This is a genomic window from Aliiroseovarius sediminilitoris (assembly GCF_900109955.1).
Taxonomy (GTDB): Bacteria; Pseudomonadota; Alphaproteobacteria; order Rhodobacterales; family Rhodobacteraceae; genus Aliiroseovarius; species Aliiroseovarius sediminilitoris.
Map to the genome: position 1 here is coordinate 57,672 of NZ_FOJB01000003.1, position 57,671 is coordinate 115,342.

General features: G+C 58.5%; 47 protein-coding genes and 1 pseudogene (2 of these 48 cut by a window edge). 20 read left to right on the forward strand and 28 right to left on the reverse strand.

Annotation, left to right across the window (positions count from 1 at the left end):
- Positions 1-450 carry the 3' portion of a polysaccharide biosynthesis/export family protein gene (locus tag BMY55_RS16205; protein ID WP_091433378.1) on the forward strand. 135 nt of this gene lie to the left of the window's left edge, so the window shows 450 of its 585 coding nt (coding positions 136-585); its start codon lies beyond the left edge, outside the window; the stop codon is at positions 448-450.
- Positions 451-483: 33 nt separating this feature from the next.
- Positions 484-1,887, forward strand: a complete 1,404-nt coding sequence (locus BMY55_RS16210; RefSeq protein ID WP_091433381.1) for a porin family protein — start codon at positions 484-486, stop codon at positions 1,885-1,887.
- A 120-nt stretch (positions 1,888-2,007) separates the two neighbouring features.
- Here the strand turns inward: BMY55_RS16210 and BMY55_RS16215 are convergent, their stop codons facing one another.
- The 4 genes from BMY55_RS16215 to BMY55_RS16230 all read right to left on the reverse strand — a co-directional run bounded on the left by BMY55_RS16215 (position 2,008) and on the right by BMY55_RS16230 (position 7,051).
- On the reverse strand, positions 2,008-3,432 hold the full coding sequence (locus tag BMY55_RS16215; RefSeq protein WP_177179408.1) for an efflux transporter outer membrane subunit: 1,425 nt from the start codon (positions 3,430-3,432) through the stop codon (positions 2,008-2,010).
- Positions 3,433-3,610: 178 nt separating this feature from the next.
- Entirely contained in the window at positions 3,611-4,927 is a 1,317-nt protein-coding gene (locus BMY55_RS16220; protein WP_091433387.1) for an HlyD family type I secretion periplasmic adaptor subunit, read from the reverse strand.
- A 3-nt stretch (positions 4,928-4,930) separates the two neighbouring features.
- Complete coding sequence (locus BMY55_RS16225; RefSeq protein ID WP_177179409.1) at positions 4,931-6,655, reverse strand: type I secretion system permease/ATPase; 1,725 nt, start codon at positions 6,653-6,655, stop codon at positions 4,931-4,933.
- 198 nt (positions 6,656-6,853) lie between these two features.
- Complete coding sequence (locus BMY55_RS16230) at positions 6,854-7,051, reverse strand: hypothetical protein (protein ID WP_091433393.1); 198 nt, start codon at positions 7,049-7,051, stop codon at positions 6,854-6,856.
- Between the two features lie 292 nt (positions 7,052-7,343).
- Between BMY55_RS16230 and BMY55_RS16830 the strand changes: the two genes are divergently transcribed.
- From BMY55_RS16830 to BMY55_RS16835, 5 genes are all read left to right on the forward strand, one after another.
- Complete coding sequence (locus BMY55_RS16830) at positions 7,344-7,727, forward strand: hypothetical protein (RefSeq protein ID WP_143064362.1); 384 nt, start codon at positions 7,344-7,346, stop codon at positions 7,725-7,727.
- Between the two features lie 149 nt (positions 7,728-7,876).
- On the forward strand, positions 7,877-9,661 hold the full coding sequence (locus BMY55_RS16235; RefSeq protein ID WP_091433396.1) for a hypothetical protein: 1,785 nt from the start codon (positions 7,877-7,879) through the stop codon (positions 9,659-9,661).
- A gap of 15 nt (positions 9,662-9,676) precedes the next feature.
- Positions 9,677-10,627, forward strand: a complete 951-nt coding sequence (locus BMY55_RS16240) for a phosphatase PAP2 family protein (RefSeq protein WP_218142265.1) — start codon at positions 9,677-9,679, stop codon at positions 10,625-10,627.
- 13 nt (positions 10,628-10,640) lie between these two features.
- Positions 10,641-12,197: a S8 family serine peptidase gene (locus tag BMY55_RS16245; protein ID WP_091433399.1), complete on the forward strand. Its 1,557-nt coding sequence runs from the start codon at positions 10,641-10,643 to the stop codon at positions 12,195-12,197.
- A 302-nt stretch (positions 12,198-12,499) separates the two neighbouring features.
- Complete coding sequence (locus BMY55_RS16835) at positions 12,500-12,763, forward strand: hypothetical protein (protein ID WP_218142266.1); 264 nt, start codon at positions 12,500-12,502, stop codon at positions 12,761-12,763.
- 108 nt (positions 12,764-12,871) lie between these two features.
- Here the strand turns inward: BMY55_RS16835 and BMY55_RS16255 are convergent, their stop codons facing one another.
- Together BMY55_RS16255 and BMY55_RS16260 are read right to left on the reverse strand one after the other, a co-directional pair.
- Positions 12,872-13,654, reverse strand: coding sequence for an NAD(P)-binding domain-containing protein (locus BMY55_RS16255; RefSeq protein WP_091433405.1), 783 nt, complete (start codon positions 13,652-13,654; stop codon positions 12,872-12,874).
- A 12-nt stretch (positions 13,655-13,666) separates the two neighbouring features.
- Complete coding sequence (locus BMY55_RS16260; protein ID WP_091433408.1) at positions 13,667-14,677, reverse strand: type I glyceraldehyde-3-phosphate dehydrogenase; 1,011 nt, start codon at positions 14,675-14,677, stop codon at positions 13,667-13,669.
- Between the two features lie 195 nt (positions 14,678-14,872).
- On the opposite strand from BMY55_RS16260, the gene BMY55_RS16265 reads away from it, so the two are divergent.
- The 5 genes from BMY55_RS16265 (at position 14,873) to BMY55_RS16285 (ending at position 20,832) form a co-directional block, all read left to right on the forward strand.
- A complete protein-coding gene (locus tag BMY55_RS16265; protein ID WP_091433411.1) occupies positions 14,873-15,505 on the forward strand; it encodes a CDP-alcohol phosphatidyltransferase family protein in 633 nt (210 codons plus the stop codon).
- Positions 15,505-16,710, forward strand: a complete 1,206-nt coding sequence (locus BMY55_RS16270; protein WP_091433414.1) for an ABC transporter substrate-binding protein — start codon at positions 15,505-15,507, stop codon at positions 16,708-16,710. The genes BMY55_RS16265 and BMY55_RS16270 overlap by 1 nt, the downstream gene beginning before the upstream one ends.
- Before the next feature lie 8 nt (positions 16,711-16,718).
- Complete coding sequence (locus tag BMY55_RS16275) at positions 16,719-18,422, forward strand: ABC transporter permease (RefSeq protein ID WP_091433417.1); 1,704 nt, start codon at positions 16,719-16,721, stop codon at positions 18,420-18,422.
- Positions 18,415-19,047, forward strand: coding sequence for an ATP-binding cassette domain-containing protein (locus BMY55_RS16280; protein ID WP_091433448.1), 633 nt, complete (start codon positions 18,415-18,417; stop codon positions 19,045-19,047). Before BMY55_RS16275 ends, BMY55_RS16280 begins: the two co-directional genes overlap by 8 nt.
- A 612-nt stretch (positions 19,048-19,659) precedes the next feature.
- Complete coding sequence (locus tag BMY55_RS16285; RefSeq protein ID WP_245744802.1) at positions 19,660-20,832, forward strand: MFS transporter; 1,173 nt, start codon at positions 19,660-19,662, stop codon at positions 20,830-20,832.
- Here the strand turns inward: BMY55_RS16285 and BMY55_RS16290 are convergent.
- Complete coding sequence (locus BMY55_RS16290; protein WP_091433479.1) at positions 20,829-24,068, reverse strand: efflux RND transporter permease subunit; 3,240 nt, start codon at positions 24,066-24,068, stop codon at positions 20,829-20,831. The genes BMY55_RS16285 and BMY55_RS16290 overlap by 4 nt on opposite strands.
- Positions 24,065-25,024 (reverse strand): efflux RND transporter periplasmic adaptor subunit, encoded by a 960-nt coding sequence (locus BMY55_RS16295; protein ID WP_091433750.1) that lies wholly within the window; start codon positions 25,022-25,024, stop codon positions 24,065-24,067. Before BMY55_RS16295 ends, BMY55_RS16290 begins: the two co-directional genes overlap by 4 nt.
- Positions 25,025-25,169: 145 nt before the next feature.
- On the opposite strand from BMY55_RS16295, the gene BMY55_RS16300 reads away from it, so the two are divergent.
- The gene (locus BMY55_RS16300; RefSeq protein ID WP_091433482.1) at positions 25,170-25,481 is read left to right on the forward strand and encodes an ArsR/SmtB family transcription factor; all 312 of its coding nucleotides are present in this window, start codon (positions 25,170-25,172) and stop codon (positions 25,479-25,481) included.
- A gap of 42 nt (positions 25,482-25,523) precedes the next feature.
- Here BMY55_RS16300 and BMY55_RS16305 read toward each other — a convergent pair whose 3' ends face one another.
- From BMY55_RS16305 to BMY55_RS16320, 4 genes are all read right to left on the reverse strand, one after another.
- Positions 25,524-26,153, reverse strand: a complete 630-nt coding sequence (locus tag BMY55_RS16305) for a nucleoside/nucleotide kinase family protein (protein WP_091433485.1) — start codon at positions 26,151-26,153, stop codon at positions 25,524-25,526.
- Positions 26,150-26,956 (reverse strand): ATP-binding cassette domain-containing protein, encoded by an 807-nt coding sequence (locus tag BMY55_RS16310; protein ID WP_091433489.1) that lies wholly within the window; start codon positions 26,954-26,956, stop codon positions 26,150-26,152. The genes BMY55_RS16305 and BMY55_RS16310 overlap by 4 nt, the downstream gene beginning before the upstream one ends.
- Positions 26,932-28,014: an ABC transporter permease gene (locus tag BMY55_RS16315; protein ID WP_091433492.1), complete on the reverse strand. Its 1,083-nt coding sequence runs from the start codon at positions 28,012-28,014 to the stop codon at positions 26,932-26,934. Before BMY55_RS16315 ends, BMY55_RS16310 begins: the two co-directional genes overlap by 25 nt.
- 111 nt (positions 28,015-28,125) lie before the next feature.
- A complete protein-coding gene (locus BMY55_RS16320) occupies positions 28,126-29,136 on the reverse strand; it encodes a sugar ABC transporter substrate-binding protein (protein ID WP_091433495.1) in 1,011 nt (336 codons plus the stop codon).
- Between the two features lie 182 nt (positions 29,137-29,318).
- Here BMY55_RS16320 and BMY55_RS16325 point away from each other — a divergent pair, with 182 nt between their 5' ends.
- On the forward strand, positions 29,319-30,530 hold the full coding sequence (locus tag BMY55_RS16325; RefSeq protein ID WP_407639086.1) for an ROK family transcriptional regulator: 1,212 nt from the start codon (positions 29,319-29,321) through the stop codon (positions 30,528-30,530).
- 172 nt (positions 30,531-30,702) lie between these two features.
- A complete protein-coding gene (locus BMY55_RS16330) occupies positions 30,703-31,329 on the forward strand; it encodes a Crp/Fnr family transcriptional regulator (protein WP_091433501.1) in 627 nt (208 codons plus the stop codon).
- Between the two features lie 138 nt (positions 31,330-31,467).
- Here the strand turns inward: BMY55_RS16330 and ggt are convergent, their stop codons facing one another.
- The 3 genes from ggt to BMY55_RS16345 form a co-directional block, all read right to left on the reverse strand.
- Positions 31,468-33,192, reverse strand: coding sequence for a gamma-glutamyltransferase (gene ggt / locus BMY55_RS16335; protein ID WP_245744804.1), 1,725 nt, complete (start codon positions 33,190-33,192; stop codon positions 31,468-31,470).
- A 552-nt stretch (positions 33,193-33,744) separates the two neighbouring features.
- Positions 33,745-34,566 carry a DUF481 domain-containing protein gene (locus BMY55_RS16340; protein ID WP_091433505.1) on the reverse strand — a complete coding sequence of 274 codons (822 nt, stop codon included), beginning with the start codon at positions 34,564-34,566 and terminating at the stop codon, positions 33,745-33,747.
- Between the two features lie 125 nt (positions 34,567-34,691).
- Entirely contained in the window at positions 34,692-35,636 is a 945-nt protein-coding gene (locus BMY55_RS16345; protein ID WP_091433508.1) for a LysR family transcriptional regulator, read from the reverse strand.
- Between the two features lie 296 nt (positions 35,637-35,932).
- Here BMY55_RS16345 and BMY55_RS16350 point away from each other — a divergent pair, with 296 nt between their 5' ends.
- The 4 genes from BMY55_RS16350 (at position 35,933) to BMY55_RS16365 (ending at position 42,208) form a co-directional block, all read left to right on the forward strand.
- A complete protein-coding gene (locus BMY55_RS16350; RefSeq protein ID WP_091433511.1) occupies positions 35,933-36,904 on the forward strand; it encodes a carbon-nitrogen hydrolase family protein in 972 nt (323 codons plus the stop codon).
- A gap of 71 nt (positions 36,905-36,975) precedes the next feature.
- Entirely contained in the window at positions 36,976-39,732 is a 2,757-nt protein-coding gene (locus tag BMY55_RS16355; protein ID WP_091433513.1) for an aminotransferase class I/II-fold pyridoxal phosphate-dependent enzyme, read from the forward strand.
- A 22-nt stretch (positions 39,733-39,754) separates the two neighbouring features.
- Positions 39,755-41,215, forward strand: coding sequence for a biotin carboxylase (locus BMY55_RS16360; RefSeq protein WP_091433516.1), 1,461 nt, complete (start codon positions 39,755-39,757; stop codon positions 41,213-41,215).
- A 12-nt stretch (positions 41,216-41,227) separates the two neighbouring features.
- The gene (locus BMY55_RS16365) at positions 41,228-42,208 is read left to right on the forward strand and encodes a C45 family autoproteolytic acyltransferase/hydolase (RefSeq protein ID WP_177179410.1); all 981 of its coding nucleotides are present in this window, start codon (positions 41,228-41,230) and stop codon (positions 42,206-42,208) included.
- 29 nt (positions 42,209-42,237) lie between these two features.
- Here the strand turns inward: BMY55_RS16365 and BMY55_RS16370 are convergent, their stop codons facing one another.
- The 10 genes from BMY55_RS16370 to glpD all read right to left on the reverse strand — a co-directional run bounded on the left by BMY55_RS16370 (position 42,238) and on the right by glpD (position 53,211).
- Positions 42,238-42,744, reverse strand: a complete 507-nt coding sequence (locus BMY55_RS16370; RefSeq protein ID WP_091433517.1) for a methyltransferase family protein — start codon at positions 42,742-42,744, stop codon at positions 42,238-42,240.
- Between the two features lie 61 nt (positions 42,745-42,805).
- On the reverse strand, positions 42,806-43,960 hold the full coding sequence (locus tag BMY55_RS16375; protein WP_091433520.1) for an iron-containing alcohol dehydrogenase: 1,155 nt from the start codon (positions 43,958-43,960) through the stop codon (positions 42,806-42,808).
- Positions 43,961-43,975: 15 nt separating this feature from the next.
- Positions 43,976-45,454: a glycerol kinase GlpK gene (gene glpK / locus BMY55_RS16380; RefSeq protein WP_091433521.1), complete on the reverse strand. Its 1,479-nt coding sequence runs from the start codon at positions 45,452-45,454 to the stop codon at positions 43,976-43,978.
- An 88-nt stretch (positions 45,455-45,542) separates the two neighbouring features.
- Complete coding sequence (locus tag BMY55_RS16385) at positions 45,543-47,264, reverse strand: ABC transporter substrate-binding protein (protein WP_091433524.1); 1,722 nt, start codon at positions 47,262-47,264, stop codon at positions 45,543-45,545.
- A 94-nt stretch (positions 47,265-47,358) separates the two neighbouring features.
- The gene (locus BMY55_RS16390; RefSeq protein ID WP_091433526.1) at positions 47,359-47,631 is read right to left on the reverse strand and encodes a DUF2160 domain-containing protein; all 273 of its coding nucleotides are present in this window, start codon (positions 47,629-47,631) and stop codon (positions 47,359-47,361) included.
- A gap of 24 nt (positions 47,632-47,655) precedes the next feature.
- Positions 47,656-48,504, reverse strand: a complete 849-nt coding sequence (locus BMY55_RS16395) for a carbohydrate ABC transporter permease (protein ID WP_091433528.1) — start codon at positions 48,502-48,504, stop codon at positions 47,656-47,658.
- Between the two features lie 3 nt (positions 48,505-48,507).
- Complete coding sequence (locus BMY55_RS16400) at positions 48,508-49,377, reverse strand: carbohydrate ABC transporter permease (protein ID WP_091433530.1); 870 nt, start codon at positions 49,375-49,377, stop codon at positions 48,508-48,510.
- Complete coding sequence (locus BMY55_RS16405) at positions 49,377-50,480, reverse strand: ABC transporter ATP-binding protein (protein WP_091433533.1); 1,104 nt, start codon at positions 50,478-50,480, stop codon at positions 49,377-49,379. The genes BMY55_RS16400 and BMY55_RS16405 overlap by 1 nt, the downstream gene beginning before the upstream one ends.
- A 13-nt stretch (positions 50,481-50,493) precedes the next feature.
- Positions 50,494-51,582 carry an ABC transporter ATP-binding protein gene (locus BMY55_RS16410; RefSeq protein WP_091433536.1) on the reverse strand — a complete coding sequence of 363 codons (1,089 nt, stop codon included), beginning with the start codon at positions 51,580-51,582 and terminating at the stop codon, positions 50,494-50,496.
- Positions 51,583-51,609: 27 nt separating this feature from the next.
- Entirely contained in the window at positions 51,610-53,211 is a 1,602-nt protein-coding gene (glpD, locus tag BMY55_RS16415; RefSeq protein WP_091433539.1) for a glycerol-3-phosphate dehydrogenase, read from the reverse strand.
- 309 nt (positions 53,212-53,520) lie between these two features.
- On the opposite strand from glpD, the gene BMY55_RS16420 reads away from it, so the two are divergent.
- On the forward strand, positions 53,521-54,288 hold the full coding sequence (locus BMY55_RS16420) for a DeoR/GlpR family DNA-binding transcription regulator (protein ID WP_091433540.1): 768 nt from the start codon (positions 53,521-53,523) through the stop codon (positions 54,286-54,288).
- Positions 54,289-54,489: 201 nt separating this feature from the next.
- Here BMY55_RS16420 and BMY55_RS17225 read toward each other — a convergent pair.
- The 3 genes and pseudogenes from BMY55_RS17225 to BMY55_RS16435 form a co-directional block, all read right to left on the reverse strand.
- Positions 54,490-55,101: pseudogene (locus BMY55_RS17225) on the reverse strand (DDE-type integrase/transposase/recombinase).
- Positions 55,102-55,676: 575 nt separating this feature from the next.
- Positions 55,677-56,753, reverse strand: coding sequence for a ParB/RepB/Spo0J family partition protein (locus BMY55_RS16430; RefSeq protein WP_091433543.1), 1,077 nt, complete (start codon positions 56,751-56,753; stop codon positions 55,677-55,679).
- Positions 56,750-57,671, reverse strand: partial view of an AAA family ATPase gene (locus BMY55_RS16435; RefSeq protein ID WP_091433546.1) — the 3' portion only. The gene runs 383 nt beyond the window's last position; only the last 922 of its 1,305 coding nucleotides appear in the window; its start codon lies beyond the right edge, outside the window; the stop codon is at positions 56,750-56,752. The genes BMY55_RS16430 and BMY55_RS16435 overlap by 4 nt, the downstream gene beginning before the upstream one ends.

Genomic DNA, 57,671 nt, shown 5'->3' on the forward strand with positions numbered 1-57,671 from the left:
AACCTCAACCGGTCAGTGTTGGTGCTTCCTGATGGCTCCATCAGCTTCCCATTCGCCGACGGCGTTCGTGCAGCGGGACTTACAACGAGCCAGGTCGCCGCAAAGCTGGCTGACACGATGGCCCCGAACTTCACCACAACACCGAATGTCTATGTTTCTGTTGGCCAAGTCGCCGTTCGTCAGGCGACCGGTCCGATTGTTCCGGCCACGGATGACATCTATGTCTCTGGTGAAATCAACAATCCCGGCAAACTTGCGGGAAGCAGAGGCATTACAGTTCTGCAAGCCATTGCCCAAGGGGGCGGCTTGACACGTTTTGCCGCCACCAAGCGTATTCAGGTGCGCCGTGGAAACAAGATCTATGGGTATAACTACGAAACCAATGCGGGCAACATTCGCCTGCAAAAAGGTGACGTAATCATCGTGCCGCAGCGCAAACTTTTCGAATAAGCGCGACGGCAAAAAACGAGCAGAGGAAAACAGGTGGGACAGAAAAATAAAATTGCCGCCCTCCTGGCAGGAACCAGCCTGATCGCAACCGGGTTGGTTCCCGCCACTGGACAAGAAGCAGATGCCGTCGCCCCGATCGAGGGGTTTGCGATGACGCTGGGCATATCATCAACTTTGCGGGTCAACGACAACCTCAGCTTCAGCGACCCGTCGCCGGGCACGTCGACCCTGTGGGATAACACCGTTAACTTCGGGTTGCTCAGCGAAACCGGCGTGGCCCGGTTCACCGCTGATCTGGGTGCGACTGTCCGCACCGCAGCCCTGCCCGGTCAATCGACCGAAACGACGTTTGACGATCCCTCTATCGTTCTGGGTTATCAGATGGAAAGCGCCGACAGCCTGCTTGAGGCTGAACTGGCCTATCAGCAGGTTTCGCTGCAATTTGAAGACCCGTTGCTGGGCATTGACGACCTGATCGAAGACGGGCTTGAACCAAGCGATCTGACCGCCTCGGACGGTATGCGTGGCACGTATAGCGCAAGCGTTTCTTTCGAAACGGGCCGCACCGCCCCCTTTGGGTTTGGCACTGTCCTTGAATACGAAAAGACCGAATACTGGGACACCACCGATCCCGGCAACTATGATGACGAAACCACCGCAGCCGAAGTCTTTGCCCGCTTGCAATTTTCGCCCGTGATGGAAGGCCGTATCGCACTGGATTGGGAACAGTATGACGCGATGGACGCTGTTAGCACCTCGCGCCGCACCACCGGCGCGACGGCCAGCCTGACATACGAGATCAACGCCATCACCCGTATGACCGCCAGCCTTGGCTATACCGAGATCGAGGAAACCAACCTGATCGGGACCACACTGCAAGACGGCGTGACCGGTGGTCTGGCCGTGACCCGCGATTTTCCCACTGGCAACATCACAGCCGAATATTCCACCGGGATCAGCACCACGGGCCGCCGCGACACGATTGAGGTGCGCGGCGAGTTTGAGACACCGGGTGGATCCATCACCGCTGGCCTTGGTGCAACACGGTCGAATGCGGGCGATGTGAACATGATTGGCAGCCTGGGCTATACCAACGAACTGGCCATGGGCACTGTTACCGCAGCTCTGGAACGAAGCTATGATACGTCGAACGCTGGTATCGAAAACCGGTCAACCACCGCTTCGCTTGGCTTCGACACCGATCTGTCGCCCAACGCATCCATCGGGTTCGAACTGGATTATGCCGAGGTGACGGATGTTGCCGCCGACACAACCACTTCGATTTCCGGTTTCCGCGCGACCTATAACCGCGATCTGACGGCGGATTGGGGCCTGACGGCGGGGTATGAATATCGCAATCGCCAGGAGACTGGCGCCACGAACCGCGAATCCAACGAGCTGTTCGTCACCCTTGAACGGGAGTTCAGCATCCGCTGATCCCTGCCCCGCCCTGCCCCGCAAAGCAGAGCGGCTGAATTCAAAAAACCCACCCGTGCCTCGCAGCCGGGTGGGTTTTTTGTTGGTGTGCCAAGATGGCATGGCGGCGTGGGAACCGCCTCAGTTCGACACTGAGCTGGCTGATTTCACTGCAACCACAGTTTCTTCTTCCGGCTCGCCAAATTGGCTGCCAGCCCCAAGCGCGATGTTCAGGCGCACATAGTTGCGGGCCAGTTGGCGCAGGTTGTCGGCAAGGGCCGTGTCAGCATCTGCAATCCGTTCCTCGGCGCTGATAAGGTCACGAATGGTCGCGCCTTCACGCCTCAGAAGCTCTTGGGTCAGATCCCGTGCTTCGCCGTTCAGCCGCACGCGACGCTGCGATTCCACAACGGCGCTGCGGCTGGCCTGATAGGCGGCAAGGGCGCTTTCGACTTCGCTGACTGAACCCAAAACAGCAGACTGCCAGCCCGCATAGGCCTGACGGGCCGCGGATTGCCGCGCGGCAACACGGGACTTGTCGCTCTTCATCGGCAGCGACGGCAGGTTCAGGGTCGGCCCAATGGAATATTCAAGCCCGTCCCCGGAACTGGTCTTGCCATAGCCGATCATGCCGCTCAGCGACAGCGATGGGTACATGTTGGCCTGCGCGATGCCGACATTGGTGACGGCTTCATAATAGCTTCGTTCGGCGATTTTCATATCAGGGCGATTGCGCAGGATATCTGCGGGCACGCCGGTTTTCAGCGTTTTCGACGGGCGCGGCTGGCTGGCATTGTCGTCCAGATTGATGCCCAGACGGCCGGGCGCGACACCGGTCAGAACGGCGATCTCGGTTTTGCCGGCGCGGATCGCGGCGATCAGGGCCGGAATTTGCGTTTGTGTTTCGGCCACAAGCGCTTCGGTCTGGACGACGTCCAGCGTGGTCGCGGCGCGTTGGTCAAACAATTGCTTGGTTTGCGTCACCGCATTCCGGCGCGAGGCAAGTTGCTGACGACGCAGGTTCAACAACCGTTGGTTATACCGAAGGTCCACATAGGAATTGGACAGGTTCAACAGCACCGTCAGGCGGGCGGCGTCTTCTTCGGCGTCTGCGATGTCGATACGGGCGCCTGCGGCCTGAATTTGCTGGCGGCGCAACCCATATGGATCAAGCATCCAATCCAGACCAAGCCGGGCGCGGGTGGTATTGCTTCCCGTGCCACCTGGCGATTGCCCATAGCGGTACGTGGCTGTGGGCGACAGGCTCAGAAGCCCCGGAACGGCGTCGCGGTTGGCTTGGGCTTCGATTACCTTTTCTCGGGCGATTTCAAGGTCATAGTTTCCTGCCAGGGCACGCTCGACCAGCTTGTTGAAGACAGGATCCTTGAACCCCATCCACCAGGTATCATTGGCCAAAGGCACCGGAACCGCCTGCGTCGAAACGCTGGAATAAGATTTGGCGAATTTGAAGTATGGAAGTTTGTAAGGCTCGTCCGTTGCACAACCGGAAAGCCCGATCGTCGCTGTCAGGACAATGCCCAAGACCGGCGCTTTGCGCCTGCTCATCTGTTTCATTTTGCTACCCGTCTGCCTCGTCAGCCGTCTGTGCGACTGTTGTTTTTACGGTTATTATTGAGGGCAGACTGGCACAGAACCTTGTTTTCACCAAGAAATACTGAATTATTTGCGAAACTGCCGGGTCAGGCTGACCAAAAAACCACAACCTGCAAACATGAAGCGGGCCTTAGCCTTCGCGGAAAGCGCGTCTGAGCTGCTGCAAGAATGGCTCGGTCAGATAGGTCAGAACCGACCGTTCACCGGTTTGAAGGAAGGCTTCGACCGGCATTCCGGGGATCAGTTCGACATTGCCAAGACGTGCGATTTCCTCGGCGGGCAGGGTCAGATCAATGCGGAAATAAGACCGCCCGGTCTGTTGGTCATCGACAGATGTGGGCGAAATGCCCGCCACGGTCCCGAACAGTTCCGGCGTGGTGCGTTGGTTGAAAGCCGGGAACAGCACTTTCGCCACCTGCCCCACAAACACCTGATCAATCGACTGCGGGTCCACCTGCAATTTGAACTCGACCCCATCGGACAATGGAACGATCTGAGTAATTGTGGCCTCGGGCGCAACAACCCCACCTTCGGTGGTGGCCTGAAGTTCGTGGACGATCCCGTCGGTTGGAGCAAGGATGTCGATCCGCTCCAACTGCTTTTCGACGGTCACGATTTGCAGGATCAATTCCTCCCGTTCGGCGGTGGTGGTGCGCAATTCTGTCACCACCTGTTCCTTGAATTCGCGATCGGCTTGCAGGATCTCAAGCTCCGTATCGCGGATCGAGTTATAAATCCGTGCCAATTCTGACTGGTGCTCGGCGATCTGCCCCAGCAGGGAGGATTCTCGCCCCTGTAATTCCAGCAATTCACTTTCGCGCACCAGCCCTTGTTCGCTCAACCCCTGCTTGGTTTCCCGCTCCTGACTGACATAAGCCAATTGGTCCTGTTTGGCGCTGATCTGTGCTTCAACCCCGGAAATCTGATTGCGGAATTGCAAGATACGTTCCGCCAGTTGTTCCTTGCGACCGTTCAACACCTCGCGTCGGGCCACAAAAATCTCGCGCTGGCCTTTGAAATGCTGGGTCAGGTCGATATCCGGCAGATAAGGGCTGTCAATATTGAAGACGGGCGCTGCGAGTTCCTGATATTCTGCGTCCAGCCGGGCTTCGCGGGTGACAACCTCGGACAGACGGTTGCGATAAATCTCAAGATTGATTTGCAGCAGGCTGGGATCGAGCCGCAGCAGCACGTCGCCCTTGCGCACCACATCGCCGTCTTTGACCAGTATTTCCTGAACCACGCCGCCATCCAGGCTTTGCACCTGCTTGGGCAGGCCGCGCACGACCACCTTTCCCGGCGCGATCACCGCGCCTGTGATCAGCGTTGTGGACATCCAGACAAAGGCCGAAACCAGCAGTGCCAGACTGGCCAGCGCGCCCAGATAGACGGGAGTCGCCAGACCGGTCTTGATCGGCGCATGAGGGGCGGATACGGGATTGGCCATCGCCTATACCTCGAACACAGAGCTGGGGGCGGCAGTGGGCCGCTGTGGTGTGGCGTGTTGCAGCACGTCTTCCTTCAATCCGAACCGGCCGACTTTGCCTTCGTGCAGGATCAAGATCTTGTTCACGGCCTGAATGACACTGGGACGGTGCGCCATCACCAAAACGGTGCAGCCTTTCTTGCGCATGCCGATGACGGCACTGGCCAAAGCCTCGTCCCCTTTCGCGTCGAGGTTGGAGTTCGGCTCGTCCAGCACCAACAGACGCGGGCTTCCGTAAAGCGCGCGCGCCAGGCCAAGACGTTGTGTCTGCCCGCCCGACAAGGGTTGTTCGGTGGTGCCCACATAGGTCGTATAGCCCTGCGGCATCTTCAGGATCATGTCATGCACACCCGCAATCTGCGCAGCCTCGATGACATCCTCGTCGCGTGCATCAGGGTCAAACCGCGCGATGTTCTCGGCAATGGTGCCGGGCAACATTTCGACCCGTTGCGGCAGATAGCCGATATGCCCGCCCAAATCTTCATTGTGCCATTGGTTCAGCGTCGCACCGTCCAACCGAACTTCGCCGTGGTCGGGTTGCCACAAACCCACAAGAAGACGGGCAAGACTGGATTTGCCCGCCGCACTGCTGCCGACAACACCCAGCCCGTCCCCCGGTTCAAGTTCGAAGCTGATCCGTTCCAGAATGCGGGGCCGGTCGCTGACCAACGAGTTTTTCGGTGTCAGTTTCGTGACGTTCTTCACCACCAGATGCCCCTTGGGCTCTGGCAGATCGAAACCGCTTTGCGGGTCGGGAATGTAATCCATCGCATCTTTCAAACGGCGATGCGCATCGCCCGCCCTGCCGATCGTGCGCCAGTGAGCGATCACCTGATCGACAGGTGCCAATGCGCGCCCGGCGACGATCGAGGTCGCGATGATCATCCCGGCCGAGATTTCCTGCGCCAGCGCCAGATAGGCCCCGACGGTCAGCAAAGTGGATTGCAGCAGCAGCCGGAAGGACTTGGAAAACGCTGCCACGATCTCGGACCGGTCGCCGCCGGTTTGATAATGGCCCAGGCTGTTTTGATGCAGCCCGCTCCACCGGTCCGTCACCTTGTCCAGCATCCCAAGGGCCAGGACGGCTTCGGCATTGCGACGCGTGCGTTCCACGAATGACCGCTCGACCCCTTCACTGTTTCCGGCGTTCTTGATGGGATCGCGCGATGCGAAGCGGTTGATGATTGCCGCAATGATCACGATGATCGCACCCCCAACCGTCAACCAGCCCAGCCACGGGTGGATAAAAAACACGACCGCCAGAAAAATTGGGATCCACGGCAGATCAAACAGGCCCAGAATGGCGGGGCTGGCCAGAAAGGCACGGATAACGGCCAGATCCTGCACCGGGTTGTAATGTTCCTTGTTGTCCACAAATCCTGACCGCAGCCAGAAGCCAAAGGCATCAGCACCAACCGCCTGATCCATCCGGTAGCTTGCGCGCGACAAAAGCCGGGCGCGCAGAAATTCGTAAACACCCAGAAATGCGTAAAGGATCACGACGATGACAAACAGCCCCTGCAACGTGGCAACGGACCCGCTGGACAGCACACGGTCATACACCTGAAGCATATAAAGCGGACCCGTCAGCATCAGCAGATTGATCGCGGCACTGAACAAACCAACCGTCAGAAACGCCCGGCGCAGGCGCGAAAGCTCTTTCTTATAGGGATTTTTCTTGGACTTCACAGAAAACTGTTCTGACAATCAATTATCCCCATAGGTATCTGCGTCGATAATGCGACCAGTTTGTTCACATGTTCGGGGTGATGCAAGAACTGAACAATGGTCGTGGTCAATTAGTCCAGTGTTGTGCAAAAAACAACGCGCCGCGGATCATCCGGGGCGCGTTTGTTTTGAAGGCCGTTGTGGTTCGAAATCAGACGGTCAGCTTTGCGGCTCGTCCGAACCATTCAGGATATAGTCGCGGATCAAACGCAACATGGCGATGCTGACAAGCGCCGAGGCCGTGCCAACGGAGCTGTAGAACCAAAGCGCCATCCAGATCGAATAGCCGTTCAGAAGGGCGGCGATGGCTGTGCCAAGCCCAACAAGCATTCCAAGACCAAGAACACCAATTACCATGTTCAACTCCCGTCCGTGCGGTTGATCGCCAAACTGCGCGACCTCGCAGAGATCATTCCTTCGATTCCATTACGCTCCACCCTGCGGAGCATTCGTGGCACAATTAAGGCGCGAGCGCCTGTTCTTCAGGGTTGAAAAACGATAGCCGCGGGTCGCAGGGGTGGCGATGCGCGGCAGTTTGTTCCGACCTGAGTGGTAACGACACTATACATGAAATCAACCAGTGCGGGAGTCCCGCCAAACAGAAACTTTTAAACAAGCGAGACAGTGCCGATTTGCCGCGCGCGGTTCATTGACTGCGACCCGCCAGATCGTCGCGCCGAAATATTCGAAAGAATATATCGCAATTCGCCTAGCTGTTGTTTCCACGCGACTTTTTCCGACGGTTTTTATCGGGTGCTCCTTTGGTCTTTTTGGCAAAAACCTTACCCGCTTTCCTGTTGTCTCGCAGCCACATTCAAAAACAGCATGGTCTGTGACCCGCGACACACCCGGTCTGCAAAACCGAATCACTTTGCCGGTTTATGGCGCCGGGAAGCGGTCCTCTTGGGCAGGTTCACGGACCCTGAGCCGCAGCAAAAAGGTCAAGACATTGCCCTTGAGCCACAGAAATCCGGCCTCTTTCAATCCCCGAATGGCCCTGCCCCGCTGTATTCACGCCCGTTTCACGCTGTGATTACGGCTATGGCCCAGTGTGCCATCAGGGTTATCATCCGTGGGAGTGCACAATTGTTATCAGAGCATTTTTTGCAAGAAATGCCGAGTTTGGGTAGTATTTCGAAACAATCTTTTGTGCTTGCCACAAAGGTTTCCGAAGGAACACCAATGGACGCTGATCATTCCCGCCAACACGACCTGGACATCTTCTTGTTCGGGCCTCTGGCCGTGCAAGATGGGGCTGGCAACCACTTCACCCCGAAAAACCAGAAATCCAAGGCTGTTCTGGCCATGTTGGCCCTTGCCCCGCGCGGGTCGCGGTCACGCGTCTGGTTGCGCGACAAGTTGTGGAGCGACCGGGGCGAGGATCAGGCATCAGCCAGTCTGCGTCAGGCGCTGCTCGACATTCGTAAATGCTTCGGCGCGGATAAGAAGGACATTCTCAGCGCCGATAAATACTCCGTCTCGCTGGACCTGTCGCGCATCCGCGTTGATGCCATCGACCTGATGGACAAGGTGGAACAGGGCGAAGTGACACCGCCCGTCGGTCTCGAAGCGGTTTCGGAGCATTTTCTGGAAGGGTTCGACATCTGCGATCCCGAGTTCGAAAGCTGGCTGACGTTAGAACGCCAGATTTGGGAACAGCGGCTGGTGGATCACGACAGTGACAACAAAGCCGAAACCCCGCCTGAAATGTCAGCCGATGCTTTGGGCCTGTCGCGCGGCCCGTCTTCGCCTGATCCCGTGATCAGCGCGCAGATGAACGTCTCGGACCCTACCCAGCCCAAACAGGCGGCCACGTGGGCCATCGGGGTGCAAAGTGGCATGGCCGGGGATGCACATGCCGGGCTTCTGATTGACAAACTGACCCGAAACCTGCGCGAAATGGGCCGTGTGCCCAGCGTGCGCACCTTTGAAAACCAGCCCTTGTCGCAAATGCGCAGCGAGTTTGGCCAGGTCGAAATCCCGTTGGTTCTGCGGGTGACGGAACTTGACCAAGGCCCGTCGGTCCGCCTGTCGGTCGAGCTTTTGACAGGCAAGGATGGCGTGACCGTCTGGTCGTCCAGTCAGGCTTTCGCCCCCAACGATTTCGCCCAACCCGCCTGCCCGGCCCTGAACGGGCTTGTATCGCACGCGGTGATCCAGATCGGGCGTCATTTGCAAATGCACGCAACCAGCCCGCAAATGGCAGGCGCCGGGCAATTGATCGAATGTATCTATCAGATGTTCGGGCTTTCGGTGAACGAGCTGTCCAGCGCCGAGGACAAACTGGCGCATCTTTTGAAGGTGCAACCCAACGCGCAAACCTATGCGTGGATGGCCTTTGCCAAGTCTTTTCAGGTTGGCCAACGGTTCACGCCCGACGCCGCCGCGCAGATTTCCGAAGCGCAGTATTACGCGACCCGCGCGCTGGAAGAAGACGAGTTCGACCCGCTCGTGCTGTCCCTCGCCGCGCATATCCATTCCTATCTGTTCAGCGAATTTGACATGGCCGCGTCACTGTTCGAACGCGCATTGAAGATCGACCCCGAACAGGCGATCGGCTGGGATCTTTACGCCACGATGAACGCCTATGCAGGCGACACGCGGAAATCTCTGGCCATGGCATCCTGGGCGCAGCATTTAGGGTCTAACACGCCGATCAGTTACTATTTCGACACCACGAAATGTATCGCCGCCGCCCTGGCGGGCGATCATACCGCCGCCATAGAAGCGGGCGAAAAGGCGCTGGTGCAACGACCCAAGTTCAATTCGATCCTGCGCTATCTGATTTCCAGTCACGCCCATCTTGGCAACGTCCAGATGGTCGAAAGCCTGCGCCACAAACTGGTCGAAATCGAACCTGATTTCTCGACCGGAGTGCTGCGCGGATCGGGCTATCCGGGGCTGGCCACGGAGGGCGGTCGCCAGTTTCTTCTGGGGCTGAGCAAGGCCGGATTTGACCGTGATTAACAAACAGGGGATGACATGATGAAAGACCGGGCCGACACTATCCATGAATGTGGCTCTATCGCTGAATTTCTGAGCCTTGCGCAGATCACCGTAGGCCCAAATGGCCTTCAGTTTGATGATGCCACCGACAAGATCGCCGAGATCTCGGTCGAAAGCCGCACAGGCGCGCAGGGCGCAGGCGGCGTCAGCGCAGTCAGGATGGTTCTGAACAAATCCGCCTTCAACAAATCGGCGCTGAACAAGAACAAAAACAAGAATAAAAACAAGAACAAGAACAAACTTCAGGCCCCAAGCGCCCAAGGGGCCAGCGGCGCCTTGATGCCCACGGACGCCCTGTTGCGTCTGCACCGTGCTGGTGCTGCCGATCTGGGCGCACGACTGCCGGATGAATGGACCAACATCACCCTGCCGCCGCCGCCCGGCCCGGATCACAGTCGGTTGGAAACTCTGCTGCTCTTGGCCATGCAGCGCAATATCGACGAACGCAAAATGCGTATTCCCGATATCATACAAGAAGCTACGCTGGATCTGACCGCCTTCACCCGCCCGCTTGGCATTGACGGGCTGTCGGGGTTTGAAAACACCGAGGCGCTGTTTCTGGAACTTTTGACCGTCACTGAATATATCGGGCTTTATTACAAGGGTCTCTTCGGGCGGCTTCGACCCAACCAGATTGAACCGCGCCTGCGTCCCGTCCTGCCCAACCCGGCGCACGAGGCCTATCCCAGCAACCATTCCTTCCAGTGTCACACGCTGGCCTTCGCGTTCAACACGATCCTGCCGGAACATCCCGCCACGCAGGTCTTGTCCGAAGCCGCGTTGAACGTGGCGCAAAACCGGGAATGGGCCGGGCTGCATTATCCCAGCGATACGGCTGCCGGACTGCTTCTGGCGAAACGATTTGCACCCCTGTTCGCCGAGGCTTTCGCCGACCGCTATCAGACCGTGCAGCAAGAATGGATCTGAGGGGCCGAAGAATATGAACACCGCAATCTCAAAATGCGCCGGGGCAGAGCAAGTCGAGGAAAGCAGCTATTATTACCTGTGGCACCTTGTGTCGCTGGGCGTGCTGACGCCCGACAAGGCGCAGACGGGTTTTGCCGATACGCTGTGGGACACTCTGGCGGCCAGGGCCGAGGCGACGCCTTCGACCGTTGTTCTGATCGATGTCGGATGCAGCTTTGCCCACCCGAACCTGAAAGACCGGGTCGATGCAGCGCGCTCGCTCGACTTCACCGGAACGCCCTATGGGGCGCGTCTGGCGACTGGGTCGAGTGGCGAGCAGAAGAACTTTGCCGGGTTGTCGGTCGATGGCTTGCATCTTGACGGGCTGGACGCTGATGAACGCGCGATGTTCGATGAGGTGGTCCAGCATCTGACCGACAGCACCGGCGAGCTGCGCCCCTTTGGCGACACCGAAGCCAGATTTGCGTCGCATGGCACCGCCGTCAGCGGACTGATCGTCGGCGGGCCGGAACATTGCTACGCGAAGGACGATAATCCCTCGGTCGGGGTGATCCCTTATTTCGGGGTCGATCCGTTTTCAACCCTGATTTCGCTGCGCACCGGGTTTGACAATGACCCGCTGCAATTCATCGCAGCCCTGCTTTATGCCTGGCACCAAAAGCCCGACGTGATCGTGATGCCGCGCGGCTTGCCGGACCCTGACGCCTCGGTCGTGACACCCAAGGACGATTTCAAGGCCGAGCTGCAAAGTTGGGCCAATCGCGAAGCCGCCGACCTTCTGCACCGGATCGAAGTGTTGACCGCCAAAGCCTCGCCCCATGATCCCACCGCGCCACAAGTGTCCGAAACCGGGCGCCACCTGTGGCATGTGGTGCAGGCGCTGTTCATCGCGATCAGCAAACACGTTCCCATTGTCTGCGCCGCTGGAAATGAAGGCGAAAGCCAATTGCTGTTCCCCGCCAATCTTGCAAATCGTGAAAACGGCATCATCGCCGTGGGGGCTGTGTCGGGTCAGGGCTATCGCTCTGGCTATTCCAATTACGGTGACGGCCTGACGCTGGTTGCCCCGTCAGATGATATGGAGGTCTTCAACCGCCACCAATTGCGGGAAACGCCAAAACGGGTGGACAAGATCGGGTATCTGAAACCCGACAGCGCGATGGCAGTGTCCTATAGCCGCAAGGGATTGCTGAGCACCGACATTCCCGGAAGTTTCGGATATGACGGGGCAGGAAGCGAAGATCCAGACATGCCAGTCGAGCTGGCGAAGAGCGGGTTCTACACTCAGTTTGGCGGCACCTCTGGCGCCTCGGCGCTGGTCGGCGGCGTGGTGGCGCTGGTGCGCCGGGCCGAACGGTTGTCGGGCAGCGGCAAGGGTCCACGCGACGGGTGCGATCTGAAAACGCTTCTGATGACCACTGCGCGTCGTGACATGCCGATGATGGGCACAACGTTGCCCCTGAAATCCGACTGCATGAATGTTGCCAATGAAGACGCCGACGCGTTCGAGACTTTTTTTGGCGCCGGGCTGATTGACGCCAAAGCCGCCGTGACCGCCGCGCTGAACTGAGCCGCGACAAGCCGCCAAAGCCGCCGGCCATGACCCCGGCGGCTTTTTCTTGCGCGCGTCCCGCTGAATTCACGCAAATCTGCCCGAAATTCACGTTTAATAACGCAATATTCACGCCACCCTTTCGCCCCGTTTATGCCCCGGCGTCATATTATACAGGCGTTCTGAGGAACCCGTTTGGCGAAAGCCATTTTTATCACCTGTTCCTTTCCAAACCCCAGGCTGGTTTCTCAGTTCGCACCAGAGATTCAGACCCAAGACCCGATGATACCAACCCGATAACCGACCTGATGAACCGAGGTATGACCATGCAAAAACTGGACCCGAAACTGAAAGACCGGATGGAAAGTCTGACAGGAAATTCTCATCCCGTGCTGATCACCTGCCATGATGATTGCGATCTTCTGATGGATCACCTGAACAAGAACGGTGTCATGGTCGACGACAATATGGCCGAGATCCAGTTGCTTGTGGCGGATCTGACATCGCGACAGATCGAAGATCTGCTCAACCATGATACGGTCGCCCAGATCGCACTGGACGATGATGGTAGCGTGTTCCAGTAACCTTCGCCGTGCGGCCGTCATCGGCAATGCCGGTGCCGGTGGGCCGCACAACGCAGGCGATGGAACACACGTAAACGGGTCGGTTTCTCCCGCCGACCCGTTTTCTTGTTACCGCAGCATGGGTGTCTGATCCGTCAGACCCAGACGCGGTTTCAACGCGTCCAACCCATCGGCCAATGCGTCAACCACCCCGGCTTCGCGCATATGGGCGCGCATCGCGGCGTTCAGCCCGCCTTCGGTCGCAAGACTGTCCAGCAGATCGGTAAAGGACGTTTCCGGGTTCTCGGTCATACTGCGCAGAAAGCCTGCAAACACCGTCGCCAAATACTGCTCCGACGCCGTTTGATCGCCCGTCAGCGCCGCCAGCCAACGCGCCCCTTCACGCATCTGATCCAGGATCGGCGATGCCAGCGCCGTGGCCGCGAAATGCGCGTTCAACGCAACCTCGGACTGGCAGGGTATGATCATGTCGGTATCCGCAAACAGACTGCGCAACGCCATGCTGTCAGGATAGACCGGCAAGGCCGAGCCGCCCACCGCTATCGACGGCAGCGGGATCGTGATCGCGATTTCGTTCACCGGTGCGCACAGCATCCTTAGATCGGCCAACGGGACATCCACCATCACCGAAATCACCCGGTGATCGTCGCGGAAGGGCAGATCGGGCACGACCTTTCGTGCCACGTCTGCCAGCAGACACAGAAAGACGGTGTCGCTGTCTGCAACCACCTGATCGTTCGGGGCGATGGTCACATCGCTGAACTGTGCGGCCAGCGCCGCCGCCATCGCGCCGTTCCGTTCGGACACGAGGATCTGATGCCCGCGCCCGGTCAACCCGGCCACCATCGCCGCCGCGATCTCGCCCGTGCCGATGAATCCTATGCGTTCCATGCGTCGTCCTTCCTAAGCGGGCGCGTCCTGCGCGATCATCCGCGCCACGTCCAGCATCCGGTGCGAAAAGCCCCATTCATTGTCATACCAGCCAAAGACCCGAAGCAGCCCCCCTTGCGACACCGAGGTTTCTGGCCCCGACAGAACAAGGCTTTCCGGCCGCATCCGCAGATCGCTGGACACGAGCGGCTCGTCCGTCCAGCCCAGAACATGCCCGCCCGCGGCTGTTTTCAGAACCGCGCGCGCTTCGGCCACCGATACCTCGCGCCCGGTGCGAACAGTCAGGTCAATGGCTGAAACACTGGCGGTCGGCACACGGATCGCCCGCGCCTCGACCCGCCCGGCCAGATGGGGCAACACCTCGCCCACCAGTTCATGGGCGCTGGTGGTGGTTGGCACCATGGACAGCGCGGCTGCCCGCGACCGCGCCGGATCGGCACGGGGCTTGTCCACTGTCGGCTGACTGCCAGTGTAACAATGCACCGTGGTCATATGCCCGCCAATCACGCCCAGTTCGTCATCAAGCAGTTTCAGCAGCGGGGCCAGCGCGTTCGTCGTGCAAGACGCGTTTGACACGATTCTCTGCCCCGTCAGCTTTTCCTCGTTCGCGCCCAGAACGATGGTCACATCCGCCTCGTTCGACGGGCCGGAAATCAGCACATTGCGCGCCCCTGCCTGAAGTCCACGTTCCGCCACCGCCCGTTTGCCCGCCATGCCGGTGCATTCCAGCACCACATCCACATCCGACAGGTCCATTGTGCTGATGTCAGACAGTCCGTGAAACGGAATCACCGTGCCGTTGATCGACAACCCGCCTTCCGATGCCTCGACCTGCCCCGCGAAGGGGCCAAATACGCTGTCATATTTGAACAGATAGGCGCAGGTGTCCAAGGACTCGATATCATTGATGAACGCGACCTCGAAATCCGACGGCGCCGCAGACAGGATCCGCAGGATCGACCGGCCAATGCGGCCAAAGCCGTTCAGGCCAATACGCGTTTTGCGCGGGGAGGAGGGGGACATCTGAACCTCGTCATCTGGGTGATGGGTCCACAGAACGCGAAAGCCGGGTCAGGTGCAAGGGGCGGTGTGAAATCTGCGGGCGTTGACGAATGCTCACGTTTGCGTTTGCCGGATGGACGAAGGCGGCGCATCCGGGTCAAATGGCAAAAAGCCCGATCAGAGGGCAAGGGGAATGGGAGAGGGAAAGGTTCGACGATGTTGGACGCCTATGCACGCAAACTGATTGACCCGCCGCTGAACGTGGCCGGGCGGGGTTTGGCACAGCTGGGCATAGGAGCAAACGCGGTGACGCTTGCCGGGTTGGGTTTTGGTCTGGCAGCGGCAGGGGCCGTTGCGATGGGTGCGTTTACGGTGGGTTTGGGCCTGATTCTGGCCTCGCGCCTTTCCGATGGGTTGGACGGAGCCGTGGCGCGCGCGACCCACAGAACCGACTTTGGCGGCTATCTGGATATCACCTCGGACTTTCTGTTCTACGGTGCGGTGCCGTTGGGGTTCGTGCTGTATGATCCGCAGACCAACGGAATCGCAGGCGCGGTCCTTCTTTTGTCCTTCTACGTCAACGGGGCGAGCTTTCTGGGCTATGCCATTCTGGCCGAGCGGAAGGGCATCGGCACCCAGGCCCAGGGCGTCAAATCGCTTCACTATTCGAACGGTTTGCTGGAGGGGACCGAAACCATCGTCTTCTTCATCCTTCTCTGCCTTCTGCCCACATATTTCGCGCCGCTCGCGTATCTGTTCGGCGCACTTTGTTTTGCCACTGCGATCTTGCGCGTCTGGGGCGCGTATCAGGCGTTTGGCGACATCACAACCGACCGACAGGAGACCTGATGAAACACCTTGCCCTTGCCGCCAGCCTGACCTTGGGCGCGTTGACGCACCCGGCCCTATCAGACCCTAACCCAGCCGATTGGGACGCGATCGAGACCGAAGCCCGTGGCCAGACCGTTTATTGGAACGCCTGGGGTGGCTCGCCCACCACCAATGCGTTTATCGACTGGGTCGGCGACCAGGTCAGCGGACGGTTCGGTGTGACGCTGGAGCATGTGAAACTGACCGACACCGCCGATGCCGTCACCCGCGTGCTGTCCGAAAAGCAGGTGGGCAAGGACACGGACGGTGCCATTGACCTGATCTGGATCAACGGGGCAAATTTCGCGTCGATGAAAGAAAACGGCCTGCTGTTCGGCCCGTTCGCGGAAGACCTGCCCAACTGGCAATTTGTCGATGTCGAAGGCAAGACCGTGCGCACCGATTTCACCGTTCCGGTTGCGGGGTATGAGGCCCCATGGGCGATGGCGCAGGTCGTGTTCATGTATGACACGGCGGACATTCCGACCCCCCTGCCCTCGGCCGCTGAAATTCTGGACTGGTCCCAGGCAAATCCCGGCCGCTTCACCTATCCCCAGCCGCCCGATTTTCTGGGCACAACGTTTCTGAAGCAAATGCTTGTGGAACTGGCTGACGATCCTGCGGTGCTGGCTCAGCCCGTCACGGACGACACCTATGACACCGTCACCGCGCCGCTCTGGGACTTCCTCGAAGACCTCACGCCGACCCTGTGGCGTCAGGGCCGCGCCTATCCCGCCAACGGCCCGCGCCAGATCCAGTTGATGAATGACAACGAGATCGACCTCGCGATCAGTTTCTCACCTTCCGAGGCTTCGACCGCCATAGCCAACTATGAATTGCCTGCCACAGTGCGAACTTTCGTTTTGGACAAGGGCACGATCGGCAACGCGTCCTTCGTGGCGATCCCCTATAATTCAGGCTCCAAGGCAGGTGCGATGGTGGTTGCCAACTTCCTGATGTCGCCCATCGCGCAAGCCCACGCGCAAGACCCCGAGGTGCTGGGCTATGGCACCGTCCTCCATGTCGGTGCCCTGCCGCCCGAGGACCGCGCGCAGTTTGACGCGCTTGACCTTGGCATCGCGACGCTGACGCCCCAGCAACTGGGCGATGTGCAGGACGAACCGCACCCCAGCTGGATGACCCGCATTGCCGAGGATTGGCAGGTTCGATACGGCGTGCAATAGACCCTGACATGGCCCAAACCCGAAAGTTCCTTCACCTTCCCTTGTTCCCGGTGCTGACCGTTCTGGTTCTGCTGGGGCCGGTGGCGGCAGGGCTGTGGGGCACTTTGCTTCCGGCCTTCGGGCATCTTCCGACAACAGGCCGGACGGGGCTGACGCTCGATATATTTCGCACGCTGTTCGACTGGCCCGGCTTTGGCCCGGCGGTGCGCCTGTCGGTGGTCACGGGGCTGACCGCCGCAATCCTGTCGCTGACGATCACCGCGCTGATCCTCGCTGGTTGGGCGGGCACACAGGGCTTTCGCGTTCTGGAACGTCTTCTGTCCCCTTTCCTGTCTGTCCCCCACGCCGCCGCTGCCTTTGGGCTGGCTTTCCTTATCGCCCCGTCCGGCTGGATCGTGCGGCTGTTTTCGCCGTGGCTGACCGGCTGGGACCGCCCCCCCGACCTGTTGATCCTGAACGACCCGTGGGGGATATCGCTGATTCTGGGTATGGTGATGAAAGAGGTGCCGTTTCTGCTTCTCATGTCCATCGCGGCATTGGGCCAGATCGACGACCGCCGCCGCTTGGCTCTGTGCCAAAGCATGGGCTATGGCCGCATCCTTGCCTGGCTTGTCGCGGTGTTTCCCGCCGTCTATGGTCGCATCCGCCTGCCTGTGCTGGTGGTGCTGACATGGTCCATGTCGGTCGTTGACGTGGCGGTGATCCTTGGTCCGTCCACACCACCGACCCTTTCTGTGCAAATCGTGCGTTGGATGTCGGACCCCGACCTTGTCTTCCGCCTGCAAGCCGCCGCTGCGGCGCTGGTTCAACTGGCGCTGGTCATCGGTGTGGTCGGGTTCTGGTTTCTGGGTGAAAAACTGGTGGCGCATCTGGTCTGTATGCGGATCGAGACGGGGCGACGGGGACACCGCGACCGCCCCTTGCGCATGGCGGGCTTTGCGGCTGGCACAGCGATCTCAGGCGTTTTGCTTTTGGGGCTTCTCAGCCTCGCCATCTGGTCCGTTGCCGGGTTCTGGACCTTCCCCGACCTGACCCCCGACCAATTCACCACGCGCAACTGGATGCGGCACAAATCCGGCAGTCTGGATGCATTTTTCGAAACGATGCTGATTGCCGGCATCGCGGTTGCCATCGGCATGGTCCTGACCATCGGCTGTCTTGAAACCGAGCACCGCCGCAATCTCCGTCTGACCCAGCGGGGGATGTGGCTGATCTATCTGCCCCTGATCGTGCCGCAAACCGCGTTTCTTCCGGGGCTGCAAACCTTGTTTCTGTCGCTTGGCCTGGATATGGGGCGCGGGCCTGTCGTTCTGGCGCATCTGGTCTTCGTGCTGCCCTATCTGCGCCTGTCGTTGGACGGCCCTTGGCAGGCATGGGACAACCGCCAAGCCACTGTCGCTGCCGCCCTTGGGTCCGGCCCCAACCGCGTGCTGTGGTACATTCGTCTGCCGATGCTGCTGGCGCCCCTGCTGACGGCCATCGCCGTCGGGGTCGCGGTGTCCGTCGGGCAATATCTGCCGACGCTGCTGGTCGGAGGTGGCCGCATCGAGACGCTGACCACAGAGGCCGTCGCGCTGGCCTCGGGCGGCGATCGGCGTGCGATCGGCGTATTTGGCCTGATGCAGACCGCCGCAGCTCTGGTGCCCTTCGCTCTGGCTTTGACTCTGCCCGCCCTGATATGGCGAAACCGAAAAGGGCTGTTGCATGGCTGACGGACTGCATCTGAATCAAATCGGTATCAGACATTCGGGTCACCGCCTGATGTCGATCAACACCCATGTCGCCCCCGGCGAAGTCGTGACCCTTATGGGACCGTCGGGCGTGGGCAAATCCATTCTACTTTCCGCTGTGATAGGCACTCTTTCACCCGAATTCACACTATCCGGGCAAATCCATCTGAACGGGCGCGACCTGACCGGACTGCCACCTGATGAACGCTGTGTCGGCATCCTGTTTCAGGACGCGCTGTTGTTCCCGCATCTGTCGGTGGGGGCAAACCTTGCCTTTGGTCTGGCCCAGGGTGGAACGCGGGCGGAACGACGCGCAAAGATCGACGCCGCGCTGGCCGAGGTGGGGCTGGGAGGCTTTGCAGATCGTGATCCCGCCACCCTCTCCGGCGGGCAGCGCGCGCGGGTTGCCCTGATGCGGATGCTGTTGTCCGAGCCGCACGCGCTGCTGCTGGACGAGCCGTTTTCCGGGCTGGACGCTGAACTTCGCGGTCAAGTGCGGCAGTTGGTGTTCGATCACGCCAAGGCGCGGGCCTTGCCGGTGCTATTGGTCACGCATGACGCCGAGGATGCTGACGCGGCAGGCGGAAAGGTAATTGTGCTGGAATAGGGTCTGGCATGTCCGGAACACCGACCGGCGCAATTACGGTGCGGTACACCGGGTCATGGTGGTCCAGAAAGTTCGTCTGATCCGGCCCTGTCAAGATTGCCTGCACCCGTGCTTGGGCCTCAGCGTTCCCGCGTATGGCCCTTCGCCATCGGCTTCATTCAGCCCAGCATGGTGAATGACGAGAATGCAGAATTCGGACTGCGTGATCCGGGAATATGTCCTGATTGATTCTTGGGCGTAATCGCCCCACTGTGCGCGTTCAAACGATACTGGACCGCCGAAGGACACCGATGTCACATCTCGATCTTCACGATCCTGTCCCGAACGTCGAATGCTTGATCGTGATTGCGTCGATCCGGACCGAAGAGGAATGCAGACTGTTCCGGTGTGGGCGTTTCGGCTCGGGCGCGGGGCAAAGGCGACGATCCGGACGTCCACACCGCTGCAATAATGACGATCTTTGTCACTCCGACCACCGGATGGTCGCATGTCGACCCGACGAACGGCACTCTCGGAGTATTGGCCAATATGTGGCTCTGACCCGGCACTTCGTCACTGTTTCCTCACGTTGGACCCACCGCATCGTCACGGTGCAACACCGCAAGGTTATCCATGCCTGACACCCCTGCCCCCACCGTTCTGGCCGCCCGCAATGCGGTGATCGCGATGTTCGTTCTGAACGGCACGCTGTTTGGCCTCTGGGCGTCGCGTATCCCCACCGTCTCGGTCAAGCTGTCGCTGGACCCCGGCGCGCTGGGGTTGCTTCTGCTCTTGATGGGTGGCGGTGCGATTGCGGCATTTCCGCTGGCAGGCCGCTGGGTGGACCGCCATGGCGCGGCCACCACCACCGTCTGGGTCGGCGCCATTCACGCGCTGTCAATCCTTGGCATCGGGTTGGCCCCGACGGTTTCAACCCTCGCTGCCGCGCTGTTCTTTTTTGGCGCAACACATGGCGCGATGGATGTGGCGATGAACTCTTGGGCAGGTGCGGTCGAACGACGCCTTCCCCGCCCGATGATGTCACGCTTCCATGCCTCTTGGTCCGTGGGCGCGGGGCTTGGGGCGGCGTCAGGCTTCGTCGCGATCAAACTGGGACTGCCGCTGCTGGCCCACGGCGTGTTGGTGATCGGCGTGGTGGCCGCCGTCTGCCTGTGGCTGGCCGTTCCGCCCGCCACGTCGCCCCTTTGGGCGCCGGCACCGCGTATTGATGCGCCGCATGCACCGCTGTTCACCTTGCCCAAGGGCCAGCTCGTGCTGGTCGGCCTGATCGCCATGTGTGCGTCACTGGGCGAAGGCGCGATGGCGGATTGGGGCGCGATTTTCCTGATGACCACGACTGGCGTTTCCGAGGCGTCGGCCGCCATCGGGTATGCTGTCTTTTCCGTGGCGATGGTGATCATGCGATTGGGCGGAGATAGGGTCACATATCGCCTTGGGCCGATGCGCACCGCACGGCTTGCCGGTGGCACCGCCGCGCTTGGGGCCGGGTTGGCCGTCGGCATCGCCACCTATCCGGTCGCACTGGTCGGCTTTGCGCTGATGGGCATCGGCTATGCGGTGATCATGCCACTGGCCTTCAGCCGCGCCACCAACGACCCCATTCTGTCGCCCGGCAAGGCGGTTGCCAGCCTCGCCACGCTTGGTTACGGCGGGCTTTTGATGGGGCCACCGGTCATCGGCTTCATTGCCGAAGTCAGCTCGATCCGGGTCAGCTTCGCCTTGCTGATGGCTTTGGCGGTGCTGATGGCGTCGCTGGCTCCGGCGCTTAGACAGCCCGACCCTTAATCATCCTCCGACACGATCGCAGGCCGATAGGGTTGATCCGCCTTCTTGAACAGCACGTAAATCGCCGGGATCACCAGAACCGTCAGCAAGGTCGACGATGCCAGCCCGAACAGAAGCGAGATCGCAAGCCCCTGAAAGATCGGGTCGGTCAGGATCACCGATGCCCCGATCATCGCGGCAATCGCGGTCAACAGGATCGGCTTGAACCGGATCGCACCGGCGCGCAGCAGGGTTTCGCGCAGGGGTTCGTCCCCTTCGGCCCCGTGCCGTATGAAATCTACCAACAGGATCGAGTTGCGCACGATAATCCCCGCCAGCGCAATGAATCCGATCATCGAAGTTGCGGTGAACGCGGCATCGAACACCCAATGTCCGAACACGATCCCGATGAAGGTCAGCGGAATGGGCGTCAGGATGATCAACGGCACCCGGAACGACCCGAATTGCGCCACCACCAGCACATAGATCGCCAGGATCGCCACCCCGAACGCCGCGCCCATGTCGCGGAAGGTGACATATGTGACTTCCCATTCGCCGTCCCACAACAGGGTGGGGGTGGCATCGCTGTCGGGCTGACCATAAAGACTGATTTCGGGCTTTGGCACCTCGGCACTCCAGGGCCGGTCGTCCAGCGCGTTTTGCACAGCGATCATTCCGTAGATCGGCGCTTCGAAATCACCCGCCATTTCGGCCATCACCATTTCGGCAAAACGGCCATTGTGTCGAAAGATCGGATAGTTTCCGGCCTCTTCCGTGACCGTCACAAGATCGCCCAGCTCGACCACGCCCCGGTCGCCCGGCAACAGGTTTGCGGGCACAGGGGTGGACGCCAGTCGCTCGGACCAGCTCAGCTCGCCCCGCGGCAGGGCCACACGGATTTCGGTCGGGTCGCGCCCCTCGCCGCGATGGGAATAGCCTACGGGCATCCCGTCGAACAACACGCGGATCGTGTCATAGACATCGCTTTGCAGGACGTTGAAATATTCCAGACTGTCCTGATCAATCGCCAATCGCAGACGCGGGCGGGGTTGGCCGAAGCTGTCTTCGACATCCACCACATAGGGCACGGCGGCGAAGGCTTCGCGCACCTCGCGCGCCACCGCCCGCCGGGTGTCGGCATCGGGGCCGTAAATCTCGGCCAGCAAGGTCGCCAGAACCGGTGGCCCCGGCGGGATTTCAGCAATCTGGATCGAGCCGCCTTCGGGCAGGTCCATATCCGCCAGCATTTCACGTGCCGCCAGGGCGATTTCGTGGGACGAGCGGTCGCGGTGACTCTTTTCTTCAAGATTAACCTGTAAATCGCCCAGTTCGGGCTGTTTGCGCAAGTAGTAGTGCCGCACAAGCCCGTTGAAGTTGAAGGGTGCCGCCGTCCCCGCATGAAGCTGGATCGAGGTTGCTTCGGGCAAGGCGGCCAACCGCTCCGCCGCTTCGGTCAGCACACGCTCGGTCCGTTCTAGGCTGGTGCCTTCGGGCATGTCCAGAATGACCTGAAACTCGGATTTGTTGTCAAAAGGCAGCAGCTTCACGACCACGGTGCGGTCGAAGAAGAAGGTCATCGAGCCGCCGGTCAGAACCAGCACCACGACCAGGAACACACCTGCCCGCCAGCGGCTGGCAATCACAGGCGCGGCAATCCGGCGGAACAGACGTCCCAGCACGCCTTCGCTGTCGTGGCCATGCCCGCCAGCCTCTGCACCGCCGCGCCCGGCGATCTTCAGCATCAGCCACGGGGTCAGGATCACGGCAACGAAGAAGGAAAAGATCATCGCAGCCGACGCATTGACAGGGATCGGCCCCATATACGGCCCCATCAGGCCCGACACGAACAGCATCGGCAAAAGTGCAGCCACCACGGTCAGGGTGGCGACGATGGTGGGGTTGCCCACCTCGGCCACAGCCTCGATCGCGGCGGTCACGCGCGAGCGCCCGTCACGCATCGCCCAGTGTCGCGCGATGTTTTCAATCACCACGATGGCGTCATCAACCAGAATACCGATGGAAAAGATCAGCGCGAACAGTGACACCCTGTTGATCGTATAGCCCATCATGTTGGACGCAAACAACGTCAGCAGAATGGTGGTCGGAATAACGATGGCGACCACGATACCTTCACGCCATCCAATGACAAGCGTCACAAGCAGCACGATCGAGACCGTGGCAAGGCCAAGGTGAAACAGCAGTTCATCGGCCTTCTCATCGGCTGATTGACCATAGTTTCGGGTGACTTCGACCGCGATATCCTCGGGGATCAGACTGCCACGCAGAAGCTCCAGCCGCTCCAGCACATGTTCGGCAACCAATACGGCGTTGGCGCCTTCGCGCTTGGCAATTGCCAGCGTCACGGCGGGCAGGCGCGTCCAGGCTGCCGCGGGATCGTCGCGGGTCATCGTCCAGGTGCGCGCGTCTACGGGTGCGCCACCAACGACGATATCTGCCACATCGCGCACATAGACGGGACGTCCGTCGCGGGTGGTCAGTTGCAACAGGCCAATATCCGAAGGGCCGCGCAAGGTCTGTCCCGCCGTCACCGTCAGGCTGCGGTCCAGTGTGGTAACGGTGCCTGCCGGGAAGGCCTGGTTGGCTTCGCCCACGCGCGCGGCCAGTTGTTGCAGTGTGACACCATAAAGGGCCAGCCGTTCGGGATCCGGTTCAATGCGGATCTGGTCCGTGCGCCCGCCAACGATATAGGTCAGCCCTACATCCTCGACCGACATAAGCGAGGCGCGCAACTCCTCGACCAGAGAATACAGCGCACGATCGTCCCAATACTCGGCCGCGTCCGGCCTGGGCGACAGGGTCAGCGCGACAATCGCCACGTCATTGATACCGCGCCCGACAATCAAGGGCTGCGATATGCCCTGCGGGATGCGGTCCATATTGGCCATGATCCGTTCGTTCACACGCAGGATTGCGTCATCTGGGTCGGTGCCCACGTCAAACCGGGCAGTGACCATCACGCTGTCATCCGCCGTCTGGGAATAGACATGTTCAACCGCATTGATCGAGCCTAGAATCGCCTCAAGCGGTTCTGTCACCAGTTCGACCGCATCGGGCGCGTGCAGCCCGTCGGTGCGCAGCATCACATCGACCATGGGGACCGAGATTTGCGGCTCTTCTTCACGTGGGATGACCGCCAGTGCAATCAATCCCATCGCCAGCGAAGCCAACAGCAAAAGCGGCGTCAAGGGCGAGCGGATGAACGCCTTGGTCAGACGCCCGGAAATACCCAGCTTCATGGCTGCACCAGTTTGTCGCCTGCCGACAATCCTGCAAGAATTTCAACACCGTCGCCGGTTTCCTCGCCCAACAGAACCACCACGTCGCGCGTGCCGTCAGAGGTTTGCAGGGTCACAAAATCATTGCCGAACCGGGTGGAGACAAGGTCGCGGGGAATGACAATGCCCTGCCGCGTATCGACGGTCACATAGACCCGCACGCGTTCGCCCACAAAGAAGCTGCCCAGCCCGTCCACCTCGGCATCTGCCGTGATGCGGCCATTGGTGATCTGGGGATAGACCTGCCGGATCACGCCGGTCTGGGCGACTTCGCCCCCAAGTGCGGCCCCGGCGATTTCGATCAGGTTGCCTTCGGCGATGGATCGGGCATGGCGTTCGGGCACGTTCAGGCGCAACAGATAGTGATCTGATGCGATGATCGCCACCGGCTCGCCCGGCAACATGACGCTGCCGCGCGGGGCCAACACGTTCAGCACACGACCTGCGCCGGGGGCCAGCACCTCGCCTTCCCGCTGTTGCTGCACCAACACGTCGCGCGATTGGCGGGCCGAAGCCAACCGCCCCTCAAGCACCGCCACAGCGGTTTGCGCCTGATCCACGCGGGTTTGGGCGATGATGCCACGCGCCAGCAAGTCCTCGGCCCGCCGCAGGTCGTCACGTGCCTGTGCCAGTTCCGCCTCAAGCGATGTGGCCTGCGAAGTGGCCGCCGCAATCTGCGGTTCCATCTGTTCGTTGACCACCCGCGCCAGAACGTCACCTGCCGCAACCATGTCGCCTTCGTCAACCATCAGATCAACAATCGTGCCGCCGATCCGGGTCCGCGCGGTCAACGTATCGACGCTTTCCACCGTGGCGAACACCGCCTTGCGGTCTGACAGATCGGTGGCCGTCACCTCGTAAGTCTGGGCCATCACCGGCCCGGCAAGAAAAAGGGAAAGAAGCAGTGGTTTTAACATATCGACGCCTTTGGTTTGGGCGGGTTTCTGTCTGCGTCCGGCATTAGGCAGCCAGTTGCGCTTGACTTTCATATTAGCAAAAACTAAATTAGTAAACACTAAAATATTGTCAAGTCGGACACGCCTTCCAAAGCAAGGGGAAAAGATGACGCCTGCCAGCACAGACCCGATGGCCGATCTTCTGGCCCGTGCAAATGAGGTCGCGACCTTGTTGAAGCAATTGGCCAATACGCGTCGGCTTATGATCCTGTGTCGCCTGGCCGCAGGTCGCGCAACCGTGTCCGAACTGTGCACGGTCGCCGACCTCTCGCAATCGGCAATCTCGCAGCATCTTGCAAAGATGCGGTCCGAAGGTTTGGTGAAAGGCGAAAAAGAGGGATTGCAGATCTATTACACGATCTCGGACCCGCGCTGCCTTGACGTGCTGGGACATCTGAAAGCCAGCTTCTGCGATTGATCGGCTGGTTTGCCCACCCACGCCGAACGGTCAAGACCATAGTCAAACTGTAATAGTAATGTCGGCTTTCAGGGATGCAGCGGCGACGCGTTCCGCGTTTCGCAGATCATTGTCCGCCGTGCGGGCGCGCGCCTGATCCAGCGTAAGCCCATGTGCCAGCCACCGATCCACAAGGCGCTGCTCCAGCACCTCTGGCGGCACGTCCAGCCGGACAGATATGTCCCACCAGTCGTTCAGGTCACGCCACCCCGGCGCGTCAAACAGCAGATAATTGCCCTCGATGATGATGGTGTCGCAGGTCTCGGGCACCACGCCCGCCCCTGCAATGGCGATATCACGATCACGATCGAAGATCGGAAAATATACGATGTCTGCGTTGGGAAGGGCGCCGACGAGTCGCCGCAGGCCTTCGACATCAAATGTCTCGGGCGCGCCCTTTCGGGCCAGCAGCCCGCGTGCGGTCAAGACACGATTATCAAGGTGAAAGCCATCCATTGGAACGACCAATGCGTTGCACCCTGCCCCCACCATCAGTTCGGCCAGAACGCTGGACAGGGTCGTCTTGCCAGAGGCAGGCGGCCCGGCAAGGGCAACAAGCCTGCGCCGTCCGGCACGAGGCGCTGCCAGAATGCGATCCAGCAGCGCCTTTGCAAGGTCATTTACATCATTCACGCAGCATCCTCGGCCGGTGGTTCCTTCGCGCCCGTCATGAACGCGACGGCGTCGGACATGGTATAATCTTTCGGGTCGATGGTGCAAAGCCGCTTGCCCAGCCGGTGAATGTGAATGCGGTCTGCGACCTCGAACACGTGGGGCATGTTGTGGCTGATCAGGATGATCGGAATACCACGGGCGCGCACGTCCTGGATCAGCTCCAGCACCTTGCGGCTTTCCTTGACGCCCAACGCTGCCGTCGGTTCATCCATGATGATGAACTTGGTGGCGAAGGCGGCAGCGCGTGCGACGGCGACGCCCTGACGCTGACCCCCTGACAAGGTCTCGACCGGTTGTTTGATCGACTGGACTGTCATCAGCCCAAGCTCGGTCAGCTTGTCACGGGCAAATTTCTCCATCGCTGGTTGGTCCAGCATGCGCAGATATTTCCCCATCCAGCCTTCCTTGCGAATCTCGCGACCGGTGAACATGTTGTCGGCAATCGACAGCGCGGGGGACAGGGCGAGGTTCTGATACACGATCTCGATCCCCATATCCCGTGCCTCGATGGGCGAATTGAACCTGACCGGCTTGCCTTCGATCAGGATCTCGCCTTCGTCCGGCATGGTCGCCCCGCAGATCGCCTTGACGATCGACGACTTTCCCGCACCGTTGTCACCGATGACGGCAAGAACCTCGCCCGCGCGCAGTTCGAAATCCGAGTGGTCAATCGCGGTCACGTGGCCATAGCGCTTCACGACACCGCGGGCCTGAACGACAGGAGTTGCGTTTTCCATTATGCCGATACCCTTCTGATCCATTGGTCAATTGCGACCGCAATGATGATAAGCCAGCCGATGGCAAAGACCTGCCACAACACATCCACGCCTGACAGGCGCAAACCCGACCGGAAGACGCCGACGATCAACGCGCCGAACAGCGCCCCCATGATCGACCCGCGCCCACCGAACAGCGAAATGCCCCCGATGACAACGGCGGTGATGGAATCCAGATTGCCTTCGTAAAACGACTGCGGCGAAATTGACCCGACACGCCCAATCGACGCCCAGCCCGCCAGTGCACAGATGAACCCGGCCACGCCATAGACCGACAACAGCGTGCGGTCGGTGCGGATGCCGGACAGATCGGCCGCTTCCTTGTCGTCACCGATGGCATAGACATGACGACCCCATGCGGTCTTGTTCAGCATATACCACAGCACGATGAAGACGACGATCATCAAAAGCGCGCTGAGCGTGATCCGGGCACCGCCGATGCTGAAGGATTCGCCAAAGAATTTCAGAAACGGGGCTTCGGCGTCGATATCCTGTCCGCGAATGGACTGCGCCCCGGACAGCCACAACAGCAGCGCATAAAAGATCGACCAGGTGCCAAGGGTCGTGATGAACGGCGGCAGCTTGATCCGGGTGATGAACCAGCCGTTCAACGCCCCCGCGCCAACGCCACCCATCAGGCCGATCACAATCGCGATCAGAGTGGGCACGCCCGAAAATACAGCAAGGTTGCCCATAACAACTGACATCAGAACCATGATGGCCGCGACCGACAGATCAATGCCCGCCGTGATGATGATCAACGACTGGGCGGCGGCCAGAATGCCGATGATCGACACCTGTTGCAGGATCAGGCTGAGGTTGAAGGCCGAGAAGAACTTGCCCCCGGCGATCAGACCGAAAGCAATCAGGCTCAGCACCAGCACGATCACGGGAACCAGCGTGGGGTTGTTGTGAAGCAGGTGCTGAATCCGTTCCAGCACCGTATGATGTTTGACATTGAACGCGGCGACACTTGCATCGCTCTGGTCCAAAGCGTGTTCAAAGTCCTGGCCTTTTTTGGCCGGTGTTGTCGGATCAGACATGACTCTCTCCCTTACCGGTCAGCGTAACTGCGGCATCAGATTCCGTCAAAATTGACAAGGCGAATGGGAGAGCGGGGCGTAATGACGCCCCGCCCGGAAGATTGGTTGGGGTTAGCCCCAGCACTTCTCCAGACCTTCAGCAGACGTGATCGACGGAACGCCTTCGACGGGTTGGTCGGTGATCAGCTCGACACCGGTGTTGAAGAAGTCCAGCCCTTCGCTGTTCTGCGGCTTCTCGCCGGTTTCCGCGAAGGTCTTGATCGCTTCGATCCCCTTCGAGGCCATCAGCAGCGGAAACTGCATCGCGGTCGCGCCGATCACGCCATCGGCCACGTCCTGCACGCCGGGGCAACCGCCATCGACGGACACGATCGTAACACCTTCGTCCTTGCCGAACGACTTGAGCGCCTCGTAGGCTCCGGCCGCAGCGGGTTCGTTGATCGTATAGACAAGGTTGATGTCCGGGTCGATCTGCAACAGGTTTTCCATCGCGGTGCGACCGCCATCGGGGGAACCATCCGTCACGTCGTTGCCAACAATGCGCGGATCGTCTTCGTCGCCAATGTCGGTCGGGTCCTTGATGTCGATGCCGAAGCCTTGCAGGAACCCGTTGTCACGCTGGTAATCCACCGAAACTTCGGATGCGTTCAGGTCCAGCAGCGCGATTTTCGCGTTGGCAGCATCGTCGCCCATCTTCGCCTTGGCCCACTGGCCGATCAGAACACCGGCCTTGAAATTGTCGGTGGCGAAGGTCGCGTCTGCCGCGTCGGCGGGCTCAAACTGGGTGTCCAACGCGATCACAAGCGCACCGGCTTCACGCGCCTGAGTGATCACCGGAACCAGCGCGCGGCTGTCGGTCGGCGTTATCAGAATACCCTTGGCACCTGAAGCGATGCAGGTCTCAACCGCGGCAACCTGAGTTTCCACATCGCCGTCGTATTTTCCCGCATAGGTCGACAGGCTGATGCCATTCGCTTCAGCCGCTGCCGATGCCCCTTCTTTCATTTTTACGAAGAACGGGTTGGTGTCGGTCTTGGTGATCAGACAGGCATTGGTTTCCGCATAGGCTGCACCAGCCATAAGGGTCATCGCCAAAGTCGAAGTGGTCATTAGGGTTTTCATGTTTTCCTCCCACAAGAAACAGTTTCTGGATTTGGACAAGGCTCCTCCCCCATCCAAGCCTGCATAGGTTGAACAGCAGGTCTGACCCTAAAAAGCCCGATTCCCCTGCTCGTGTCAATTAGTTTGTTAACTTTACTTACTAATGGATTGGGTTTATCTTTTATTCCATACGGGAGGCAACTATGGTCCGCGTCATGAGCGAAGATGGCATCAGAATGCGAAGCGCAGGCGTGAACCAAAGTGGTATCCGCGACCATAACGAACGCCTGATCCTGTCCATTCTGCAACGCCACCGTGCCGTGCCCGCCGCCGAACTGGCACGCAGGACCGGACTGTCCAAACCAACCGTGTCGACCATCCTGCGAAACCTCGAAAACGATGGGCTGGTACGGCGGGGCGATCCGGTGCGGGGAAAGATCGGCAAACCCTCGATCCCGATGGAACTGGAACCCGACGGCGTATTGTCCATCGGCTTGAAAATCGGGCGCAGAAGCGCCGATCTGTTGTTGCTTGATTTTTCTGGCACGGTGCGCGGACAGTTGCGTTCGACCTATGATTATCCAATGCCCGATGCGGTGTTCGGGTTTCTCAAACAAGGGCTGGAGACACTGCTGGGCCAACTGCCCGTTGCGTTGCGCGACCGGGTGTGCGGGATCGGGATAGGAACGCCATTCGAGCTTTGGAAATGGCACGATCTGGTCGGCATCGCCGCTGAAAGCTTTCGGTCATGGAAAGACATCAGTTTCGCCGCCGAAGTCGCCAAGTTCAGCGATCTGCCCGTCGCGGTTGTGAACGATTCCACAGCCGCTTGTCATGCCGAACGGCTATATGGCCAGAACACCGTCTTTCGCGATTACGCTTATTTCTTCATCGGGTCTTTCATCGGTGGCGGTGTGGTCCTGAACGGCACTGTCTTCGAAGGAAACCAAGGCAATGCCGGGGCGCTTGGCTCGATGCGCAGCACGGGACCGTTGGGCGAGGCGCAACAACTGATAGATGTTGCCTCGATCCACCTTCTTGAATCACGACTGGTTGAAACCGGGGTCGATCCGTCGATCATCTGGCAACAACCACAGGGTTGGAGCAACCTGTCCCGCCATGTCGACCCATGGATCGGTCAAACCGCACAGGAACTGGCCAAAGCGTCCCTGTCAATCTGTTCGGTCATTGATTTCGAGGCGGTGCTGATCGACGGTGCGTTCCCGACGGACGTGCGGATGAAACTGGTCGAACGAACGCGTCGGTATCTGGTCAATCAGGACAAACGAGGTTTGATCGAGCCGCGGATCGAAGCGGGCAGCATCGGCCACAACGCCCGTGCCATCGGGGCCGCCAGCAGCCCGATCTTTTCACAGTTTCTGCTGAACACCAATGCAGGGTTGTCAGGTATTTGAGGTCACGCTGACAAAACAGGGCGCTGATCGTTTGGTGGGCGTCTGAGATGTGGCAACCCAGAAGCAATCCTGTCTGAGTGTGACGGCTTGTCCGATCTGGATTTGCCGTGCTTACTCAAACGTATTGATGCTACGCTTCGTGGCAGCAGCCCCCTGCCCGACGAGGACATCCATGGACCAGATCGCAAATCTTAACTGGATCGAAGGAATTGGCTGGCTGGCCTCTTTGATCACGATTGCCTCCTATTCGGTCAGCACCATGCTGCCGCTTCGGTTTCTTGCAATCACGTCATCGCTTTGTTTTGCCACGTATGCCTTCATCCTGCACCTGTGGCCGCTTCTGGCGATGGAGCTTATCTTGCTTCCCATAAACCTTTACCGGTTCTGGCAGGTGCTGTCTCTGCGCAGAAAGGTAAGCACGGCATCCGGCGCCAAACAGGCCGATTTTTCAGTCATCAAAACTTATGGAAAGCGGTCGCGGTTTGATGCAGGCTCGGCGGTCTTTGAACGCGGTGATCTGGTGGACCAGCTTTATTACCTGGCAAAAGGTCGGATCAAGATCGAAGACTTCGGCATCGACTTGGCACCCGGCGATGTCTTTGGCGAGATTGCATTCTTCGCCGATGCCGCCACGCGCACCGCGACCGCCCGCTGCACCGAGGATGCCGAGGTTTATGGCATCAATGAAAAGCAGTTCATGCGATTGCAGTTCGAAGACCCGAGTTTTGGGTTGGCGATCATGCGAACGATGACCCGTCGCCTGATGGCTAATGTGAACAGTGCATCGGGCACGTCCTGAAAACCTCGTCTTGCCCGACCGTTCCTGGGCGCGCGCAATCTGGTATCGAAATTGCTGTCGGTTTTGCCTATGCAGGAACAATGCGGCCCCCAGATTCTTGAGGGCCACAGGCTTTATTTCGGAAAATTGTCCGTCCGATCAGTGGCCCAAGGTTGCCGCATCCACCCGACGTGGATCGGATGCCCCAAACAAAAGCCCGGAGTCCGCGTCAACCATGATGGACTGGGTGGACCCCATGACTGATTGCTCGCTGACCGAATGGCCGCGTTGTTCCAGTATGCGGATCGTGTCTTTGCTGATGCCGTCCTCGATCCTGATTTCATCAGGCAGCCATTGGTGGTGGATACGCGGGGCAACCGATGCTTCGGCGATGTTCATGCCGTGGTCGATGACGTTCATGATGATCTGCAACGTGGTGGTGATGATGCGCGAGCCACCGGGGCTTCCCGTCACCAGGAACACATCATCGTCTTTCATGACAATGGTGGGCGACATTGACGACAGCGGACGCTTGCCGGGTTCCACTGCGTTCGCGTCGCCACCAATCAGACCATAGGCATTTGCAACGCCAGATTTGGCTGAAAAGTCATCCATCTCGTTGTTCATCAGAACACCTGTGCCATCGGCCACCATGCCAGTGCCGTATGAGAAGTTGATCGTGTAGGTGTTCGACACCGCGTTGCCCCACTGATCCACGATCGAGAAATGGGTGGTCTCGTTGCTTTCATATGGCGCAAGATCACCCGGTTTGATCGTTTCCGACGGGGTCGCCACGTTCAGGCTGATCTGTTTTCTGATATCCGCCGCATAGTCTTTCGACGTGATCTGATCCAGCGGGACGTCAACGAAATCGCTGTCGCCAAGATATTCGGAACGGTCGGCATAGGCGCGTTTCATCGCCTCGGACATCAGGTGGATCGTGTCGGCCGAGTTGTGACCAAGGAACCCGATGGGATAGTCTTCCAGGATGTTCAGGATCTGCACGATATGCGCACCGCCCGAACTGGGTGGGGGCATCGAAACGATCTTGTACCCACGATACTCGCCGGTCACAGGTTCGCGCAGAACGGGCATATAGGCCGCCATGTCTTCGACGGTGATCCGCCCGCCTGCCGCTTGCACGGATGTGGAAATCTGTTCGGCCACGCTGCCTTTGTAAAACCCGTCAGTGCCTTCATCGGCGATCTTTTGCAGGGTGTTGGCCAGATCGGCCTGAACCAGAAGATCGCCCGGTTCATAGAAGCTGCCATCTTCCTTATAGAAAATCTTTTCCGAGGACGGCCATTTCCTAAGTCGCTCATCCAGACCTTTCAGGCTGTCGGCCAATCCCGGCGTGACCGCAATGCCGTCGCGGGCCAGCGCAATGGCCGGTTGGACAACCTCTTCCCACGACATGGATCCATATTCATCCAACGCCATCTTCATACCCGCAACGGTGCCCGGCACACCCGAGGCCAGGCCGGTGAAGCGTGACAGGTTGCTGTCGGCATTGCCATCCGCATCCAGAAACATGTCCCGTTCTGCGCCTGACGGGGCCATTTCGCGATAATCAATCGCACGCGTTTCATTGGCTTCGGCGTCATGCACCAACATGAAGCCACCGCCACCAAGATTGCCCGCGCGTGGCAGTGTAACGGCCAGTGCGAACGCAACGGCAATGCCCGCGTCAATCGCGTTGCCGCCCGCTTCAAGAATATCCAGACCAACCTGCGCCGCCACCGCTTCCTGCGCCGCGACCATGCCGTTTTCGGCATAGACCGGATGCACGCGATCGTCGCCCGAGAAAATGGCAGCTTGTTGTGCGTAAGATGTTTGGACAGTGATCAACGATGCGCAGAGCGCACCGATACATAAATGTTTCACGGTATATCCCCCAAAAAATGTTCAAGAAAGCAAGGGAAGCGTCTGGCACCACGACCGGCTGGTCAAGCGGGGTGGTGGCGGCACGCGGATTTTCGCGCAACTTACAGTAGATTTATGACCTTGGGTAATTCTACATTCGAGAGATCGCCCCTTGTCCCGGCTCTGTTGGTTGACGATGCAGCGAGGCGCTGGGTCGTGAGACGCCGCTGATCAGCGAACTGAAAAGCGGGCTGAGCGCCATAAGCCGTGTGGCCCCGGCGTCTCTAAGCATATTGCGGATGGCAGCCCGTGGCACGACCATCAACACAGCGCCGCCAGGACCTTGCCGGAACCGCTATGCCGACACTTCAGGTTGCAAACTCGTCGGTCCGGCACAACGAATTGCCCGAGGCAACTTGTGTGACAGGGCCAAAGACCAATCTTCGCGCAAAGGCTGCCTTGTTTCGTGTCTGGCCCTTCAAGTCATCCCGGTGTGTTGCCCGATTGTTATTCAGTTGGCCAAAAAAAAGGGCGGATTGCTCCGCCCCAGGTCTTGAGGGAATTCAGGCTGGCTCAGAAGCCATACACCAGCGACACACCCAACGAGTTGTCGGCATTGCTAAAGCCGGGCTGCGGGTCGCTGTTCCAATCCGTGCGGTAAGACACACGTGTCGAAATACGATCGGTGACTTTGAAGTTCACACCCAGATCGTTGTAAATCGTGGTGTCTGCGTCAGAGAAAAGCACATCCGTGTCCATCGACAGAGAGACGGTTTCCGTAATGTCCGTATAGAAACGTGACGACAGGATTCCAGCGACTTCGGTCGAGCCTACGCCCGCTTGGTTTTCGACATAACGCGCGCCGGGGCCGGCTTGGACGCGCCAGCTCATGTTGGGTTCGTTGATCACACGGTAGCCAGGGCCAAAGCCAAGGAACGCGTCGATCTTGTTGGCGTCGAAATTGTCATAACGGACCGAACCCAGACCAAACAGATAGAACTGTTCGTTGAAGTAACGGTTCACGTCATAGGTTGCGTAGATTTCTTCCTTGTTGCGCACGCCATTGTCTTCAGCGAACTCAGCCGCAAAGCCAAAAGTTTGGTTCCAAGGGCCGTTGCCATAGCGGAAACGACCAGCAAGATCCAGGTCGGCAGTGTCAGTGTTGCCTGCCGTCGCCGTAAAGCCAAGCGCGACGCTACCGGTCCAACCTTGTGCGTATTGGTTGCTCAGACGGTCGCGTTTATCTGCGTTGTTCAGATCATCTGTGACATCTTCCTGAATGTCGTCGATACGATCATCAAGGGTGTCAACGCCAACCAAAGCGCCCTGCGCAAATACAGGGGCAGCCACGAGAAGCGCCAGGGCCGATGCGGCCAGCACATTACGTTTTTTCATGGGTCTATCCTTTCCCCAAAAAAGTATGACCCGACCTGAAAGGGCGGGAGCATTCCTGCTGGGAGAGCAGATAGATCGCCACTTGACATAAGAACAATTCAAAATAATCAGGTATAAAACGATATCTACTTATAGATAGGAAGGTCCTCTTTCTTTCCAAGGACTTCGACGCTTTCGCTCTCGTTGATCTGAGCCAGTTCGGCGATAACAGCGTCTTGATCGGCGTCAATCTGTGACCGGATTGCAACAAGTGCGTTTTCAGCGACAGCCCGAATGCCGTCTTCAAGGTCGTCGCGCCAGACCGACCAGACAGGAAACGGAAAGATCGGCGCGTCCGGCACCAGATGCAATTCGCCCCGGTCGAGATAGCGTTTGATATAGCGCGCTGGCAGATAGGCTGCCGCCTTGCGCATCCGGACATAATCCGCCGCCAAGGCACCAAGCGACAGTGTCATTCCGGGGTTGGTCAGTTGCGGCAATTCAAGCGCGTGGGCGTGGACAAATTCGGGGCCCCAGTCCACAAACACATAACGATCCGCTATGTCGTCAAGACCGGCCTCCCACGACGCTGCAAGGACAAGCTCTTCGTCATATATCTTGCGCGCGGTCAGTCCTGGGCGCAGTTGTGGGCTGTACATCAGGCCAATCTGGACGATCCCTTCGACAAGAAACCGCATGATGCGGTCAGGCATGCCAAGTTCCGCACGAATATTGAGGGTCGGCATGGCGTCCTGCATACGGTCAATCCAACGAAACCCCAGTCGCGGCCATAACGAATATTGGGCACCGATGCTAAGCGACTTGCTATAGCCCTCGGGCACCCCAATCTGCTGGCGCGCTTCTTCCCAAATCTTGACAAGTGACAAAGCGTAGCGTTCGAACTCGCGCCCGGCGGGCGTAAGTTCAGCACCCGCTTTGGAGCGCAAGAAAAGCTGCTTTCCCAAACTTTCTTCCAACCGGGCCACGCGCAAACTGACAGCTGATTGTGTCACCAGAAGGCGTTCGCTGGCATTCACGAAAGAACCGCTTGCGGCAACCTCCAGAAAGGTACGAATGAGAGTGATATCCATGCGAGACATCCATAAGAAATACTGCGATCAGCCATGAGTGTAGCCAGTATTCGTCATTCTGTCTGTATCTCTTGATGCCCGATTCAGATGGCGAATGCCCGCCATTTCTTTCCTTGGGGAATATTCCGAAGGGCGTTTCGAAACCGCATGGTTTGCGAGCTGTTGGTGCTTGTTCAAATCCGGACATTCCGACCTATTCTCAACCCAGATGTCCCGGCCAGGACACTCCACTGTTCTTCCCTTCAAAAGCAGAGTAGTCTGACCTGAAGCTGATGTTTTAACGGAGATCGACCTGAATGACGCCATTCGCTATTGCCGGCGTGCAAATGTATGTGAACGCATTGCAACCAAACGTGGATGGGATGATCCATCGACTTGACGTTCTCATGGCACGCTTCCCCTGGACCCAGATGGTATTGTTCAGCGAACTGGCCGCATACGGACCACTGAACAAATTTGCCTTGCCGCTTCAAAACGAAGCAATAGACCGGTTTCGAGACGCCGCGATAAAACACAAAATCTGGCTGATACCCGGGTCGATGTTTGAAAAAACCGAAGATGGTAAAATCTATAACACGTCGACGGTCATCAACCCGCAAGGCGAAACAGTTGCGACCTATCGCAAGATGTTCCCCTTCCGCCCATACGAAGCTGGCGTCGAGGCTGGAACCGGGTTTTGCGTGTTCGACGTGCCCGAAGTTGGCCGGTTTGGATTGTCGATCTGCTATGACATCTGGTTCCCGGAAACGACCCGACAGCTTACCAGCCAAGGCGTCGAAGTCTTGCTGCACCCGGTTCTGACCGGCACCACCGACCGCGACGCGGAACTGGCCATTGCGCGTGCCACCGCCGCCCAATTTCAGTGCTATGTGATCGACGTCAATGGTCTGGGCGCTGGCGGCGTTGGCAAGTCCTGCGTGATCGACCCGTCGTCAATGGTTCTGCATCAGTCCGCTGGACAAGAGGACATGTTCCCGATTGAATTGGATCTGGACCAGGTTCGCCGACAACGCGAAACCGGAATGAAAGGACTGGGTCAGGTTTTGAAAAGTTTCCGCGACCGATCTGTCGACTTTTCCATCTATGACCGCGACAGCGGTGCCGACGCCTATCTGAAAACTCTTGGGCCTTTGGAAATTCCGACGCAAGGGTCGCGCGCCGGGCTGCATGTTGACGTTCCCGGCCAAACGACACCTGCCTTGGGCGAAGACACTGCACCGACGCAGGATACACCACCGCAATATCCTGCAAAGATTTACAGCAGCTAAGACAGGCGCCCTGACGACTAACGATTGCGCTTCAGTCTGCTCTGCATCCGATTAAGAAGGGGAGACATTCGATGCAATCAGTGAGCGACTATTACTCCGCGCTTCAACTACGGTCTGACCGCTGGAGCGCCTTGCGCGACGCCACCGCTGCCCTTTCGCGGGATGCCGAGGGTGAAAAATCAAAGCAGTTGATCGGAAAGATTGGACAGCTTTTTGACTCGCTGTCCTTGATCGAAGCCTATTGGGCTTTCCCTGGCATGCAGGCGTTTGACGTCATTCGCCGCCAGTTCGAACATCGGAAATATGACGACGTTGCCTTTTCGGTTCAGCGCATAACCCGGGCCCTGACGACGGGCGCATATCGGCGCAGGCAAGTTCCGCTGGAACGCGACAGCGTGGACGCCGACGAACATGAAGACGAGGTCGTCCAGTCTTTGGAAGCGCGGGCGTTGACCAAGCCCTATTTCGAGGTTCTGGTCGTCGATGACCTGAATGAACATCAGGAACGCTGGCTAAAAAACAGCTTTTCGCGAATGCGGCGCGATGAAGACCCGTTTCACTATGAAATCGTGGTGGTTCCCAGCCTGCAAGATGCGTTGATCGGGGTGCTGTTCAACCACAACATTCAGGCCATCGTCGTGCGCCCCGGTTTGAAGATGGATTCACAGGTCGAACTGGCCATTCTGACACGCTATCTGAACCGCGCTGGCGGGATCGAGGATATCGAGGCGCTAGAGCCTGAAAGCTACGGACCGGAACTGTGCCGGTTGGTTGCAAAGGTCCGCCCTGAACTTGATGCCTATCTGGTCACGGATCGTTCGGTCGAAGATATCGCCGGGCTGGATCTGGGAATTTGTCGCCGAGTTTTCTATAATCAGGAAGATTTTCTTGAGCTTCATCTGAACATCCTGCGCGGCGTTCAGGCGCGGTATAAAACACCGTTTTTCACCGCACTGGTCGAATATTCAAAGCAACCCACCGGTGTGTTCCATGCCCTGCCCATCAGCCGCGGGAAATCCATTTCACGCAGCCATTGGATTCAGGATATGGGCGCGTTTTACGGCCCCAACATCTTCATGGCCGAGACTTCGGCCACATCGGGCGGTCTGGACAGTTTGCTGGAACCCCACGGCCCGATCAAAGAGGCGCAGGAACTGGCAAGTCGTGCGTTTGGCTCTAAGCAGACATTCTTTGCCACCAATGGCACGTCAACCTGCAATAAAATCGTTGTGCAGGCTCTGGTTCGGCCGGGCGACATTGTTCTGGTCGATCGTGATTGCCACAAATCGCACCATTACGGCATGGTTCTGGCCGGGGCGCAGGTTGTCTATCTCGATAGCTATCCATTGAATGAATATTCGATGTATGGCGCGGTGCCATTGCGTGAGATCAAGCATCAACTGCTCAAACTCAAGGCCGAGGGCAAGCTGGAACGCGTGCGGATGCTGTTGCTGACGAACTGCACGTTCGATGGCATCGTTTACAACGTCGAGCGGGTGATGGAAGAATGTCTGGCGATCAAACCCGACCTTGTTTTCCTGTGGGATGAGGCCTGGTTCGCCTTTGCCCGGTTTGGGCCGACCTATCGTCAGCGCACCGCCATGAATGCCGCAAACAACCTGCGTGACCGACTGCGCACCAAGGATCACGAACGGGCTTATCTTGAACAGCAAAAGCAGCTTGAGAAAGCCGATGATGAAACCATCCTGAACACGCACCTCATCCCGCCGCCGGATGCCAGAATTCGTGTCTATGCAACCCATTCAACCCACAAGACCCTGACCTCGTTACGGCAAGGGTCGATGATCCATGTCAACGATCAGGACTTCAAAGGCGAGGTCGAGGCCAGCTTCCGCGAAGCCTATATGACCCATACGTCAACGTCGCCAAATTACCAGATCATCGCCTCTTTGGATGTCGGCAGACGGCAGGTAGAGCTTGAAGGCTTTGAATTTGTTCAGCGACAGGTTGAGGCCGCGATGTCGATGCGCCGGGCGATTTCGACCCATCCAAAATTGCAGAAATACTTCAAGGTTTTGACGGCGGGCGACATGATCCCCGAACAACATCGTGAAAGTGGCGTTCAAAGCTATTATGATTCCGAACAAGGTTGGACCGACATCTGGGATTGTTGGGAAAAGGACGAGTTCGTGCTTGATGCCACCCGCGTCACCCTTGCCGTGGGAGGCACCGGTTGGGACGGGGACACGTTCAAGACAAAGATCCTGATGGATAAATACGGAATTCAGATCAACAAGACCTCGCGCAACACGGTTTTGTTCATGACCAATATCGGCACAACCCGATCATCCGTCGCCTATCTGATCGAGGTTCTGGTCGAAATTGCCTCAGACCTTGATGACCTGCTTGATGATGCGTCGATCATGGAACGGCGCGGATTTGAAAAGCGGGTCAACAATCTGATGCATGATTTGCCGCCCCTGCCTGATTTCAGCCGGTTCCACGACAGTTTCCGCACGGACCAGACAACATCCGAAGGCGATATCCGTTCGGCGTTTTTTCTAAGTTATGATGAAAAGAACTGTGATTATCTGGAGCTTGATGGATCGTTGATATCCGCCGAGGAAGGCGGCGAGGATGTGGTGTCGGCCTCGTTCATCATTCCCTACCCCCCAGGCTTTCCGATCCTGGTGCCGGGGCAGGTCGTCAGCGCTGAAATCCTGGCCTTCATGCGCGCGCTGGATGTGAGCGAGATCCACGGATACCGCGAAGACCTGGGGCTGCGGGTGTTTACCCAGGATGCTCTGAAGCAGCAGATGAAGACAAATACGGCCCGACTGAAACTGAATGCCGCGCGAAATAAATAATACAAGAACAGGGAGAACGATAATGCCAACAGCTGTCTTGAAGAACATATCCGAGATCAGACGCCATTTTCACCGCAATGAGGATCCGATCTATTTTATTTCAGCGACCAATTTCAACCTGTTGGGCCTGGACGAATGGTGCAAGAACTTCAAATACATATGCTATATCGACTGCTACGATGGCAAGCATCCCAACGTGTTCTGTCCGTCCGAACAACCTCATGCGGAATTCCAATCAATCGAAGATATCAACAACTACCTTCTTCAGCACAAGGAAGTGATCGACCTTGTGAAACGGCGTGGCGGCAAGCCAAAGTTTGTGTTTCTGATGTTCGATGAAGAAACCGAGCGTTTGGCCAAAGAACTGGGCGCCGAAGTGTGGTTTCCCAAGGCCAAGCTGCGCACCAAGATGGACAACAAGATCGAAACCGTGCGCATCGGCAACAAAGCCGGGGTTCCGTCGGTGCCCAACGTCCTGGCCGAAGTCAAAGACTATGACGATCTGCGCAAGACCTGCGAGAAAGCAGGCATTGGTCACGATCTGGTCTTGCAGTCGGCCTTTGGGGACAGCGGGCACACGACGTTCTTCATCAAATCCGAGGCTGATTTCCGCCGCCACGAGCATGAAATCGTAGGCGAAGGCGAGATCAAGATCATGAAACGGATCGACTGCCGCGGCTCTGCGATTGAAGCCTGTGCCACCAGGCAAGGCACGATTGTCGGCCCGCTGATGACCGAGCTTGTCGGCTTCAAGGAACTGACCCCCTATCGTGGCGGCTGGTGTGGCAACGAAATCCTGTCCACCGCGTTCCCGCCCAAAGTGCGCCAGAAAGCCCGTGAACTGACCTTCAAATTCGGTGAGCAGTTGCGAAAAGAAGGCTATCGCGGCTATTTCGAGCTGGATTTCCTGATCGACAAAAAAACTGGTGACATCTGGTTGGGAGAGTTGAACCCGCGCATTACCGGCGCGTCTTCCATGACCAACCACGCCGCTTTTGCGCATGCCGACGCCCCTTTGTTTCTGTTCCATCTGCTTGAGTTTTCGAAAAAGAAATTCGAGCTGGATGTGAACGAGTTGAACAATCGCTGGGCCGACCCCGCGATGATCGACAGTTGGTCACAGATGGTTATCAAACACACGGAAGATAACGTCGATATTGCGACCGAAGTGCCCGAAACCGGCATTTACAGGATGCGCGAAGACGGCAGCATCAATTTTGACCGTTTCGACTATCACCGTCGTGCCGTGGAAAGCGAGAACGAGGCGTTTTTCCTGCGCATTCTACAGCCGGGTGACTATCGATACGAGGGGGCCGACATCGGCATTCTTGTGACCCGTGGCCGTTCGATGACGCCGGGGTTCAAGTTGAACGAACGCGGCAAGCGCTGGATTCACGGCATCAAGCAAGGCGTGTCAGGCCGCCCCCTCCCGGTGGTCGAGGCGGGACCCGCGCTTGCCGATCCAGCCTTCAAAATACTGTAGGTCCCTGCACCCATGCGACTGAATTGGCGCGCCATTTCCGAAGCTGAACCCGGTCCTAAATGGGCCGGGTTGTTTGAAGAATACTGGCCCGCCTATCATCGTTGGTGGATGAGCGAAGGCGCAGAAGCCCGACCCGGATATTGGGACAGCCTGCAAGCCTTGAAAAAGCATATGCCCGAAATGCTGCCGCTTTATGGAGAGCTTTGTGAACTGGCGGGCGGTTCTGACCACGCCGCGCGATTTCTGAGCTTTTATTGCCCGCCTGCCTATTTGTCCGGCTGTTCGCAGGCAATCTGGCCGGGGGCAGAGCCGGTTCTGGTGCGCAACTATGATTATAGCCCGCACGCCTTTGACAGCCTGATCCTGCACACCAGATGGAAAGGCAGAACCGTAATGGGCACCAGTGACGGTTTGTGGGGACTTGTGGATGGTGTGAACGACGCGGGTCTTGCGATCTCGCTTACGTTTGGCGGGCGTCGGGTGGTGGGTGACGGCTTTGGCGTGCCATTGATCCTGCGCTATGTTTTGCAAACCTGCGAGACTGCGGCAGAGGCCGGTAAAGTGCTGGCGCGTGTGCCCACGCATATGAGCTATAACGTCACCGTGGTGGATGCAAAACGCCGCTATCTGACGGCTTTGATGGCACCGGATCGGGCGACGCTCATTACCCATGCGGCTGTTGCAACAAATCATCAGGAAAAGGTCGAATGGGCAAGCCACGCGCGGCTTACCGCGACAGTCGAGCGCGAACGTTTCTTACTTCAGCGCCTCACCCTGCACACCGAACCCGAAGAAAAATTCATCGGTGCCTTTTTGAAACCACCGTTGTACTCGTCCGCTTTCGATCATGGTTTCGGCACGCTTTACACCGCAGTCTATCGACCGAGAAAACTGGAAATGGAAGTTTACTGGCCGAAAGCACGTTGGCGGCTGGACCTTCGGAAATTCCAGGAAGGTGAACAACAGATTTTCACGCCAACACTTGCGGTCTAAGACTCCGCCGATTTCGTCAAGCCAATACATCATCCGCTGTGTGGTGGGACGTAAGGTTGGACCTTCGGGATCCAGCGCGGCACCGAGGCTTTGTAATCCAGGTATTCCTTGCCAAATCGCCGCGCCAGGCCAGGTTCTTCCACGAAGGCAAAATAGATGGTGTTGAGTATAAAGAACCCCACGCCCCACCCCAACAGCGCCAAGCTGCCTAACGCAACTGCTTCCGCAATGATGATCAAAATGACCGACGTGAGCATTGGGTTGCGCATATGACGGTAAGGTCCGCTGACGACAAACTTTTTCGGCGGATCCCAGGGCGCGGGCGTTCCTTCGCCCTCGTGCAAGAACTGCGTCATCGTCTTGATGGCAAGCGCAAATGCCGGTGCGGCCAAGATCGCGGCCATCACCCATGCCAGCGCGCCACTCTGCAACCGGTTGAAGGGCCAGCCATCGCCAAGCCATTGGATGAATAACGGAACATAGATCAAGGCCGTCCCCGGCAGGATCAAAACCGCTTTGGTCATTCGCCAGAACATACCGATATCCTATCACAACTGTCCTGCCACGGCAGTCCGGTTCTGGACATATCCGCTTGGCTTACCCGCGCGGCACGCCGTTTTGCAATATTGTCATCACGTCAGGTGCAGTCAGTTGGACAGGGTTGGCCTTCATCGAACTGGATTTCAGTGCATCGTGTATCAGTGCGTCCGCTTGTGTCTGGTCGGCCAATAGATCAACCAAGTCCGGGATACCCTGCAAGTCAAACACGTCTGAAAGTTCGGTGAAACTCCGATCACCCCAACCATCAAACACCGCCACGATTTTGCGCTTCAGAAAGTCGTATCTTTCCAAACTGCCCCCTTCGGCTTTCGTGCGTTGAAAATTCACATCCAGCGACGGGCCAAGAAGGTTCGCGCAAATCATTCCGTGCGCAAGGTTGGTTTTCCCACCAATCACACCGGCAAGCCCGTGGACCGCACCAAGACCAGCGTTTGCAAGCGCGATGCCGCTGATCATGCTGACATAGGCCAACGCGTCGCGTGCATCTGGGTCCTCGCACCTCATCAACGTCGCCACGGCTTGCAACCCCATCGGGATAGCAGGTCGACACAGCGCATCGGTCAACGGGTTCGCCCGGCAGGACAGAAATGGCTCGATCACCTGTGTGACCGCATCCAGACCCGACGACACAGTGACCTGTCTCGGCGCGTTGTCGGTCAGGGCGGGATCGACGATGGCCATTGTCGGATACATGCGATCATCGCGCAGGCTGACCTTCAGGGCGGCATCGGGCACGCTGATCACGGCATTTCTGGTCATTTCGGCGCCCGTCCCTGCCGTCGTGGGCACAGCGACAAGCGGCAGCGGTTGTGCGCCAAGTGGCAGGCCTGCCCCGACCACTTCCAGATGGTCCATCAGATCGCTGCCCGATGGGATCAGCGCCGCTGCCGCCTTGCCCAGATCAATCGCCGAGCCGCCACCAATGGCCAGCACCGCCTGAACCTGATGTGCACGCCCTGCGTTCACCGCCAGTTCCACTTGCGACACCGTTGGCTCGCCCTTAGCGAAAACCGTTTCAAGCGTTGCACCTTTTTGGACAAGGTCATGGGCGATGTCGTCAACCCGATCGACCGAGCGCCCGCGCACCAAAAGAATGCGTTCTCCAAAACTCAGCACGTGGTCGCAGACGGTGTCCGCCTGTCCACGGCCAAACAGGGTTTTTCCCGGTGTTTTGAAACCAAAGGGCGTCATGTCATGCCGTGCGTTCTAGAAAGAAAGTGTCGCCGCGACGGCGCGTTTCCAAGCCGCGTATTTTCTGTCGCGATCCGCACTCGCCATGGTCGGAGTGAATTGATGTTCAAGCGCCCAGGTGCGGGCAAATTCTGCCTGTCCGGGATAAACACCGGCGCGCTGTCCGGCCAACCAGGCTGCACCCATTGCCGTGGTTTCCAGCACTGCGGGGCGGTCGACTGCGGCTCCGATGATATCGGCCAAGAACTGCATCGTGAAATCCGAGGCGCTCATCCCGCCATCGACGCGCAGGGTCGCGGTCTCGGCGTCGCCCATGTCAGCCTGCATCGCCTCAAGCAAATCGCGGGTTTGGAAGCCAATGCTTTCCAGCGCCGCACGGGCAAATTCGGCGGGCCCGGAATTGCGGGTCAGGCCAAACACTGCGCCGCGACATTCGGCATTCCAGTAAGGCGCACCCAGGCCGGTAAAGGCGGGAACCAGCACAAGCGATTGCGCCGGATCGGCGGCTTCGGCCAGTGGCTGGGTCTCGGGCGCGCTGGTAATGATTTGCAACCCATCGCGCAGCCATTGCACCACCGCCCCGGCGATAAAGATAGACCCTTCCAGCGCATAGGTCGGTTTGCCGTCAAGCTGATAGGCGATGGTGGTCAGCAGCCGGTTCTGGCTGACGACCGGCGCATCACCGGTATTGAGCAGCGCAAAACACCCGGTGCCATAGGTCGATTTCAGCATGCCCGGTTCGAAACACGCCTGCCCCACCGTCGCCGCCTGTTGATCGCCTGCGACACCAAGGATCGGGATCGGCGCCCCAAAGGTCTTGGTCACGCCGAAATCTGCGGCGCAATCCAGCACTTCGGGCAACAGCGCCATCGGGATGTCCAGCATCTTGCACATGGTGGCCGACCAGCGCCCCTTGCGGATGTCGTAAAGCATTGTGCGTGCGGCATTTGTGGCGTCGGTCACATGGCGCTGGCCGTCAGTCAGGTTCCATATCATCCAGCTGTCCACTGTGCCAAAAGCAAGCTCTCCGGCCTCGGCTTGCGCGCGCGCGCCGTCAACATTGTCCAGCAGCCAGCGCACTTTGGTGGCACTGAAATAGGGGTCCAGCAACAATCCGGTTCTGTCGCGCACAGTTGCTTCATGACCCTGTTCTTTCAGCGATTGGCACAGGTCTGATGTGCGGCGGTCCTGCCAGACAATCGCATTGTGGATCGGCTTGCCGGTGGCGCGGTCCCAGATCAGGGTGGTTTCACGCTGGTTGGTAATTCCCAAGGCGGTGATGTCAGCGGCGCTTAGCCCGCCCTTGTCCAGTGCTGCACGACAGGTTGACAGGGTGGTGGACCACAGGTCGCCGGCATCGTGTTCAACCCAACCGGATGCCGGAAAATGTTGTGGAAATTCCTCTTGGGCGCTGGCGACAATTTTCATGTCTGCATCGAAAACAAGCGCGCGACTGGACGTTGTGCCCTGGTCGATAGCGAGGATATGGGTCATGGCGCGTCTCCTCGTCTGGATGATAGCCAAGTGAAACTTCTTGAAATTCAAAGGGTGGTCGGGGCCTTCTGGCCCCGACCGGGAACGATCAGTTCCAGGACGCAATCAGCTCGTCATAGCTGACCGTCTTGGGCTCTTCGTCTTCGTTGGCAAGTTTGGCCTTGGGCGAACCCGGCTGGCTCAGCCAGTATTCCGGATCCTGTTCTTCGTTCATCTTCGGGCCAATATCGCCCTGGATGCCGGCGCGTTCAAGACGCTCCAGAACCCGTTCCTGGTCAGCACACAGACTGTCCAGAGCTTCCTGCGGAGTTTTCGCACCGGACATAGCGTCGCCGATATTCTGCCACCACAGTTGCGCGAGCTTCGGATAATCCGGAACGTTGGTGCCGGTCGGCGACCATGCAACACGGGCCGGCGAACGATAGAACTCGATCAGACCGCCAAGTTTGTCGGCACGCTCGGTGAAGCTCTCATGCTGGATTGTGCTTTCACGGATAAACGTCAGACCCACATGCGCTTTCTTCACGTCCACAGTCTTGGATGTGACGAACTGGGCATAGAGCCACGCCGCCTTGGCACGATCAACCGGGGTCGACTTCATCAGCGTCCAGGATCCAACGTCCTGATAGCCGATCTTGGTGCCTTCGGTCCAATACGCGCCATGCGGTGACGGCGCCATGCGCCATTTCGGCGTGCCGTCCTCGTTCATCACCGGCAGGTCGGGAATGACCGTTGCGGCGGTAAACGCGGTGTACCAGAACATCTGCTGGGCGACGTTACCCTGCGCAGGAATTGGGCCTGCCTCAGAGAAGGTCATACCAGCCGCCGCAGGGGGCGAGTACTTCTCAAGCCACTCGATGGCCTTGGTCACGGCGTAGACGGCAGCGGGGCCATTGGTAGCACCCCCACGCGCGACGCACGAGCCGACGGGCTGCGAGTTCTCGTTCACGCGAATGCCCCATTCGTCAACCGGCAACCCGTTCGGCTCACCCTTGTCGCCCGCACCGGCCATGGACAGCCACGCATCGGTGTAGCGCCAGCCAAGCGATGGGTCTTTCTTGCCATAGTCCATATTGCCAAAGACTTCGCCCTCGACGCCCATATGCGACAGGTCGCGACCGGTGAAGAATTCGGCAATGTCCTCGTATGCGGACCAGTTGACCGGAACGCCAAGGTCGTAGCCATAGGCTTCCTTGAAGTCGGCCTTGTTCTTGTCGTCATTGAACCAATCGTAGCGGAACCAATACAGGTTGGCGAACTGCTGATCAGGTAACTGATAAAGCTTGCCATCGGGCGCGGTCGTAAACTGCAGGCCGATGAAATCATCAAGATCAAGTCCGGGGTTGGTCACGTCCGCGCCTTCGCCGGCCATCCAGTCGGTCAGGTTGCGGGCTTGCTGATAGCGCCAGTGGGTGCCGATCAGATCGCTGTCATTGATATAGGCGTCATAGATATTCTCGCCCGACTGCATCTGGGTTTGCAGCTTTTCCACCACATCGCCTTCGCCGATCAGGTCATGTGTGACCTTGATGCCGGTGATTGCCGTGAAGGCCGGGGCAAGAACCTGGCTTTCGTATTCGTGGGTGGTGATGGTTTCCGAGACAACCTTGATTTCCATACCAGTAAACGGAGCGGCAGCATCGATGAAGAACTGCATCTCGGCTTCTTGCGCGGCACGGTCAAGCGACGAAAGATCGCCGATTTCAGCATCGAGAAAGGCCTGCGCCTCCTCCATGCCCGCAAAAGCGGTACTTCCCAGCAAGGTCAAGGCCATTGCCAGGGATGTGGTTGATTTCAACGTCAAGTTCATGTGGATCCTCCCAATTGTAGGAACTTGGTTGCGACGAAGGCGGCGCCCGTTTCGGTTTCTCAGGCCCTGTCGGGTGTCGCCGGTTTGCCATTTGCTACACCCAGCGGAAGACCGCCGCGGCGTAGATCAGGCAGACGATCAGTGCAAAAGGTTGGTTTGCGCCGACCAATCCAAGCCAGGCCAAATTGATAAAGGCCGAGCCGAGAAGGGTAATGAAGAGGCGGTCGCCTCTGGTGGTTTCGATCCGCAAAACGCCAACGCGCGGCGTTTCGGGGAATCTGATTGCCAGCACCGTGAACGTGATCAGCAGACTCGCGATGACCATGAAGAAAATCGCGGTCGGCCATGTCCATGCCATCCATTCCATAATACAGCCCTCCTTGATTCAGGCTTACACGCGACCCAGGGCAAAGCCCTTGGCGATGTAGTTGCGGACAAAATAGATCACCAGCGCACCGGGCACGATGGTCAGCACCCCGGCAGCCGCCAGCACGCCCCAGTCGATACCCGCGGCACCCTGCGTCCGTGTCATGATTGCGGAAATCGGCTTGGCATCCACCGTGGTCAGGGTGCGGCTGAGCAGCAGTTCGACCCACGAGAACATGAAGCAGAAAAACGCGGCCACCCCGATCCCACTGGCAATCAGCGGCGTGAAGATTTTCACGAAGAACCTGCCGAAGCTGTAGCCGTCGATATAGGCCGTCTCGTCGATCTCTTTCGGCACGCCACGCATGAACCCTTCCAGGATCCACACCGCCAGCGGCACGTTGAAAAGCGTATGCGCCAGTGCGACCGCGATGTGCGTGTCGAACAACCCGACCGAGCTGTAGAGCTGGAAGAACGGCAAGGCAAAGACCGCGGGCGGCGCCATCCGGTTGGTCAGCAGCCAGAAGAACAGATGCTTGTCACCCATGAAGTGGTAACGGCTGAACGCATAGGCCGCCGGCAGCGCCACCGCCAAGCTGATCACGGTGTTGATGGTCACATAGATGATCGAGTTGACATACCCCATATACCAAGCCGGATCGGTCAATATCGTCCGGTAGTTCGACAGCGTCAGATCCTTGGGAAACAGGGTGAACTGGTTCAGGATCTCGGTGTTGGTCTTCAGGCTCATGTTCAACAGCCAATAGATCGGCAGCAGCAGGAAAACGAGATAAAGGGTCATTACAACTGTGCGGCTGTTGATCCAGCTCAGGCCGAAACCGCCTTTTGATTTGGTCGCTGTCATATCGGTCATTGTTCAGCCCTCCTGTTTGTCGAGGTTTGTCATCACGGTGTAGAACACCCAGCTGACAAGAAGGATCACAAGGAAATACATGATCGAGAATGCCGCCGCCGGTCCAAGATCAAACTGTCCCAGCGCCATCTTGACAAGGTCAATCGACAACATCGTCGTGGCATTTCCGGGGCCACCGCCGGTGACGACGAAAGGCTCGGTATAGATCATGAAACTGTCCATGAAACGCAGCAGAATGGCGATCATCAGCACGCCCATCATCTTGGGCAACTCAATGAAGCGGAAGACTTTCCAACGCGACGCCTGGTCGATCTTGGCGGCCTGATAATATGCATCGGGGATCGACTTCAGCCCGGCAAAAGCCAACAGCGCCACCAGCGAGGTCCAATGCCAGACATCCATCACGATAATCGTGATCCAGGCGGCGACGGTGTCTTGCGTGTAGTTATAGGAAATCCCAAGCGCGTCCAGCGTATAGCCCAGAAGGCCGATATCGACGCGACCGAAAATCTGCCAGATGGTGCCGACCACGTTCCACGGGATCAACAGGGGAAGCGACATCAGCACCAGACAGAAGCTGGACCAGAAGCCGCCCTTGGGCATGTTCAGCGCCACGAAGATCCCCAGCGGAATCTCGATCGCCAGAATGATCGCCGAGAACATCGCCTGCCGTGCAAGCGCATCCCACATCCGATCCGATTCCAGCATTTCCGAGAACCACTCAAGCCCCGCCCAGAAGAACTGGTTGTTGCCGAACGTGTCCTGCACCGAATAATTCACCACCGTCATCAGTGGAACCACCGCCGAAAAGGCGACCAGCACCAGCACGGGCAACACAAGGAACCACGCCTTTTGATTGACTGTTTTCTGCATCAGACGGCCCCTCCCACGGGTTCGTTTTGTGCACCAGACGGCGCGACGCGCCAGTCATTCGCATAGACGTTGACACGACCGGCATCGAAGGTGATGCGGTTCATATCCGCGCCGATCTCTTCGCCTTCATTGGCAATGATATTGATGTCACGACCGAAAAATTCGGCGCGAACGATCTTGTGACGACCCACATCCTCGACCCGGTTCAGCTTGACCGGAAGGCCGCCTTCGGACACCAGTCTTGTGTATTCCGGGCGCACGCCGATCTCGACCTTGCCGCTTTGCGGCGCGTATCCGGCACCAAGCGGGATCTCGACCCCGTCGATCACCGCCGTGTCGCCCCGGACCGACGCTTCCAGCAGGTTCATTCCGGGCGAGCCGATGAAGAAGCCAACGAAGGTGTGCGCGGGCCGCTCGAACAATTCCTCGGGTGTGCCGATCTGCACAACCCGGCCATCATACATCACCACCACCTTGTCCGCGAAGGTCAAGGCTTCGGTCTGGTCGTGGGTGACATAGATCATCGTGTGACCAAATTCGTGGTGCAGTGATTTCAACTGCGTGCGCAATTCCCACTTCATATGCGGGTCGATCACCGTCAGCGGTTCATCAAACAACAGCGCGTTCACGTCCTCGCGCACCATGCCCCGGCCAAGGCTGATCTTCTGTTTGGCATCGGCGGTCAGGCCGCGCGCCTTGCGATCCAGCTCGGCCTCCATGCCGATCATCTTGCCGATCTGCTGAACCCGCTGGGCGACATAACTGGCATCCGCGCCTCGGTTCTTCAGCGGAAACGCCAGATTTTCGCGCACCGTCATGGTGTCATAGACCACCGGGAACTGGAACACCTGGGCGATGTTTCGCTCTGCGGTGGGCGCATAGGTGACATCGCGGTCATTGAACAGGATGCGGCCCTGACTGGGATGCAACAGGCCCGAGATGATGTTCAGCAACGTGGACTTGCCACAACCGGATGACCCCAGCAAGGCATAAGCCTCGCCATCCACCCAGTCATGGTTCAGCTCTTTCAACGCGAAGTCATCTTCGCTGGTCGGGTTGGGCAGATAGGAATGCGCCAGATTATCAAGGGTGATCTTTGCCATGGGTCAGGTCTCCTCAGGCGGCCATTGCGTAGGACGCGGGCGCAACCAGTTTGCCGCTTTCATCGAACACATAGACATGAGCCGGGTCGAGATAGACGCTTAGATCGGCACCCAGTTTCAGGTCATGCACGCCATGGATCAAACCGACCCAGCGCTCTCCGTGGTGATCAAGGTGAATAAACGTCTCTGATCCCGTCAGTTCGGTCACAACAAGCCGCGTTGCGAATTGCAATGCGTCAGAAGAATGACTTTGGATCTCCAGATGGTTCGGGCGGAATCCGGCGGTGTATTTGCCGTCGTCAAGATCGGCCAGGCTTCCGCTCGCGGTTGCTGACTGGCCTTCGCCGAACATAAGCTTGTCGCCTGCCTTTGTGACCGGCAGAAAATTCATCGGCGGATCGCTGAACACGCGGGCTGTGGTTGCATCCACCGGCTTGCGATAGACGGTTGGCGTCGGCCCGAACTGCGTCACCCGACCTTCCCACAACGTCGCGGTATTGCCACCCAACAAAAGCGCCTCTTCCGGTTCCGTGGTGGCATAGACAAAAATGCTGCCCGCCTCTTCGAATATCTTGGGAATTTCGATGCGCATTTCCTCGCGCAGCTTGTAATCCAGGTTGGCCAGAGGTTCGTCCAGCAAAACCAGCCCCGCGTCCTTGACCAACGCCCGCGCCAGCGCGCAGCGCTGTTGCTGGCCGCCCGACAATTCCAGAGGTTTGCGGTCAAGCAGCGGCGTCAATTGCATCATGTCAGCGGACTTTTTCACGGCGGCGTCAATCTCGCTCGTGCTCTTGCCCAGAAGTCGCAAGGGCGAGGCGATGTTGTCGTAAACCGTCATCGAGGGGTAATTGATGAACTGCTGGTAAACCATGGCGACCTTGCGATCCTGCACCCGCATACCGGTCACATCCTCGCCATTCCAAAGAATGCGACCGTCGTTGGGCACATCCAGTCCAGCCATCAGACGCATCAAGCTGGTCTTGCCCGACAGCGTCGGCCCAAGCAGCACATTCATCGTGCCGCTCTGTAACTCCAGGTCAGTGGGATGGATGTGCACCTGCCCATCCATTCGTTTGGTGACGCCGTCTAGCATCAAAGTCATTTTCGTCCTCCGCTAACGCAAAGCCCCCTATCCGGTGGCCCGCGCCTCCCCATTCGTGTCGGCTTTGGCCATCCAGTCGTCCAAGGCCAGTATTTGTTCGGCGGTCATCCGCAGACCCAACTTGCTGCGCCGCCAGACCACATCCCCGGCCTGTCGGGCGAATTCCCTGGTCATCAGCCAGCGCAGCTCTGCTTCGGTCAGCGTGGCGCCAAAGTCGTGACCCAAATCCGAAACCGATCGCGCCGTTTTCAAAATCTTCCAGGCATCAGTCCCATATGCGCGGATCATGCGTTCGGCCCAAAAGGTGTCAAGAAAGCCGTACTCCCGCTGCAACCGGGCCACCAGATCCGGCTTCTCACTCACTTTGAAATCACCGCCCGCCAGCGTCACACCCGCTGTCCATTGGCCCGGCAATTCCGGAAAAAACCGACCGATCCTATCCATCGCCGATTCCGCAAGACGGCGATAGGTGGTGATCTTTCCGCCAAACACATTGAGCAGCGGCGCACCACCTTCCGTATCCACCTTCAGCGTATAGTCACGCGTTGCTGCGGTGGCCGAACTTGCCCCGTCGTCGTAAAGCGGGCGCACACCGGAATAGGTCCAGACGATATCATCGCGGCTGATATCCCGCTTGAAATACTGATTGGCGAACGCGATCAGATAATCCTGTTCAGCCTCGGTGCAGACCGGTTCGATCGACGGGTCCTCATGATCCTGATCGGTGGTGCCGATCAGCGTGAAATCCTGTTCATAGGGAATGGCGAAGATAATCCGCCCGTCCGTGCCCTGGAAAAAATAGCATTTGTCGTGATCGTAAAGCCGCCGGGTCACAATATGGCTGCCGCGCACCAGCCTTACGCCATCTTGCGCTTTGCTGCGCACAGCGTTCTTGATGATATCACCCACCCAAGGCCCGCCTGCATTGACAAGCATACGCGCATGGAACAGCGATGTCTCACCCGTTGTGCGATTTTCCGTCTCGATCCGCCAATGATCGCCCTCGCGCCTTGCCGAGGTAACTTTGGTGCCAACCATGATCCTGGCGCCGCGCTCTGCCGCGTCGCGGGCGTTCAACGCCACAAGCCGCGCATCATCGACCCAGCAATCTGAATATTCATACGCTTTCACAAAGCGGTCGTCCAATGGCGCACCTTCCGGTCCGGCGCTCAGGTCAACCGTCGTTGTGCCCGGCAGGAGCTTTCGCCCGCCAAGATGGTCATACATGAAAAGACCCAGACGGATCAGCCATGCCGGGCGTCGCCCACGCAGCCAGGGCATGAAGATCTTCAGCAATTTCGAGGTCGGCGTCTCCCCTTCGAACCGCATATCCTTGTGATACGGCAGCACGAAGCGCATTGGCCAACTGATATGCGGCATTGCCTGAAGCAGCGTTTCACGCTCCATCAACGCTTCGCGCACCAGACGAAACTCAAAATATTCCAGATACCGCAACCCGCCATGAAACAGCTTTGTTGATGCCGACGACGTAGCCGACGCCAGGTCTTCCATCTCGGCCAAAGCGACGGACATCCCACGTCCAGAGGCATCCCGCGCGATGCCGCACCCATTGATTCCGCCACCGATGATGAAAAGATCGAAGGCATTATCGGTGGCAGCAGCCGGCATGGTTCCCCCCAAGGTTAGCGCTCGATACTGTTTTAACAGCTCACCTATAAAAAGAAAGTTGTTTGTTTTCGTTTATTTTCGATTTTTGTAGGAATATGAAATTTAAGAACAATTTACTGCATTCAACGGAATGAATTGATCGTTCTGGCTCCGATTTGATCAGAATCGCGGTCTGAAAAGAAAAATTTCACTCGAATCGGGCAGGCTCTTTCAGCGCCTCTGTGCAAAAAGAGCGCAAGGCAATTGCGGCTTCGTTCGTTTTCTTGTAATTTCCTTTGGAAACAGCAGGAAGCGCATGCGCCCGACCATATGTCCCAAGTTTTCCGTCACACAGAAATTCTGACCATCGCGCGCCGCGAGGGGAAAGTGACGGTCGAAGATCTGGCGGAACAGTTCGGTGTGACACTGCAAACAATCCGCCGCGATTTGACCGACCTTGCCGATGCGGGCCGGTTGGAGCGGGTGCATGGCGGCGCCGTCCTGCCCTCCGGGACCACCAATATCGGCTATGAAGAACGGCGCGCCCTGAACGCAGAGGTCAAGCGGAACATCGCGGTGTCCTGTGCTGCGCAGATCCCCGATGACGCATCGGTGTTTTTGAACATCGGCACCAGCACCGAAGCGGTGGCGACGGAGCTTCTGGGCCACAAGAACCTGATGGTCGTGACCAACAACATGAACGTCGCCAATATCCTGGTGGCCAATCCCGACTGCGAGATTGTGGTGGTCGGCGGCACCCTGCGCAGGTCAGATGGCGGGTTGGTCGGCAGCCTGACCACGGCAGCCATCAGTCGGTTCAAATTCGACATCGCGGTGATCGGGTGCTCGGCGATGGACATTGACGGCGACCTGCTGGATTTCGACCTTCAGGAAGTCGGTGTCAGCCAATCCATTATCCGGCAGTCACGTCGGGCCTTTCTGGTTGCCGATGTCTCCAAACTGACCCGGAAGGCCCCGGCGAAGATTGCGTCCCTTTCCGAATTGGATGCCTTTTTCACAGATCAGCCCCTGCCCCCCAGCTTGGCCGAAAAATGCCGCAACTGGGGCGTCAATGTCGTGGTGGCTGGCCGATCATAGGTCGCAGGCCATGGCCTGCTTGCAGCGGTGTATCATCTGAACGCTCCTTGGAATTGCTGCATTTTTCACGCACCCATCCCGTTCAGTTTTTCAGCACTGCCATATTGTCGGCGCGTCAGCCGATCCAGACCGGATCGCTGCCGAGCGGACCGTTGCATTAATCGGATTAGGCTGAGTTGATTTTTGAGGCGGGGCACTCTGTTATGCGGTGGGCTCAAACAGCTCTCTGATGAACTCGATTTCGCCCTTGGTGCCTTGTTGTTTGCGATGGATGTGGCCGCGTTTGATGGTCCTGATGGTCTCGATCCCGCTCAGGGCTGCTTTGGCGGCACCCCAAGAGCCGCTGCAGCGCGACATCGTCGCTCTCGATCCGAATGTTTTGCCATTTTCTGTCGATGTGCCTGATGCTGTTGAAATGTGGGTCATATCGGTGATTGATCTCGCGGATGACGCGCCGATAGCCGTGGGCTTTGTTGGTTCAGATCGTGACCGGCCGATGCAGCCGAACGCGTTCAATCACCTTGCGCACGAAGGCCTTGGCAGCTTTAGCGTGCCGCCGACACGGATATAGGTTTCATCCACATGCCAATCGACGCTTGCGCGGCGCAGAGGTTGCTCGGTTCGCTTTGTCAACTCAGGTTCAAACTTCTGAACCCAACGATACACCGTCGATCGGTCGATCGTGACACCGCGCTCTTCCAGTAGATCTGCGAGATCTAGATTGGGCAGCGTATAACGCAGATACCGCGGCTCGGCACATAGAATAATGTCTCGCGCGAAGCGGTCGTGTTTGAATGGCGATTTACGTGGCATGAGCAACCTCAAAAACATGATCGGGGCCAAATGGCATGGTTAATGCAACAGTCCCTGCGCAAGAGTGTTACCCGACATAAACGCAACATGTTCAACGGTTTCGGAGCTGCGCACCGTGACCCCGGATGGGATCTGGGATATCCTGTCATTCGTCGCCAGGTGTGGTTGGAAGGTGGTTCGATCGGTCGAGAGCCGTCCGATCCGCCCCTCACAACACGGCGCTTATTGCCGCAGAGCACCACACAAACCGCCGCGCCTTGCAAGACGTCACCATGTCCAATAAAGCCGCAAATTATCGGACATAACTTACCCAGTGCATGGATGCCGGATAGTCTCACCAATAGTGGCTCAAATCGGCGTCCAGTCTCACATACCCTGAATCGGTTTCAGAAATGCGACACAGGCAAACCCTTGAAACCAAACGGAACGCAGTCTCAGAAAATCCAGAAATCCGACACTGAGACTGGACATCCAGCCGGATCAAAGGCCGACCAATCTCAAACACCCTCGATCAGAATATCCAGCGCGCCCTGCCCGGCTGTCCCCACGGGGACATGGCAGTCTGGCGCCCGCGCCTACCCGTCCAGTTCCTGAAAGAACGCCTTGACCGCATCCTCCAGCCGATGCCGATCGACGTTGGAAAAGTCGCGCGCAATCCGCATTTCGATCCGCCCTTCCGACGCCGCACAGCGCACGGTGCCGCCTTTGACATCCTGCCGAAAGGTGGTCTTGGCGGCCCCCACTGGCTTTGCCGTCGCGGGCTTTTTCGGCAGCGGCGCCGGCGTCGCATGTTCGCGCAGCACCGCCAGTTCTGCATCCGGGGTCGAAACAAAGGCGGCCGCCAGTGCTGACCTGACTTTGGCAGCCAGCCCCGGTTCGGATACCAGTCGTTTCTCCAATGACAGACCCAGAGCCCGCGGGATTGCTTCGGGGAATTTCAGATGTGACCCGATGGCGTCCAGCAGCACCATGAAATGCTTGATGTAGCTTCGCTTCTGCCGCGACAAAGACCCGAACAGGGCGGTCAGCGCCTCGTCTGAATCTTGCGCCGATGTCTCGGGATCCGCCACATAGCCCCGCGCAAGCTCGGCCATTTCGGCAAAGGAAATATCGCGGCGCACAAGGTTTTCATCGACCATGCGACGATAAAGCAATTCAAGCTCTTCCCCATGCGCGATCAGCCCGGCGGGGATGCGAGCGAAAGCGTCGTCGCCGGTTTCGTCATACAGTTCCTGAAACGCGGTCAGACGGCGGAAGCCCTGGACGAGCTCATAGACCCCCTCGCCCACCTGCTCGATCCGGATCGGGTTCGACAACCCCACGTCACGGATCGAAGCCTTCAGCTCATCCAGATCCTCATCCCGTCCCGGCTTGCGGTCACGGGTAAGTTTGTCGGCTCGGATCGCGGTCAACGGGATCAGATCGGTGATCAGCCCGGCTTTTTTCAGCCGCACATGCTCGTGCGCCAGCCGATCGTTCTCGGCGCGGATGCTTGCCTCGACCGCTTTCCGCTCTTCCAGCGCAGCGGCGTTTTCCGAAATCGCGGATGCCATCGGACCGCGTCGGTGTTCGACCACAGGCTCCGCAGGCGGTGCTGCCGCCGGCGTATCGGTTTCCGGGAAGTCGATGTCAAAAACGCGACGTTTGCTCATGCTCTATCCTCCAGCTTGTCCCAGGCGGTCAGCAGGTTGTCCCTGAACTCTTCATACGCGGTGTCAAACGACCCGCGTGCGCGCCGCCAGGTTTCCCGCGTCATATCGCGGTAATCAATTTCATAGATCGAGCTGAGGAAACGGCCGGATTGTTCGACGGCGCGCGTCATCTCGATCGGGTGGTCTGCCAGTCTTTCCCCAAAAACCTTACCAAAAGCCGTGCGCATCGCACGGTGCAATTCATTCGACGCTTCATAGCGCGTGAGCAGGAACCGCACATCGGCAAACACCTTGGGCAGCGACATTGTCCCCGCGGGGACAGAGTTGGTGAAGCGCGCCAGATCCTCCAGCGCCTCGGACAGCTGACCGATGAAAGATGTGGTGCTGTCATATTCCCAGTAACCGGGGCCGGACGGGATATAGAGAACATCCGCCGCAAACACCGCGTTCATTGATTGGTAACCGATTGCGGGGGGGCAATCGAAGATGATCATGTCATAGGCATCATCCGCCAGACCATCCAGAAAACGTGACACGGCGGCAAAGAACGACCATTCGGGGTTCACATGCCGATACTGGGCAGACGCAAATTCGACAAACGCCGCGTTGGCGCAACTGGGTATGATGTCGATCGTCGGCCAGCAGGTCGGCTTGATGAAATCCGAATTGCGCAGATCGGAAAGGCCCATATCGGTGATCGCGGCCGGCAGGCGGCGTTGGGGCAGGGCGGTGCCGCTTTCGGCCCCAGCAACCGCGCTGTTCATCCGCTGCGTTTCCTGGATCAGGTCGCGCGCCATGACGCCCCAGACGGTGTATTCCTCGGCCACATCCGTCAGACCCATCGAGTGGCTGAGCGTCGCCTGCGGGTCGAAATCAACGCAGAGCACGCGGTAGCCATCAAGGGCTGCGGCATGGGCA

Excerpts from the sequence above, each read along its gene's own strand:
- BMY55_RS16350 (WP_091433511.1), top strand. The coding sequence starts at position 35,933 with ATGACGCCATTCGCTATTGCCGGCGTGCAAATGTATGTGAACGCATTG.
- BMY55_RS16375 (WP_091433520.1), bottom strand. The coding sequence starts at position 43,960 with ATGACGCCCTTTGGTTTCAAAACACCGGGAAAAACCCTGTTTGGCCGT.
- BMY55_RS16240 (WP_218142265.1), top strand. The coding sequence starts at position 9,677 with ATGATGAAAGACCGGGCCGACACTATCCATGAATGTGGCTCTATCGCT.
- BMY55_RS16360 (WP_091433516.1), top strand. The coding sequence starts at position 39,755 with ATGCCAACAGCTGTCTTGAAGAACATATCCGAGATCAGACGCCATTTT.
- BMY55_RS16310 (WP_091433489.1), bottom strand. The coding sequence starts at position 26,956 with ATGGATCAGAAGGGTATCGGCATAATGGAAAACGCAACTCCTGTCGTT.
- BMY55_RS16390 (WP_091433526.1), bottom strand. The coding sequence starts at position 47,631 with ATGGAATGGATGGCATGGACATGGCCGACCGCGATTTTCTTCATGGTC.
- BMY55_RS16330 (WP_091433501.1), top strand. The coding sequence starts at position 30,703 with ATGGACCAGATCGCAAATCTTAACTGGATCGAAGGAATTGGCTGGCTG.
- BMY55_RS16300 (WP_091433482.1), top strand. The coding sequence starts at position 25,170 with ATGACGCCTGCCAGCACAGACCCGATGGCCGATCTTCTGGCCCGTGCA.
- BMY55_RS16370 (WP_091433517.1), bottom strand. The coding sequence starts at position 42,744 with ATGTTCTGGCGAATGACCAAAGCGGTTTTGATCCTGCCGGGGACGGCC.
- BMY55_RS16315 (WP_091433492.1), bottom strand. The coding sequence starts at position 28,014 with ATGTCTGATCCGACAACACCGGCCAAAAAAGGCCAGGACTTTGAACAC.
- BMY55_RS16365 (WP_177179410.1), top strand. The coding sequence starts at position 41,228 with ATGCGACTGAATTGGCGCGCCATTTCCGAAGCTGAACCCGGTCCTAAA.
- BMY55_RS16220 (WP_091433387.1), bottom strand. The coding sequence starts at position 4,927 with ATGGCCAATCCCGTATCCGCCCCTCATGCGCCGATCAAGACCGGTCTG.
- BMY55_RS16385 (WP_091433524.1), bottom strand. The coding sequence starts at position 47,264 with ATGAACTTGACGTTGAAATCAACCACATCCCTGGCAATGGCCTTGACC.
- glpD (WP_091433539.1), bottom strand. The coding sequence starts at position 53,211 with ATGCCGGCTGCTGCCACCGATAATGCCTTCGATCTTTTCATCATCGGT.
- BMY55_RS16325 (WP_407639086.1), top strand. The coding sequence starts at position 29,319 with ATGGTCCGCGTCATGAGCGAAGATGGCATCAGAATGCGAAGCGCAGGC.
- BMY55_RS16420 (WP_091433540.1), top strand. The coding sequence starts at position 53,521 with ATGTCCCAAGTTTTCCGTCACACAGAAATTCTGACCATCGCGCGCCGC.
- BMY55_RS16355 (WP_091433513.1), top strand. The coding sequence starts at position 36,976 with ATGCAATCAGTGAGCGACTATTACTCCGCGCTTCAACTACGGTCTGAC.
- BMY55_RS16320 (WP_091433495.1), bottom strand. The coding sequence starts at position 29,136 with ATGAAAACCCTAATGACCACTTCGACTTTGGCGATGACCCTTATGGCT.
- BMY55_RS16285 (WP_245744802.1), top strand. The coding sequence starts at position 19,660 with ATGCCTGACACCCCTGCCCCCACCGTTCTGGCCGCCCGCAATGCGGTG.
- BMY55_RS16290 (WP_091433479.1), bottom strand. The coding sequence starts at position 24,068 with ATGAAGCTGGGTATTTCCGGGCGTCTGACCAAGGCGTTCATCCGCTCG.
- BMY55_RS16395 (WP_091433528.1), bottom strand. The coding sequence starts at position 48,504 with ATGACCGATATGACAGCGACCAAATCAAAAGGCGGTTTCGGCCTGAGC.
- BMY55_RS16235 (WP_091433396.1), top strand. The coding sequence starts at position 7,877 with ATGGACGCTGATCATTCCCGCCAACACGACCTGGACATCTTCTTGTTC.
- BMY55_RS16430 (WP_091433543.1), bottom strand. The coding sequence starts at position 56,753 with ATGAGCAAACGTCGCGTTTTTGACATCGACTTCCCGGAAACCGATACG.
- BMY55_RS16265 (WP_091433411.1), top strand. The coding sequence starts at position 14,873 with ATGTTGGACGCCTATGCACGCAAACTGATTGACCCGCCGCTGAACGTG.
- BMY55_RS16245 (WP_091433399.1), top strand. The coding sequence starts at position 10,641 with ATGAACACCGCAATCTCAAAATGCGCCGGGGCAGAGCAAGTCGAGGAA.
- BMY55_RS16280 (WP_091433448.1), top strand. The coding sequence starts at position 18,415 with ATGGCTGACGGACTGCATCTGAATCAAATCGGTATCAGACATTCGGGT.
- glpK (WP_091433521.1), bottom strand. The coding sequence starts at position 45,454 with ATGACCCATATCCTCGCTATCGACCAGGGCACAACGTCCAGTCGCGCG.
- BMY55_RS16340 (WP_091433505.1), bottom strand. The coding sequence starts at position 34,566 with ATGAAAAAACGTAATGTGCTGGCCGCATCGGCCCTGGCGCTTCTCGTG.
- BMY55_RS16295 (WP_091433750.1), bottom strand. The coding sequence starts at position 25,024 with ATGTTAAAACCACTGCTTCTTTCCCTTTTTCTTGCCGGGCCGGTGATG.
- BMY55_RS16405 (WP_091433533.1), bottom strand. The coding sequence starts at position 50,480 with ATGGCAAAGATCACCCTTGATAATCTGGCGCATTCCTATCTGCCCAAC.
- BMY55_RS16215 (WP_177179408.1), bottom strand. The coding sequence starts at position 3,432 with ATGAGCAGGCGCAAAGCGCCGGTCTTGGGCATTGTCCTGACAGCGACG.
- BMY55_RS16270 (WP_091433414.1), top strand. The coding sequence starts at position 15,505 with ATGAAACACCTTGCCCTTGCCGCCAGCCTGACCTTGGGCGCGTTGACG.
- BMY55_RS16400 (WP_091433530.1), bottom strand. The coding sequence starts at position 49,377 with ATGCAGAAAACAGTCAATCAAAAGGCGTGGTTCCTTGTGTTGCCCGTG.
- BMY55_RS16260 (WP_091433408.1), bottom strand. The coding sequence starts at position 14,677 with ATGTCCCCCTCCTCCCCGCGCAAAACGCGTATTGGCCTGAACGGCTTT.
- BMY55_RS16345 (WP_091433508.1), bottom strand. The coding sequence starts at position 35,636 with ATGGATATCACTCTCATTCGTACCTTTCTGGAGGTTGCCGCAAGCGGT.
- BMY55_RS16230 (WP_091433393.1), bottom strand. The coding sequence starts at position 7,051 with ATGGTAATTGGTGTTCTTGGTCTTGGAATGCTTGTTGGGCTTGGCACA.
- BMY55_RS16255 (WP_091433405.1), bottom strand. The coding sequence starts at position 13,654 with ATGGAACGCATAGGATTCATCGGCACGGGCGAGATCGCGGCGGCGATG.
- BMY55_RS16410 (WP_091433536.1), bottom strand. The coding sequence starts at position 51,582 with ATGACTTTGATGCTAGACGGCGTCACCAAACGAATGGATGGGCAGGTG.
- BMY55_RS16275 (WP_091433417.1), top strand. The coding sequence starts at position 16,719 with ATGGCCCAAACCCGAAAGTTCCTTCACCTTCCCTTGTTCCCGGTGCTG.
- BMY55_RS16835 (WP_218142266.1), top strand. The coding sequence starts at position 12,500 with ATGACCATGCAAAAACTGGACCCGAAACTGAAAGACCGGATGGAAAGT.